50 protein-coding genes and 3 pseudogenes are annotated in these 56488 nt (G+C 70.9%); 16 read left to right on the top strand and 37 right to left on the bottom strand.

Going from position 1 to position 56488, the window contains the following annotated elements; all coding sequences use genetic code 11:
- The 3 genes from L2I40_RS00965 to L2I40_RS00955 form a co-directional block, all read left to right on the top strand.
- Window positions 1–1988 (top strand): xanthine dehydrogenase family protein molybdopterin-binding subunit (locus L2I40_RS00965; protein WP_237212977.1); only part of this gene is annotated, 1988 nt, incomplete at its 5' end.
- Window positions 1985–2725 carry an FAD binding domain-containing protein gene (locus L2I40_RS00960; protein ID WP_237212976.1) on the top strand — a complete coding sequence of 247 codons (741 nt, stop codon included), beginning with the start codon at window positions 1985–1987 and terminating at the stop codon, window positions 2723–2725. The genes L2I40_RS00965 and L2I40_RS00960, both read left to right, overlap by 4 nt.
- On the top strand, window positions 2722–3183 hold the full coding sequence (locus L2I40_RS00955) for a (2Fe-2S)-binding protein (protein ID WP_237212975.1): 462 nt from the start codon (window positions 2722–2724) through the stop codon (window positions 3181–3183). Before L2I40_RS00960 ends, L2I40_RS00955 begins: the two co-directional genes overlap by 4 nt.
- An 81-nt stretch (window positions 3184–3264) precedes the next feature.
- On the opposite strand, the gene L2I40_RS00950 is transcribed toward L2I40_RS00955, so the two are convergent.
- The 5 genes and pseudogenes from L2I40_RS00950 to L2I40_RS24530 form a co-directional block, all read right to left on the bottom strand.
- Window positions 3265–3837, bottom strand: a complete 573-nt coding sequence (locus tag L2I40_RS00950) for a HupE/UreJ family protein (protein ID WP_237212974.1) — start codon at window positions 3835–3837, stop codon at window positions 3265–3267.
- Window positions 3837–4450, bottom strand: a pseudogene (ureG, locus tag L2I40_RS00945) (urease accessory protein UreG). The gene L2I40_RS00950 and the pseudogene ureG overlap by 1 nt, the downstream one beginning before the upstream one ends.
- The gene (locus tag L2I40_RS00940; RefSeq protein ID WP_237212980.1) at window positions 4447–4938 is read right to left on the bottom strand and encodes an urease accessory protein UreF; all 492 of its coding nucleotides are present in this window, start codon (window positions 4936–4938) and stop codon (window positions 4447–4449) included. The pseudogene ureG and the gene L2I40_RS00940 overlap by 4 nt, the downstream one beginning before the upstream one ends.
- A complete protein-coding gene (locus tag L2I40_RS00935; RefSeq protein WP_237212981.1) occupies window positions 4887–5117 on the bottom strand; it encodes a hypothetical protein in 231 nt (76 codons plus the stop codon). The genes L2I40_RS00940 and L2I40_RS00935 overlap by 52 nt, the downstream gene beginning before the upstream one ends.
- A pseudogene (locus L2I40_RS24530) lies at window positions 5092–5607 on the bottom strand (urease accessory protein UreE); the annotation flags it as partial. The gene L2I40_RS00935 and the pseudogene L2I40_RS24530, both read right to left, overlap by 26 nt.
- 176 nt (window positions 5608–5783) lie before the next feature.
- Between L2I40_RS24530 and ureC the strand changes: the two are divergent.
- Window positions 5784–5960: pseudogene (gene ureC / locus L2I40_RS00925) on the top strand (urease subunit alpha); the annotation flags it as partial.
- A gap of 87 nt (window positions 5961–6047) precedes the next feature.
- Here ureC and L2I40_RS00920 read toward each other — a convergent pair.
- The 4 genes from L2I40_RS00920 to L2I40_RS00905 form a co-directional block, all read right to left on the bottom strand.
- The gene (locus L2I40_RS00920) at window positions 6048–7862 is read right to left on the bottom strand and encodes an SLC13 family permease (RefSeq protein ID WP_237212973.1); all 1815 of its coding nucleotides are present in this window, start codon (window positions 7860–7862) and stop codon (window positions 6048–6050) included.
- 2 nt (window positions 7863–7864) lie between these two features.
- Window positions 7865–9367, bottom strand: coding sequence for an AbgT family transporter (locus tag L2I40_RS00915; RefSeq protein WP_237212979.1), 1503 nt, complete (start codon window positions 9365–9367; stop codon window positions 7865–7867).
- 44 nt (window positions 9368–9411) lie between these two features.
- Window positions 9412–10794: a M20/M25/M40 family metallo-hydrolase gene (locus L2I40_RS00910; RefSeq protein WP_237212972.1), complete on the bottom strand. Its 1383-nt coding sequence runs from the start codon at window positions 10792–10794 to the stop codon at window positions 9412–9414.
- Between the two features lie 171 nt (window positions 10795–10965).
- Window positions 10966–12165: a patatin-like phospholipase family protein gene (locus L2I40_RS00905; protein ID WP_237212971.1), complete on the bottom strand. Its 1200-nt coding sequence runs from the start codon at window positions 12163–12165 to the stop codon at window positions 10966–10968.
- A gap of 238 nt (window positions 12166–12403) precedes the next feature.
- On the opposite strand from L2I40_RS00905, the gene L2I40_RS00900 reads away from it, so the two are divergent.
- Complete coding sequence (locus tag L2I40_RS00900; protein WP_237212970.1) at window positions 12404–13420, top strand: helix-turn-helix transcriptional regulator; 1017 nt, start codon at window positions 12404–12406, stop codon at window positions 13418–13420.
- On the opposite strand, the gene L2I40_RS00895 is transcribed toward L2I40_RS00900, so the two are convergent.
- Together L2I40_RS00895 and L2I40_RS00890 are read right to left on the bottom strand one after the other, a co-directional pair.
- Window positions 13407–16469 carry an efflux RND transporter permease subunit gene (locus L2I40_RS00895; RefSeq protein ID WP_272910916.1) on the bottom strand — a complete coding sequence of 1021 codons (3063 nt, stop codon included), beginning with the start codon at window positions 16467–16469 and terminating at the stop codon, window positions 13407–13409. The two genes, L2I40_RS00900 and L2I40_RS00895, sit on opposite strands and share 14 nt — an antisense overlap.
- Window positions 16466–17545 carry an efflux RND transporter periplasmic adaptor subunit gene (locus L2I40_RS00890; RefSeq protein ID WP_237212969.1) on the bottom strand — a complete coding sequence of 360 codons (1080 nt, stop codon included), beginning with the start codon at window positions 17543–17545 and terminating at the stop codon, window positions 16466–16468. Before L2I40_RS00890 ends, L2I40_RS00895 begins: the two co-directional genes overlap by 4 nt.
- A 196-nt stretch (window positions 17546–17741) precedes the next feature.
- On the opposite strand from L2I40_RS00890, the gene L2I40_RS00885 reads away from it, so the two are divergent.
- On the top strand, window positions 17742–18785 hold the full coding sequence (locus tag L2I40_RS00885; RefSeq protein ID WP_237212968.1) for an AI-2E family transporter: 1044 nt from the start codon (window positions 17742–17744) through the stop codon (window positions 18783–18785).
- Window positions 18786–18796: 11 nt separating this feature from the next.
- Here L2I40_RS00885 and L2I40_RS00880 read toward each other — a convergent pair whose 3' ends face one another.
- Window positions 18797–19822: a patatin-like phospholipase family protein gene (locus tag L2I40_RS00880; protein ID WP_237212967.1), complete on the bottom strand. Its 1026-nt coding sequence runs from the start codon at window positions 19820–19822 to the stop codon at window positions 18797–18799.
- A gap of 547 nt (window positions 19823–20369) precedes the next feature.
- Here L2I40_RS00880 and L2I40_RS00875 point away from each other — a divergent pair.
- Together L2I40_RS00875 and L2I40_RS00870 are read left to right on the top strand one after the other, a co-directional pair.
- Entirely contained in the window at window positions 20370–21356 is a 987-nt protein-coding gene (locus L2I40_RS00875; RefSeq protein WP_237212966.1) for a helix-turn-helix domain-containing protein, read from the top strand.
- Window positions 21357–21371: 15 nt separating this feature from the next.
- Entirely contained in the window at window positions 21372–22385 is a 1014-nt protein-coding gene (locus L2I40_RS00870) for a Bug family tripartite tricarboxylate transporter substrate binding protein (protein WP_237212965.1), read from the top strand.
- A gap of 8 nt (window positions 22386–22393) precedes the next feature.
- On the opposite strand, the gene L2I40_RS00865 is transcribed toward L2I40_RS00870, so the two are convergent.
- On the bottom strand, window positions 22394–23014 hold the full coding sequence (locus L2I40_RS00865; protein WP_237212964.1) for a MarC family protein: 621 nt from the start codon (window positions 23012–23014) through the stop codon (window positions 22394–22396).
- A gap of 229 nt (window positions 23015–23243) precedes the next feature.
- Between L2I40_RS00865 and L2I40_RS00860 the strand changes: the two genes are divergently transcribed.
- Both L2I40_RS00860 and L2I40_RS00855 read left to right on the top strand, forming a co-directional pair.
- The gene (locus L2I40_RS00860) at window positions 23244–24314 is read left to right on the top strand and encodes a Kelch repeat-containing protein (protein ID WP_237212963.1); all 1071 of its coding nucleotides are present in this window, start codon (window positions 23244–23246) and stop codon (window positions 24312–24314) included.
- Between the two features lie 157 nt (window positions 24315–24471).
- Window positions 24472–25455 (top strand): Bug family tripartite tricarboxylate transporter substrate binding protein, encoded by a 984-nt coding sequence (locus L2I40_RS00855; protein ID WP_237212962.1) that lies wholly within the window; start codon window positions 24472–24474, stop codon window positions 25453–25455.
- 26 nt (window positions 25456–25481) lie between these two features.
- Here L2I40_RS00855 and L2I40_RS00850 read toward each other — a convergent pair whose 3' ends face one another.
- Genes L2I40_RS00850 through L2I40_RS00840 form a run of 3 tightly spaced genes read right to left on the bottom strand, consistent with a single transcriptional unit; the run spans window position 25482 to window position 28991 of the window.
- On the bottom strand, window positions 25482–25877 hold the full coding sequence (locus tag L2I40_RS00850) for an acyl-CoA thioesterase (RefSeq protein WP_237212961.1): 396 nt from the start codon (window positions 25875–25877) through the stop codon (window positions 25482–25484).
- A 25-nt stretch (window positions 25878–25902) separates the two neighbouring features.
- Entirely contained in the window at window positions 25903–27141 is a 1239-nt protein-coding gene (locus tag L2I40_RS00845; RefSeq protein ID WP_237212960.1) for a thiolase family protein, read from the bottom strand.
- The gene (locus L2I40_RS00840) at window positions 27138–28991 is read right to left on the bottom strand and encodes a feruloyl-CoA synthase (RefSeq protein WP_237212959.1); all 1854 of its coding nucleotides are present in this window, start codon (window positions 28989–28991) and stop codon (window positions 27138–27140) included. Before L2I40_RS00840 ends, L2I40_RS00845 begins: the two co-directional genes overlap by 4 nt.
- 95 nt (window positions 28992–29086) lie before the next feature.
- Between L2I40_RS00840 and L2I40_RS00835 the strand changes: the two genes are divergently transcribed.
- From L2I40_RS00835 to L2I40_RS00825, 3 genes are read left to right on the top strand one after another with little or no spacing between them, the layout of a single operon-like run.
- On the top strand, window positions 29087–29608 hold the full coding sequence (locus L2I40_RS00835) for a MarR family winged helix-turn-helix transcriptional regulator (protein ID WP_237212958.1): 522 nt from the start codon (window positions 29087–29089) through the stop codon (window positions 29606–29608).
- Window positions 29605–30393 carry a crotonase/enoyl-CoA hydratase family protein gene (locus L2I40_RS00830; protein WP_237212957.1) on the top strand — a complete coding sequence of 263 codons (789 nt, stop codon included), beginning with the start codon at window positions 29605–29607 and terminating at the stop codon, window positions 30391–30393. The genes L2I40_RS00835 and L2I40_RS00830 overlap by 4 nt, the downstream gene beginning before the upstream one ends.
- A 2-nt stretch (window positions 30394–30395) precedes the next feature.
- Window positions 30396–31154, top strand: a complete 759-nt coding sequence (locus L2I40_RS00825; RefSeq protein WP_237212956.1) for an SDR family NAD(P)-dependent oxidoreductase — start codon at window positions 30396–30398, stop codon at window positions 31152–31154.
- A 111-nt stretch (window positions 31155–31265) separates the two neighbouring features.
- On the opposite strand, the gene L2I40_RS00820 is transcribed toward L2I40_RS00825, so the two are convergent.
- From L2I40_RS00820 to L2I40_RS00800, 5 genes are read right to left on the bottom strand one after another with little or no spacing between them, the layout of a single operon-like run.
- A complete protein-coding gene (locus L2I40_RS00820; protein WP_237212955.1) occupies window positions 31266–32339 on the bottom strand; it encodes an ABC transporter ATP-binding protein in 1074 nt (357 codons plus the stop codon).
- On the bottom strand, window positions 32336–34552 hold the full coding sequence (locus tag L2I40_RS00815; RefSeq protein ID WP_237212954.1) for an ABC transporter permease: 2217 nt from the start codon (window positions 34550–34552) through the stop codon (window positions 32336–32338). Before L2I40_RS00815 ends, L2I40_RS00820 begins: the two co-directional genes overlap by 4 nt.
- An 11-nt stretch (window positions 34553–34563) precedes the next feature.
- Complete coding sequence (locus tag L2I40_RS00810; RefSeq protein ID WP_237212953.1) at window positions 34564–35577, bottom strand: ABC transporter substrate-binding protein; 1014 nt, start codon at window positions 35575–35577, stop codon at window positions 34564–34566.
- Entirely contained in the window at window positions 35574–36605 is a 1032-nt protein-coding gene (locus tag L2I40_RS00805) for an ABC transporter substrate-binding protein (protein ID WP_237212952.1), read from the bottom strand. Before L2I40_RS00805 ends, L2I40_RS00810 begins: the two co-directional genes overlap by 4 nt.
- Before the next feature lie 60 nt (window positions 36606–36665).
- Window positions 36666–37694 (bottom strand): ABC transporter substrate-binding protein, encoded by a 1029-nt coding sequence (locus L2I40_RS00800; RefSeq protein WP_237212951.1) that lies wholly within the window; start codon window positions 37692–37694, stop codon window positions 36666–36668.
- A gap of 201 nt (window positions 37695–37895) precedes the next feature.
- Between L2I40_RS00800 and L2I40_RS00795 the strand changes: the two genes are divergently transcribed.
- Entirely contained in the window at window positions 37896–38603 is a 708-nt protein-coding gene (locus L2I40_RS00795) for an HAD family hydrolase (RefSeq protein WP_237212950.1), read from the top strand.
- A gap of 102 nt (window positions 38604–38705) precedes the next feature.
- Here the strand turns inward: L2I40_RS00795 and L2I40_RS00790 are convergent, their stop codons facing one another.
- The 11 genes from L2I40_RS00790 to L2I40_RS00740 form a co-directional block, all read right to left on the bottom strand.
- A complete protein-coding gene (locus L2I40_RS00790; RefSeq protein WP_237212949.1) occupies window positions 38706–40049 on the bottom strand; it encodes a sigma-54-dependent transcriptional regulator in 1344 nt (447 codons plus the stop codon).
- Entirely contained in the window at window positions 40046–41491 is a 1446-nt protein-coding gene (locus tag L2I40_RS00785; protein ID WP_237212948.1) for a sensor histidine kinase, read from the bottom strand. Before L2I40_RS00785 ends, L2I40_RS00790 begins: the two co-directional genes overlap by 4 nt.
- 27 nt (window positions 41492–41518) lie before the next feature.
- The gene (locus tag L2I40_RS00780; protein ID WP_237212947.1) at window positions 41519–42832 is read right to left on the bottom strand and encodes a cation:proton antiporter; all 1314 of its coding nucleotides are present in this window, start codon (window positions 42830–42832) and stop codon (window positions 41519–41521) included.
- Window positions 42829–43128: a monovalent cation/H+ antiporter complex subunit F gene (locus L2I40_RS00775; protein ID WP_237212946.1), complete on the bottom strand. Its 300-nt coding sequence runs from the start codon at window positions 43126–43128 to the stop codon at window positions 42829–42831. The genes L2I40_RS00780 and L2I40_RS00775 overlap by 4 nt, the downstream gene beginning before the upstream one ends.
- Window positions 43125–43451, bottom strand: coding sequence for a Na+/H+ antiporter subunit E (locus L2I40_RS00770; protein ID WP_237212945.1), 327 nt, complete (start codon window positions 43449–43451; stop codon window positions 43125–43127). Before L2I40_RS00770 ends, L2I40_RS00775 begins: the two co-directional genes overlap by 4 nt.
- On the bottom strand, window positions 43448–44971 hold the full coding sequence (locus tag L2I40_RS00765) for a Na+/H+ antiporter subunit D (protein ID WP_237212944.1): 1524 nt from the start codon (window positions 44969–44971) through the stop codon (window positions 43448–43450). The genes L2I40_RS00770 and L2I40_RS00765 overlap by 4 nt, the downstream gene beginning before the upstream one ends.
- Window positions 44971–45384 carry an NADH-quinone oxidoreductase subunit K gene (locus tag L2I40_RS00760; RefSeq protein ID WP_237212943.1) on the bottom strand — a complete coding sequence of 138 codons (414 nt, stop codon included), beginning with the start codon at window positions 45382–45384 and terminating at the stop codon, window positions 44971–44973. Before L2I40_RS00760 ends, L2I40_RS00765 begins: the two co-directional genes overlap by 1 nt.
- Entirely contained in the window at window positions 45384–45806 is a 423-nt protein-coding gene (locus L2I40_RS00755; protein ID WP_237212942.1) for an MnhB domain-containing protein, read from the bottom strand. Before L2I40_RS00755 ends, L2I40_RS00760 begins: the two co-directional genes overlap by 1 nt.
- 4 nt (window positions 45807–45810) lie before the next feature.
- Window positions 45811–48126, bottom strand: a complete 2316-nt coding sequence (gene mbhE, locus L2I40_RS00750; RefSeq protein ID WP_237212941.1) for a hydrogen gas-evolving membrane-bound hydrogenase subunit E — start codon at window positions 48124–48126, stop codon at window positions 45811–45813.
- A gap of 69 nt (window positions 48127–48195) precedes the next feature.
- Window positions 48196–49212, bottom strand: a complete 1017-nt coding sequence (locus L2I40_RS00745) for an EamA family transporter (RefSeq protein WP_372490973.1) — start codon at window positions 49210–49212, stop codon at window positions 48196–48198.
- Between the two features lie 108 nt (window positions 49213–49320).
- Window positions 49321–49494, bottom strand: coding sequence for a DUF1127 domain-containing protein (locus tag L2I40_RS00740; RefSeq protein ID WP_237212939.1), 174 nt, complete (start codon window positions 49492–49494; stop codon window positions 49321–49323).
- Window positions 49495–49893: 399 nt separating this feature from the next.
- On the opposite strand from L2I40_RS00740, the gene L2I40_RS00735 reads away from it, so the two are divergent.
- On the top strand, window positions 49894–51537 hold the full coding sequence (locus tag L2I40_RS00735) for a winged helix-turn-helix domain-containing tetratricopeptide repeat protein (RefSeq protein ID WP_237212938.1): 1644 nt from the start codon (window positions 49894–49896) through the stop codon (window positions 51535–51537).
- Here L2I40_RS00735 and L2I40_RS00730 read toward each other — a convergent pair.
- The 5 genes from L2I40_RS00730 to L2I40_RS00710 all read right to left on the bottom strand — a co-directional run bounded on the left by L2I40_RS00730 (window position 51512) and on the right by L2I40_RS00710 (window position 55318).
- The gene (locus L2I40_RS00730; RefSeq protein WP_237212937.1) at window positions 51512–51667 is read right to left on the bottom strand and encodes a hypothetical protein; all 156 of its coding nucleotides are present in this window, start codon (window positions 51665–51667) and stop codon (window positions 51512–51514) included. The genes L2I40_RS00735 and L2I40_RS00730 overlap by 26 nt on opposite strands.
- Window positions 51668–51714: 47 nt before the next feature.
- Window positions 51715–52224 (bottom strand): MaoC family dehydratase, encoded by a 510-nt coding sequence (locus L2I40_RS00725; protein WP_237212936.1) that lies wholly within the window; start codon window positions 52222–52224, stop codon window positions 51715–51717.
- Window positions 52224–53387 carry an NAD(P)/FAD-dependent oxidoreductase gene (locus L2I40_RS00720; RefSeq protein WP_237212935.1) on the bottom strand — a complete coding sequence of 388 codons (1164 nt, stop codon included), beginning with the start codon at window positions 53385–53387 and terminating at the stop codon, window positions 52224–52226. Before L2I40_RS00720 ends, L2I40_RS00725 begins: the two co-directional genes overlap by 1 nt.
- A 17-nt stretch (window positions 53388–53404) precedes the next feature.
- On the bottom strand, window positions 53405–54655 hold the full coding sequence (locus L2I40_RS00715; RefSeq protein WP_237212934.1) for an NAD(P)-binding domain-containing protein: 1251 nt from the start codon (window positions 54653–54655) through the stop codon (window positions 53405–53407).
- A gap of 63 nt (window positions 54656–54718) precedes the next feature.
- Window positions 54719–55318: an OsmC family protein gene (locus L2I40_RS00710; RefSeq protein WP_237212933.1), complete on the bottom strand. Its 600-nt coding sequence runs from the start codon at window positions 55316–55318 to the stop codon at window positions 54719–54721.
- A gap of 300 nt (window positions 55319–55618) precedes the next feature.
- Here L2I40_RS00710 and L2I40_RS00705 point away from each other — a divergent pair, with 300 nt between their 5' ends.
- Entirely contained in the window at window positions 55619–56074 is a 456-nt protein-coding gene (locus tag L2I40_RS00705; protein ID WP_237212932.1) for a hypothetical protein, read from the top strand.
- The last annotated feature ends 414 nt before the right edge of the window (window positions 56075–56488 follow it).

Raw genomic sequence — 56488 nt, 5'->3', positions numbered from 1 at the left:
ACCTCGCCGCCACGCGCGCCGAGGCGAAGGACCTCGTCGCCGGCTGCGAGGCGGAGATCGAGGCGCTTCCCGCGCTGCGCGACGTCGCGGCCGCGCTGGCGCCCGATGCCGCGCCGCTCCATCCCGGCTGGACGGACAACCGCTACGCCAGCGCCCGCATCGCAGCGGGCGACGTCGCGGCGCTCGATGCGGCGCTGCGCATCCGCCGCCGAGTGTCGCTCGGCCGGCAATCCGCCGCACCGATCGAGCCGCGCGCGCTGCTCGCCGCGCCGGACCGGCGCACCGGCGAGCTCGTGCTGCATGTGTCGAGCCAGGGTCCGCATGTGCTGCGCCACGCACTGGCCGCCATGCTTGGCCTGCCGGAGGCGCGGCTGCGCGTCGTGGCGCCCGATGTCGGCGGCGGCTTCGGATTCAAGAACCGGCTGATGCCGGAAGAGGTGATCGCCTGCGCCCTCGCGCTGCGCCTCGACCGCCCGGTGCGATGGGTGGAGGACCGGCGCGAGAGCCTGATGGCCGGTGCGCAGGCGCGAGAGCATCTCTACGACCTCACATTGCACGCGACGCGGGACGGCATCGCGCTCGGCCTGTCCGGCGAGCTCTGGGTGGATGCCGGCGCCTACGCGCTTTGGCCGACGGGCGCCTTCGCCGAGGCCGGCATGGCGGCGCGCAACCTGTGCGGCCCCTATCGCATCGCACATCTGGACGTGACGCACCACACCGTCGCGACGACCAAGCCACCGATGGGGCCCTACCGCGGCGTGGGGCGCACGGGCGCCTGCTTCGCGATCGAGCGGCTGCTCGATGCGCTGGCGGACGAGACCGGCCTGTCGCGCGTCGAGATTCGCCGCCGCAACCTAATCGCGTCGCACGACCTGCCGCATCGCACCGCCGCCGGCCTCGCGCTCGACACCGGCGACTACCGGGCCGCACTCGACGCGGTGGAGGCCATGCTGGACCGCGACGACATCGCGGCGCGACGCGCGCGTGGCGAGCGGATCGGAGTCGGGCTCGCGATGTACACCGAGCAATCGGGCCACGGCACGGCCGAATGGGCGGCGCGGCGCAACCGCGTGGTGCCTGGCCACGAAGCCGCGACGCTGCGCATGCATCCAGACGGCTCGCTGACGCTGCTCACCGCCATCCAGAGCCACGGCCAGGGCCTCGAGACGAGCCTCGCGCAGATCGTCGCGGAGGAACTCGGCCTCCATCCCGATGCGGTCGAGGTGCGGCATGGGGACACCGCGCTGTCGCCCTTCGGCTTCGGCACCTTCGCCTCGCGCTCGCTGGTCTTTGCCGGCGGCGCCGCGCAGGCGGCGGCGCGCGAGTTGGCCGCGAAGCTGCGCCGGCTGGCGGCCCATCTCCTGCAGGCCGACGCCGCGACGGTGGAACTCCGCGCCGGCGCAGCCTGGGCCGGCCCGGCCTCGGTCCCGCTCGCCGACATCGCGCACATCGCGCTGCTGAGGCAGGAACGCCTTCCGGCCGGCGAGCCGCCGGGTCTCGAAGCGCATGTCGCCTATTCCCCACCCGAGGAAGGCGGCGTCTTCTCCTACGCCGCGCATGCCGCCGTGGTGCGCGTGGACGCGGAGACCGGGCATGTCGCGCTGCTCGACTACTGCGTCGCGGAGGATTGCGGGACGATGATCAACCCGCTGATCGTCGACGGCCAGGTGAAGGGCGGCGTCGTGCAGGGCATCGGCACCGCGCTGACGGAAGAGCTGCGCTTCGACGAGGCCGCGCAGCCGCTCTGCACCACCTTAGCCGACTACCACCTGCCTGCCGCGCCCTCGCTGCCGGAGATCCGGGTGCACCACCTCGTCACGCCGGCACGCTCCACCGTACATGGCGCCAAGGGCGTGGGCGAAGGCGGGGCGATCGCGCCGCCGGCGGCGATCGCCGCGGCGGTCGAGGATGCGCTGCGCGACCTCGGCGCACGCATCGATGCGGTGCCGGTCACGCCGCGCCGCGTGCTGGCGGCAATCCCGCGATGACGCCGGCACGCTTCGCATTGCGGCGCGCGACCGACTGGGAGGAGTTGCCGGCCCTGCTCGCGCAGCCCGGTGCCATGCCGGTCGCCGGCGCGCAGTCGCTCATGCCGATGCTCGCGCTGCGCATGACGGAGCCAGCGCTGCTCGTGGCACTGGGAGACCTGCCCGGCTTGCAGCGCGTCGAGCAGACGGCGGCCGCCCTCGTCATCGGCGCCGGCGTGACGCATGCCGCGACCGAGGACGGCATCGGCCCGGAACCGCTGCGCGGCTGGCTCGCACACGTCGCATCCGGCATCGCCTATCGCCCCGTGCGCAATCGCGGGACGGTCGGCGGCAGCCTTGCCCTGCACGACCCCGCGGCGGATTGGCCGGTCGCGCTGCTCGCGCTGGATGCCGTGGCGGTGCTCCGCCGGGGCGCGATCAAGCGCCGCATGGCGCTGGCGCAATTCCTGACGGGCGCCTTCGCGACGGCGCTCGGGTCCGGCGAGGTTCTGGAGGCGATCGAGATACCGACTCCGCCGCCCGGCGCCCGCTTCGGCTGGTGCAAGATCGCGCCCGCGCCGGGCGCCTTCGCCGAGGCCGCGACAGCGGTCCTGCTTCGGCCGGGTGCCGCACCGCGGATCGCCGTGACGACCCACGATGGCGCACGCCTGCTGACCGCCGCGCCCAGACCGGACGACCCCTACCTTGCCCGGCTGCGCGAGGTCGCCATCAGGCGCGCGGAAGCGGCCGCCGCATGATCCGGCTCCAGGTCAACGGCGCGATGCAGGAGGTCGTCGCAGAGCCGCGCGACAGCCTCGCCGCGGTGCTGCGCGACCGGCTCGGCCTGCATGCGACCCGCATCGGCTGCGCGCATGGCAGCTGCGGCGCCTGCAACGTCCTGCTCGACGGCGCGCCGGCGCGCGCCTGCCTCGTGCCGGCGGTCCTGGCCGTGGGACAGGAGGTGGTGACGTTGGAGGGCTTGCGCGACGATCACATCATGCTGTCGCTGCGCGCAGCGTTCCAGGCCCAGCACGCGCTGCAATGCGGCTATTGCACGGCAGGGATGCTGATCGCGGCGCGTGACATGATCCAACGTGGCTGCGCCCGGAATCCCGACGAGATCCGGGCCGGCCTGGCGGGTCAGCTGTGCCGGTGCACGGGCTACGACGGGATCGTTGCCGCGATCCTTGGCGCAGCGCACGACGCTCGCCGCTAGCAGGCATCACGCCGAACCGATCGTCCCCTGCTACGGCGGTCATCGCCCCGTCTGGTGGTTCGAGAGCGAGTGGAACGCGCTCTACAGGGGCATCAGCGCCAGAACGGCCATCACGCTTGCGAGCATCGCACCGCCGTCGCCCGCAAGCCGCACGGCCCTGCACCGGTGCGGCGTCGCCGCGAGCAGAAGGCCGGTCGCATGCAGCCGAAGCGTGGAGAACACGAAGCCGACGACGAAGCTGAGCCCGCCAGTCGAAGCTTCCATCCCATGCGCATGCCCATGCACGAGCCCGAAGCCCGTGACGAGCGGCACGGCGAGACCGAGCGCCATCGGCACGGCGCTTGCGACGAGCGAGCCCAGCACGATGATCGATGCGAGGATCGCCGCCTCGATGGCCGGGAACGGTACCTGCCCAACGCCGAGCAGTCCGCCCAGGGCTATTCCTGCAAGAAAGCCCGCCGGTAGAAGCCACCGTGCTCGGCCACCCGAAAGACCTGCGAACAGCCCCACCGCCAGCAAGGCGGCAGTGTGGTCCCAGCCGCCGAGCGGGTGGAGGCAGCCGGCCGCGACGCCATGCGCGTCAAGCCCGCCGGGATGCGCGAGAGCCGGGAGCGGTGCGAAGATCTCGATGAGAGCAGGACGGATTCGCTTCATCACGCTGCCCTGCCACGCGCGACAACCCCGCCCGATTGCAGGATGAAGGCTGCGATTTCCGCCGCGCCCCGGTTCTCCTTCAGGTTGGTGAACATGAATGGTCGCGTGCCGCGCATCCGCCGCGCGTGCCGGTCCATCACGGCGAGATCCGCCCCGACGAGCGGCGCGAGGTCGGTCTTGTTGATCACGAGCAGATCGCTGCGCGTCATGCCCGCCCCGCCCTTGCGCGGGATCTTGTCGCCGGCGCTGACGTCGATGACGTAGATCGTGAGGTCCGCGAGCTCCGGGCTGAAGGTCGCGGCCAGATTGTCGCCGCCGGAATCGATGAAGAGGATCTCAAGTTGCGGATGGCGTGCCGTCATCTCAGCCACCGCAGCGAGATTGATCGAGGCGTCCTCGCGGATCGCAGTATGCGGACAGCCCCCGGTCTCCACGCCCATGATTCGGTCGGGATCCAGGACACCGGAGCGCGTCAGGAACTCCGCGTCTTCCTTGGTCTGATCGCTGCGACCTCGTTGCCGTCGCGCAGGAACTTGCAGAGGCGATCGACCAGCGCGGTCTTGCTGCTGCCGACGGGGCCGCCGACGCCCACCCGGAAGGGTCCGTTGCTCATGATCGGAACAGCCTTGTGTATTGCGTCTCGTGACGCATGGAGGAGAGGTCGATGGCGATCGCGCTCGCGCCGATGCTGTCGGCGTCCGTGACGGCGAGCGCGGCATCGGTCGCGGCCTCAATCGCCGGCAGCAGCGCCGCGGTCGCGATCTGCCCGTCGGTCTGCCCAAGCGGCACCAGCCGCACGCCGGCCGAGACGATGTTGGCGGCGAAGGCGGTCAGCCAAGCCAGGCACGATGCGCGGAGCGGCAGCCCGTGGAAGGCGGCTGCGGCGCCGACCGCGACGGCATGCGTCAGCCGGCCAGAATGGCGCGCGGCATAGGCGGCAAAGCGCGGCTCCGGCCAGGCGGCGTTGGTGACCTGCGCAAAGGCGGTCCCGGGCTGCGTCGCCTCGAGCGACAACTCCGCCTTGCCGCGCCACACCGCGGCAAGATCGGTCACCTCGTCCAGTGCCACATCGTCGCCGGCATCCGCCGCGCGCCACGCCAGCGCCAGCAGCGATGCATCGACCGCGCCTGCGCCGCGCAGCGCTGCGTCACCGCGCCTTCCTCCACCGCCGCTTCCAGCGCGTGGCTGTAGCTGAAGGCGCCGACGGGGTAGACCAGCGACAGCCACGCCAGCAGTCGCGCCATCGCCGCGCCGTCAGTGATGGTGGTGGTCGTGGTCACAATGCGCGTGGCCGTGATCGTGGTCGTGGTCGTGGTGATGATCGTGGTCGTGTCGGTCGTGATGGTGCCCGTGCGGGTGGCCCGGCACGCGATCGTGCTCTCCGTAGGCGCCGCCTTCCGGATTGAAGGGCGCTTCTATGTCCCGCAGGGCCGCCCCGAGGCCCTGTAGCATCTGCATGATGACGTGGTCGTGCCGGATCAGGATGCGGCCCGCCCCGATCTCGGCAGGCAAGTGCCGGTTGCCGAGATGCCAGGCGAGACGGAGCAAGTGCTGCGGGTTGGCCGCCGTGAGCTCCAGGAGCTGCTCGTGTGCAGCGCGGACGCGCACGAAGCCGCCGCTGGCGAGCTGCAGCCCGTCGCCATCCCTCAGCAGCTGCGCCTCGGGCAGGTCGAGCAGGAAGGCAAGACCCGCTTCACCGGTGTAGAACCGCCGCCGACGGAAGCGCTCGTCGAAGTCGAGCGTGACGCTGTCGCGGGCCTCTGCCTCCGGCCAGGACCCGGCGGCTTGGACGACGGTCGCGCGCGGGACGTCTCTTCCATCGCCAGCCTCAGAACAGGAAGTAGCGTTGTGCCGGCGGCAGGACCTCGGCCGGCTCGCAGATCAGCAACTCGCCGTCATCCCGCGATCCCGTGCGAGATGCCGGACCACGCCGGCGATGTCCTAGCGCCGGTGGCGGCGATGCGCCCGACATCCTGCGCATGGTGGGCGAGCCGAAGTTCCTGCCCTCCTCCACCAACCCGACTATGCCCTACACGCGGAACACGGTGGACGAGCATCTCGACATGCTGATGGTCTGCCATCACCTCGACCCGCGCATCCCCGAGGACGTGGCCTTGGCCGAGCCACTCGCTGTACGAGGCGGCAGTCCGGCGCCTTCTCACCGTCTGAGACCGGGTGCCCGCGATCGAGCCCGGCAGGTCGCCGGGCGGTCAGAAGCGCCAGACGAGCGGCACGATGAAGACCGCAACCAGGAGGAACCACAGCATCATCGGCAGGCCGAACTTCCAGTAGTCGCCGAATTCGTAGCCGCCGGGGCGCATGACCATCAGGTTGGTCGGCGTCGCGATCGGCGTGAGGAAGGATGCCGCAGCTGCGACCGCGATGGTCATCAGCACCGGCAGCGGCGAGACGCCCATGGTGGTCGCCGCGGCGACACCGACCGGGATGATGATGAGTGCCGTGGCCGTGTTGCTGATCAGCTGGCCGAGGACGGCCGTGAGAAGGAAGACACCCGCGAGCAGGATATAGGGGCTGCCGCCCGCGGCCATGGCGACGAGGCCGTCTGCCATCATGTCGGCCGCGCCAGTCTGCACCATCGCGGTCGAGAGCGGCATCATCGCCGCGACCAGGATGACCGTGGTCCAGTCCACTGCGCGGTAGGCCTGGTCGATCGTCACCACGCGCAACAGCACCAGGGCGAAGCAGCTGAGCATGCCGGCGACCGCGGCCGGGACCAGGCCGGTCGCCAGGAAGAACACCATGGCGGCGAGCACGCCGATGGCGGTCCAGGCGCCGGCGCCCAGCGGCACGGCTTGGCGGCGCACCAGGTCGGGCGAGTTCACCACCAGCACTTGCGGATCGGCGAGCCGGACGTCGAGCGCCTTCCAGCTGCCCTGCAGCAGCATCGTGTCGCCCGCCTGCAACTGGACCGGCTCGACGCCGACATCGCTGCCGCCGCGCTGGATCGCGATGACGACGAGGTCGCCACTGTCCGTGACCATCCCCTGGTAGGCCGTCTGGCCGATCATCGCCGAGCGCGGCGGGATCATCACCTCGGCCAGGCCGGAGCTGCGATTGAACAGGCTGTCGCGCAGGTCCTCGTCGCTGTTCTCGAGCCGGAAAGCCAGATGCTGCGCCGACGCAAGCCGCGCGGCTTCCTCGCCCTGGCCGGAGACCAGCAGGAAGTCGCCTTCCTGCATCGCATCCCGCTTCAGCCGCTCGCCGGTCTCGCCGTCATGGATCGCGACAAGGCGAAGGCCCTCCCAGTCATGGACCTCGAGCGCGGAGGGCGGCTGGCCCACCAGGGGCGAGCTGGCGCGGAGACGGAGGCGGAAAAGTCCTTGCTTGAGCCCGTACTGCTCGACCAGCGTCGTGGCGTGGCGACTGAAATCCGCGCTCATCGTCTCGCCCGCGCGGTGGGGCAGCAGCCTCTCGCCAAGCAGGATGCTGATGGCGATCACGCCAAGCACCAGCGGCACGCCTACGATGGTGAACTCGAAGAAGCCGATGGCGCGGAAGCCGGCATCGGCCGCAGCCTCGCTCACCAGCACGTTCACCGGCGTCCCCGTCAGCGCGAGCAGCGAGCCGGCATGGGCCGCGAAGACCATCGGCATCAGGAGCTGCGATGGCTGGCGGCGCAGCCGCAACGCCATGACCACCACGACCGGCAACAACGCGGCGATGGCGCCGTTCAGGCTGATCAGCGCCGTCAGAACCGCCGCCAGCAGCGCGATGAGTCCCATCAGGCGCGCGCGGCTGTCTTCCCCGGCGCCGCGGATCAGCATCTGCCCTGCCCAGGCCGTCACGCCGGTGCGGTCGAGCGCCGCGCTGACCACGAACAGCGTGGCGATGAACATCACCGCCGGGTCCCCGAAGCCGGAGAGCGCCTGGTTCAGCGTGAGGAGACCGGTGACGTAGAGCGACAGGCCGACCCCCATCGCCACGACGATCACCGGGATCCGGTTCCAGACGAAGAGGACGATGGCGGCCAGGATGATGGCCGCCATCACGGCGATGTCGCCCATTGCTAGAGACCCCAGGGCAGACCGAGAAGGAACCAGCCGGCGAAGAACACCATCCAGACCAGGGAGATCAGCGCGACATACGGCAGCATCAGCGCGATGACCGTGCCGACGCCGGCATCCTTCTGGTACTTGATGGCGAAGGTGACGATCATCGCAAAATAGGCGTTCAGCGGCGTGATGGCGTTCATCGGGCTGTCGCCGACGCGATAGGCAGCCAGCACCACTTCCGGCTCCACGCCGAGCTGCATCAGCAGCGGCACGAAGACCGGCGCGAAGATGGCCCACTTCGCGATCGCCGCCGTGATCACGAGGTCGAGTATGAAGACCACCACGATGAAGCCCATCAGCAGGACCAGCGGAGGCAGGCTCATCTTCGTCAGTACGTCAGCCATGCCGACCGCGGCCAGCGTCGCCATGTTCGTGTAGTTGAAGAAGGCGATGAACTGGCTGATGACCAGCAGCAGCAGGATCAGACCGGCGAGGCCGCCGATAGACTTCTGGATGGCGCCCATCACCTCGTTGGTCGTCTTCAAGGTGCCCGCGCCGCGTCCGTAGCAGATGCCGCAGACTAGAAAGATCAGCGCGATCGACACGATCAGGCTTGTCATGAAGGGCGAATTGCCGATGATCGCGCCCGTCTCGGCGTTGCGCAGCGGCGCGCCGGGCGGCAGCGTCAGCAGGCACAGGAAGGCGATCACGCCGAGAAGGCCGTAGCCCGCGAGGCGCAGGCCGCGGTACTCGTCCTCGGACAGCACGTTTTCGCCCGCCACCTTGTAGTCGCCGGTGTAGGGGCCCAGGCGCGGCTCGATGATCCGTTCGGTGACCAGCGCGATCAGCACGGTGAGCATCACCACGGATCCCATCGAGAACCAGACGTTCGATGCGAGATCGATGGTGAGCGACGGGTTGATGAGCCGGATGGCGTCGTTGGTGATCTCGGTGAGGATCCCGTCGACCGGCGTGATCATGACGTTGACGAGGAAGGCGGCCGCGACGGAGGCGAAGCCGACGCCAAGCCCCGCCAACGGATGCCGCCCGACCGAGATGAAGGCCGCGGCGGCGAGCGGAATCAGCACGAGGTACCCGGCGTCGGCCGCGATGGAGGATACGATGCCGACGAAGGTGAGGATGTAGGTCAGCGCCCGGGCAGGCGCCACGATGACGAGCTTGCGGATCAGCACCTTCACGAGGCCCGCTTCCTCGGCGACGCCGACGCCGACCATCGCGACGATGATCACGCCCACCGCGTTGAAGCCCATGAAGTTGGGAACGACGCCGGTGAACATGAAGCGGATGCCGTCGATGGTCAGCAGGCTTCGTGCCGCGACCGTGGTCGGCTCGATCTCGCCGGTGGCGACGTTGTAGGCCTGGAACGTGACCTGCGCACCGAAGGCGGCGAAGACAGCAGAGAGCACGACGATAAGGCCGATCAGGTAGACGAAGATCATCACCGGATGCGGCACCCGGTTGCCGATCCGCTCGACGGTGTCGAGGATCCTCTGCATCACGGTCGGCTCCGCAGGGCGGGCCGGCGGGGGGCTCATCGCGGTCACTTGGAAAGCGCCTCCAGGATGCGGACCCAGGAGCGGATGCCCTTGTGGAAGCTCTGCAGGTTGTACTTCTCGTTCGGGCTGTGGATGCGGTCATCCTCCAGCCCGAAGCCGGCCAGCACCACGTCCATGCCGAGTGTTGTCTTCAGCAGATGCGTCACCGGGATGGAACCGCCGGAGCCGATGAACACGGCCGGCTTGCCCCATTCGTCCGAAAGCGCCCGGCGCGCCTTTGCGAAGGCCGGGTCAGCGTCGGGGAAGCGGATGGCGCGACCGGCGCCGTGCTCGATGAACTCGACGCGGCAATCGGCTGGCACACGCGCGCGGACATGCGCGCGGAACGCTTCGCGGACCTTGTGCGGGTCCTGGTCGAAGACCAGCCGGAAGGACACCTTCGCCGAAGCCTTGGCTGGAATGACGGTCTTGAAACCGTCGCCCTGGTAGCCGCCGCCCATGCCGTTGATCTCGCAGCTCGGGCGCGACCAGACCATCTCGAGCGCGTCGCGTCCCTGCTCGCCTGCCGGCAGCGAGAGGCCGACGACGCCGAGGAATTTCTCGGCGGTGAAGCCGAGTGTCTTCCACTGCTCGCGCAGGGTCTCCGGCAGGTCCGGCACCCCGTCGTAGAAGCCGGCCAGCGTGATGCGCCCCCGGTCGTCGTAGAGGTCGGCAAGGATCTTCGCCAGGATGCGGTTCGGGTTGGCCGCGGCCATGCCGTAGAAGCCGGAATGCAGGTCGCGGTCGGCGGCATGGATGATCACCTCCTCGCCGCACAGGCCGCGCAGCATGGTGACGATCGCCGGTGTCCGCGGATCCCACATGTTGGTGTCGCAGATCAGCCCGATTTCCGCCTTCAGCTCCTTGCTGTTCGCCTCGAGGAAGCCAGGCAGGCTCGGGCCGCCACTCTCCTCCTCGCCTTCCAGCAGGATGCTGACCGGGATGGGCAGCCTGCCTGTGACCGCCTTCCAGGCCCGGCAGGCCTCCACGAAGGCCATCAGCTGCCCCTTGTCGTCGGCGCTGCCGCGGCCTCGGATCACCTTGGTGCCGTCCGGCATCGCCTCGATGACGGGGTCGAAGGGATCGCGATCCCAGAGCTCGAGCGGATCGACAGGCTGGACGTCGTAATGGCCATAGAACAGCGCCGAGGGCCCCGCCGCGCTGCGGTCATGCGCGACGACGATCGGATGCCCCGGCGTAGGTCTCGCGGCGGCCTCGAACCCGATCGAGCGCAGGTCGGCCGCATGCCATTCCGCATTCGCGGCACAGTCCTTCGCGAAGGCAGGGTCGGTCGAGATGGACTTGATGCGGAGGACATCGAACAGGCGCTGGATGGCCGCGTCGAGGTCCCTGTCGACGCGTTCGAGCACCCGATCAAGATCGCTCATGGGATCCCGCCTCAATGTTCCGGCCGCCAGGGCGCCGTGTGCTCGGCCTCGCCCTCTGCTCCGGCCGTAGAGTAGCCCCGGCCGCGCTCTGGTGATCCGCGACGCGTCCCAGCCTTGTGCAATCTGTCCGTCCCGCCGGCGATCGGGCAGCGGCCGGCGCCGGTCGCCCCGTCATGGCGGGGCCGGCGCAAGCAGCGTGACCGGCGGCGGCGCATTCCGCCAGCTGCCGGGGTCGCGGCCGCGCGCCCGGCCGTGTTCGAAGAGCGCCTGCATGTAGCTCGTATCGAAGGGTTCAGGGCGGGGGGCCTGGAAGTCGCCGCCGATCGCCTGCAGGCGGAACGCCACCCCGTCGCGCAGCGCGGTGAGATAGATGGCGTTGACGTCGTTGACGCCGGAGAAATGCAGCAATGTCCGCGCAGAGCGTGTGGCGATGCTGAAGATGCCTCGCGGTCCGTCCGCCGCAACGACGTCGATCCGTCCGTTGCGGATCACCCAAGCCGTCCGCTCCCGCACCAGGCCCGCCCGCGCCCATGCCTCGCGCGGCACCAGACCCTGCGGATACAGGAAGACCTGCATGGCGGCTCCGCCATCCACATGCATCTCCTCGAAGCGCCGGCCGCCATGCTCGACCTCGATGAGCACGGGCGGGAAGGCGCCAGGGATGGAGGCTGAGGCCAGCAGGATACTGCGGAACAGCTCCAGTGCACGCGGGTGCCCGCTCGAGGCGATAGCGCCGATATTCCAGATGACCGGGCGGCCGACGTCGAGGTTCACCGTCCCGATCAGCAGCAGGCGCCCGCGGGCGTGCTCGGCGGCGATGGCGGCCAGCATCGCCTCATCCGCATGGCGGCCGATCAGCTGGGCCAGGGGGCTCGTATCCGCGATCGCCTCGCGGAACAGCAGGGCGACTGCGATCCTTCCGAGGCGCAGCACGTCCGCGGGCGCAATCTCGGTGAACAACTCGCGCAGGCGGTCGTCATAGGCGGGACCGAGGAAGGCAAAGGGCGCGATCAGCGCGCCGGCCGAGATGCCGGTCACCAGGCTGAAGCTCGGCCGCGTCCCGGATTCGGTCCAACCTGCCAGAATGCCCGCGCCGAACGCACCGTCGTCGGCGCCGCCCGAGAGTGCGAGGAAATGGGTGGGGGGCAGGCGGGCCCCGCCAGGCCGGGGAGCGTCCTCCTCCCGTCGTTCCAGCACCTGCGCCAGGTAGCGCCTGAGCGGCGCCGGATCGCCATCCCCCCAGAAGCGCGCGTCAGGCACGTCGAGAATGCGGAGGCCCTCCACCTCCATGGGCGGCGGCGGCGGCAAGCGGACGATGCTGGCGCAGCCCGCCAGGACCAGCGCCAGGACGAGGAGACCAAGGCGCAGCACGGTCAGATCCGACGCGGCCCGAAACCCCGGCCGCACCATGCCGCTCGCCCGCATGTCGCCCCCCGATTGACGCTGCAGTTTGGCCATGCCGCCGGCCCGGAGCTAGAGGTCATGTGGGGGCTTCGGATGCGCAACGCGTCCCCGCCTTGCGCCAAGCATTCCAGGCCGCTGGCCCGCCATGGCATGCCATCCGGAAGGTGCGGTATTTCTCCGGAGTATTCTGGGGAGAGACCCGCGCTTGCCAGAACCAGGCGCCGACATGGCCCGAGAGGCGCCAACGGGCACCGGACGACACGGCCGGGAAGAGCGCTTCGGCCTCGACACCGACGACCTGCCCGCGCCCATACGCTTCGATGCCTGGCGGGCCTTCTGGCACCCCGCGGTGCTCGCGGCCTTGCCGTGCGGACACGCCGGCGACTTCCACGCCCGGGCGACGCTTCGCCGTCTCGGCCGCCACGTGCTGGTCGAGGTCGAGTCCGACCCGGTCGACTATCGCCGCGCGCGAACCCAGGGACTCCGCGACGGGTTCGATCACTGGTTCGTCGGGCTTGGCGTCGACGCCAACCGACAGCCTCGCACGCTGTGGCTCGGTTCGCTCGGCAGCGGCTTCGGGCTGCGCCATGTCGGCGGAGGCTGGCTCGGCGTGTTCGTCGCGCCGGAGCGCCTTCCGCAACTGGCCGCCGTCTTCGCCGCGCAGCGCGCCGTGCCGCTGACCAGCGCTCCGGCGCGCATGCTCGCGGGGATGCTCCCACGCATGATCGCGTCGCTCGACGAGATCACGCCCGAGGAAGCGCCGCGGCTCGAGGCCGCCCTCTCCTCGATGCTGTCGGCGTGCCTGCTCGGCTGGGATCTCCGCCCCGCTTCCACCCGCGCGCAGCTTGAAGCCGCGCGGCGCGCCCGCGTGATCGGGCTCGTGGACAAGTCGCTCGGCGACCCCGATCTCACTCCCGCCGAGCTGGTGCGGCTGGCAGGCATTTCCCGCTCCGAGCTGTACCGTTGCTTCGCGCCGGCGGGCGGCCTGGCGCGGGTCATCCAGCTCCGGCGCCTGCGGCGTGCCTATGCCGAACTGGCACGTCCCGACGGGCCCGCTTCAGTCAGCCGGATCGCCGAATCCGTCGGCTTCTTCGATCCGTCGAACTTCACCCGCGCCTTTCGCCGCGAATTCGGCTGCACGCCGAGCGAGGTCGTCGCACGGCGTGCGCCGGTGGCGATGCAGCCCGCACCCGGCCTCGTCGCGGCGCTCAGCCCCGGCTGACGTGCGCCTCGCCGCGCTCGAGGGCAATGACGTAAAGGGCGGGCAGCACGATCAGCGTCAGCAGCGTGGCCACGAGCAGCCCGCCCATGATGGCGAAGGCCATCGGCCCCCAGAAGACGGTCGGCGCGATCGGGATCAGCCCCAGCACGGTGGAGAGCGCCGTGAGCAGCATGGGCCGGAGCCGCGACGTCGCGGCCGCCACCACCGCCTCGCGCAGCGGTAGCCCGTCGGCGCGATCCTGATCGATCTGCACGATCAGGATCACCGCGTTCTTCGCGATCATGCCCAGCAGCGCGAGGATGCCGAGGATGGCGACGAAGCCGAGGGGCCGATCGAAGGCAAGCAGCGCCATCACCACGCCGATCAGCCCGAGCGGCAGGATGGCCACGACGAGCGCCAGCCGCGCGAAGCTCTGCAGCTGGAACATCAGGGCCGTCAGCATCACGACGATCATCATCGGCACCACGGCGATGACCGAGGCGCGGCTGTCCGCGCTCTCCTCCGCGATGCCGCCGAGCTCGATCGCGTAGCCCGCCGGCAGGCGCGCGCGCAGCTCCGCCAGACGCGGCTCGACCTCGGCCACCACCGTGTCGGGCAGCACGCCAGGGCGCACATCGGCCTGCACGGTCAGGGACGGCACGCGGTCGCGGCGCCAGACGAGCGGATACTCCTGGCCGTACTCGAAGGTGGCGAACTGGCCGAGCGCGACCGTCCGTCCGCCCGGGATCGGTACCTGCATCGTCAACAGCGTGTCGAGCGAGAGCCGCTCCGCCGCCGTGGCGCGGGCAAGGACGTTGACCAGGTAGATGTCGTCGCGGATCTGCGTGACGACGCTGCCGGTGATCACCGCGTTCAGCGTGGAGGCGACGGCGGCGGAGGAGAGGCCGAGCTGCCGGGCCTGCTCCTGGTCCACCATCACGCGGAGCTGCCGCGCCGGCTCCATCCAGTCGAAGTTCAGGTTCCGCGCACCGGAGCTGGCGGCGAGCACCTGTGCCACGTCGAACGCGATGGCGCGGATCGTCTCGGTATCGGGGCCGACCACGCGCCATTGCAGCGGCCAGCCGACCGGGGGACCAAGCTCCAGGGGAGAGACGCGTGCGGTAGCGGCGGGGAACTGCTCCGCCAGCAGCGCCTCGAGCCGCGGCTGGAGGCGCAGCCGGGCGTCGAGGTCCTTCGCCACCACCACGGCCTGGGCGAAGAAGGGATTCGCGAGCTGGGCGTTCAGCGGCAGGTAGAAGCGGATCGCGCCGCGGCCGACATAGGTGCTCCAATGCGCGACGTCGGGATCGGCAGCGAGCGCGGCGTCCAGCCGCTCAGCCGCTTCCTGGCTCGCGAAGATCGAGGCGTTCTGGGGCAGCGCGATGTCCACCAGAAGCTCCGGCCGGTCGGAGGAGGGGAAGAACTGCTGCGGCACGAAGCGCACGGCATAGAGCGAGATGGCGAAGGCCGCGACCGCGACCGCGACGGTCACCCAGCGCAGCCGAATCGCGAGTTGCAGGAAGCCGGCATAGAAGCGCAGCACGGCCCCGGGTGGCGGCGCGGCAGTACCCTCGGCCGCGGCCTTCGGTGCCTTCAGGATCGCCATGCCCATCAGCGGCGCGAAGAGCACGGCGACAAACCAGGACACCACCAGCGCGATGCCGACCACGGCGAAGATCGAGAAGGTGTACTCACCGGCCGAACTCGCCGCGAAGCCGATCGGGATGAAGCCCGCAATGGTCACCAGCGTGCCGGTCAGCATCGGCGCGGCCAGCGTGCGGTAGGCGAAGGTCGCCGCCTGGTCCTTGCTGTCGCCGGCCTGGAGCCGGCGGATCATCGCGTCGATCGTCGTCATCGCGTCGTCCACCAGCAGCGTCAGCGCGATGATCAGCGCGCCGAGCGAGATGCGCTGCAGGTCGAGCCCAGCCAGCATCATCAGCGGGAAGACGATGGCGAGCGTGAGCGGGATGGAGAGCGCAACCACCGCCCCGGCGCGCATGCCGAGTGCGATGAAGCTGACGATCATGATGATGACGATCGCCTGCCACAGACTCTCGGTGAAGTCGCCGATCGCGGTGTCAACCGTCTCGGCCTGGTCGGCGACGAGGAAGGGCTCGATGCCGATCGGCAGGTCGCGCTCGATCAGCCGCATTTCGCGCCGCAGGTTCTTGCCGAGGGCCAGGATGTCGCCGCCCTGGCGCATCGCGACCGCCAGCCCGATCGCGGGCTGGCCGTTGACGCGGAACATCGGCTGCGGCGGGTCGGCGAATCCGCGGCGGATCTCAGCGATGTCGGTCAGCCGGACCAGCCGGTCGCCGGCCACGAAGGAGACGGCGGCAAGGTCGGCCTCGTTCTGGAAGGCGCCCGAGACGCGCAGCGCCAGCCGCTCCTCCCCGGTCTGCACCAAACCGGCGGGGCTGACCGCGTTCTGCGCCTGCAGCGCGGCGATCAGCGATGGGTAGTTCAGCCCGAGCCCGGCCAGGCGTTCGAGCGAGAACTCGACGAAGATAACCTCGTCCTGCGCGCCGAGTATCTCGACCTTGGTCACGTCCGGCACGCGCAGCAGACGGGACCGCGCGGCCTCCACCTGGTCGCGCAGTTCGCGCCGGCTGAAGCCGTCGGCGGTGAAGCCGAAGATGATGCCGAAGGTGTCGCCGAAATCGTCGTTGAAGCCGGGGCCGATCACGCCCTGCGGCAGGGTGTGGCGCATGTCGCCGACGCGCTTGCGCACTTCGTACCACATGTCGGACACCACGTTGGGCGGCGTCGAGCCCTTCAGATCCACGAAGATCGTCGTCTGGCCGGCGATGGTGTAGCTGCGAAGCCGCTCGAGGTTCGGCGTTTCCTGCAGGGTGCGCTCGATGCGCTCGGTCACCTGCAGCAGCGTCTCCTCGATCGTGGCACCCGGCCAGGCGGCGGAGACGACCATGGTACGGAAGGTGAAGGCCGGGTCCTCGTTGCGGCCGAGGCGCATGAAGACCAGCGCGCCGGCGATGACCGCCACCAGCATGAAATAGAGGACGAGCTGCGGCCGCCGGATCGACCACTCGGAGAGGTTCGGTCCGATCACGGGGCGCGGTCCAGCAGCCGCACCTGCTGCCCGGGCCGGAGCGCCTGGACGCCCGCGGTCACCACAACCTCCCCGCCGGTGAGACCGGAGGAGACGATGGCGCGCGCCGGGTCATGGCGCAGCACCTCGACCGGGCGGAGCGCCACGGTGCGGCTCGTCGTGTCCACCACCCAGACGGCCGGCAACGCGCCCTGGCGCGTCAGCGCGCTGGCCGGGATGGCGTAGCCGGCGCCGCCCGCGACCTCCATCCGCCCGGTCACGGTCGAGCCGAGGCGCAGGCCGGGCGGCGGGTCGATGAGGCCGATGCGCACCCGGAAGGTGCCGGTCACCGGATCGGCGCTCGGCGAGACCTCCCGTACGCGGCCCGTGGTGCGCACCGAAGGGTCGAGGGTCAGCGCGACGCTCACGACGACGTCGGGCGGCGCGATGTCCTTGACCAGGGGCGGCACGTCGAAGACCGCATCGAGGCCTTCCTGGCGCGCGAGGCGCACGATCATCCGCCCCGGCGCCACGACCTCACCGGGCTCGGCGCCGCGAGCCGTGACGGTGCCGGGGGCATCGGCGAGGAGCTCGGTGTAGCCCAGGCGGTTCTCGGCGATGTTGACCTGGGCCTGGGCGGAATCCACCGCGCTCGTTGCGGTCTGCAATTGCTGCGCAGCCTGGTCGTAGCGCTGGCGCGTGCCGAAGCCGGTGCGCAGCAACTCCGCCGCGCGGACGTAGTTCGCCCGTGCCTCCCGCATCTGCGCCTGGGCCGCCGTCAGCGAGGCGCGTGCCGCGCGCAGCGAGTTCTCCTCGTTGGTGCGGTCGAGACGCGCGACCACCTGGCCGGCCGTGACGCGGTCGCCGACATTGACCAGGCGCTCCACCATGCGCCCGTCGATGCGGAAGCCGAGATTGACCTCGGTCTCGGCCTGGATGGTGCCGGTCAGGCTGACAACGGTGGGCTCGCCGCGACCTTCGACCGTCGTGACGCGCACCGGGCGCGGTTCGGGCGGAGGCGGTGCGGGCGGCTCGCTGCAGGCGGCGAGCACCAGCAGAAGGCATGGCAGGGCTGCAGCGCCCGTGATCCGGTCCATGGCCCCTTCCCCGCACCGTAGGTGCCCGAAGGTAGCGCCGCGCCCGCTGCGGTTCACCTGCGCTTTGTCCCGCCCCTGGGCCCGGCGTCCCGACCCCGCCCGCGGGCCGGGCAGCACGGCAGCCTGGACAGTAGACAGGAGCGGAACGACCCTCGGCCACCAAGCGGCCGGATGTCAGGCTGCGCCAGGGACCACCATGCCGCTGACCCGCCTTCCAAGCCTTCTGCTGACGCTCACCTGCTTGGCCATCCTCGCCGCGGCGCTCTCGGTGGCGCAGTCGGTGGTGGCGCCCGTTGTCTTCGCGGTTTTCGTGATCGCCCTTGTCTGGCCGCTGCAGGGACGGTTGCAGCGCAGCATGCCAGCCGCCGCCGCCACGGTGCTGACCCTGCTGGTCGCGCTCGTCACGCTGATCGGCCTGGCGCTGATGGTGGCCTGGGCCTTCGGCCGCGTCGGCGCCTCGGTGGTGGCGAACGCGGCGCAACTGCAGGCCTTCTACGCCGCGCAGGTCGCCTGGGCCGAGTCGCGGGGGATCGAGGTGGCCGGCGTGCTCGCCGCGCAGTTCGATGCGCGCTGGCTGGTGCGCGTGGCGCAGACGGTGCTGTCGCAGCTTCAGGGCATGCTGAGCTTCATCCTGCTCACCCTCGTCTTCGTGCTGCTCGGGCTTCTCGAGGTCGACGCAGCGCGCGCGCAGATGCTGCGGCTCGGCCCCGGTACGGCGGCGGCCCTGTTGCGCGCGGCCGAGCGCACGGCGGCGAAGCTGCGCGCCTACATGATGGTGCGGACGCTGATGAGCGTGCTCACCGGTCTCGTCGTGTGGGCCTTCGCCGCGGCGATCGGGCTGGAGCTCGCCGCGGAGTGGGGCGCCATCGCCCTCGTGCTCAACTACATCCCCTTCCTCGGCCCGCTGATCGCGACGCTCTTCCCCACCCTGTTCGCCGCGCTGCAGTTCGGCTCCTGGGGGACGGCTCTCTTGGTCTTCGCGGGGCTGCAGGTCGTGCAGTTCCTGGGCGGCAGCTACATCGAGCCGCGGCTGACGGGAAAGAGCCTCGCCGTCTCCCCCTTCCTTGTCCTCGTCTCGGTGTTCGCCGGCGGCTTCATCTGGGGCATCCCCGGCGCGCTGATCGGCACGCCGGTGCTGATCGCCGCGCTGACGCTCTGCGAGGAGTTCCCAACCAGCCGCCCGTACGCCGAGCTGCTGTCCGGCCAGGAGCCTCGGACGGAGGGCGAGCGGGAGGGCTGAACGGGTCCGCGCTACAGCCCCTCGATCAGGGCGTCGAGGTCGAGGGAGGACCGCACGCCGATCGCCGCCGCATGCTCTGCCAGGAAGCGCTCGGCCGCGGCCCGGCCGGCGTCGCGCAGCCAGTCCAGGAACGCCCATTCGGCGTTGAGCTTGGAGGAGTAGCCGAGGCCCACCACCACGTCGTTGCGCACGACGTGAAGACGCATCCGCGCCCAGGCGGCACCCTCGGTCGCGCCGGGATCGGCCACCTTGCGGAGCAGCGCCATCATCTTCAGCTCCTTCAGCGCCACCGCGTTGAAGGAGATTTCGTTGACACGGTCGAGGATGTCGCGTGCGCTGCGCGGCGTTCCAGGCCGCTCGATCGGGTTGATCGGCACCAGGATCGTGTCGTCGGACTGCAGTTCCGTCACTAGCGGCACGAGCGTCGGGTTGCCGGCGAAGCCGCCGTCCCAATAGGGCTCGCCGTCGATCTCCACGGCCTGGAAGAGTTGCGGCAGGCAGGCGGAGGCGAGCAGCGCCTCGGTCCGCAGATCGGCGTTGCGGAAGATACGCGGCCGTCCGGTCCGCACATTGGTGGCGGTCACGAAGATCCGTATCGGCCCGTCGCGCAGCGCGGCGAAATCGACGCTTTCCTCCAGCACCCCGGCCAGCGGGTTGCCGCCGATCGAGGGCAGGTCATAGGGGGAGACGACGCGGGCCAGCAGATCCATCGCGAGGAAGGCGGGCGAATTGTCGAGCGTCCAGCGGCCCAGCATGCGGTCGACCGGCCCGCGCTGGAAGGGGCTGAAGGTGGCGGCGCGCGAGACCCGGCGCCAGAAGGCCTCGAGCGCCTGCCGCGCGCCGGGTCGCCCGCCTTGCGCATATCCGCTGGCCAGCACGGCCGCGTTCATGGCCCCGGCCGAGGTGCCGGAGACGCCTTCGATGTCGAGCCACTCCTCCTCGAGAAGGCGATCCAGCACGCCCCAGGTGAAGGCGCCGTGGGCGCCTCCGCCCTGCAGTGCGAGGTCCACGCGCACCGCGTCGCGCTGCGCCATCATCCCTGCCTCGCCGTGTCTGCGCTGGCCATCCGCGCCTCGGCCGCCAAGTGCACGACGATCGCGAGCGGCGTCCCGCCGGGTTGGTGCCGTGGCCAGTCCATCATCGCCGCCTCCGCGAAAGGGTTGGGGCAGCCCGGCCCATCCCGCCACCGACCATCCGGAAAGACCACCTGGCCGGCCGGGGGGACATGCAGGTCGAGCAGGCAGCCCGAAGCTATCCCGCGCGGGCGGCCCAGGCGTCGGCGTCACGTCCCGGCCCTGGACGCCCCATCCCGGCCGCCATGCGCGGCGGGCGGCAGGTGCTCAACATATCGTCCCGGACAGGGGTAGGCCAGGCGTGCCGATCTTCGGCGCCGCGTCCCTGTGGGGGGAGGCAACGGGCACGGGCCGGATTTCCGTTCACTTGCAGGCCCCTGACCGGCTAGGGGAGGCCATGCTCGATTCAATCGTGCCAGGGGTCGTCATGGACGGCGCGGGCGGTGCGGCTCTGCCGGCACCGCCCTTGGGCCAACTCATGCTGCAGCCTCTCCATCAGACGACGCGGGGCGTGGCGCCGCAACGCCAGTTCGATTTCTGGCGGGAGGTGAACTCCGGCCTGGTGGATTACGCGGCCCCGGCGGACAGGCCGCCCGCCTACGACGTGCACGCGGCAACCTGGAAGTTCGGCGGCCTGGCGATGCTGGTCGCCAAGACGCCGGCCGGGATCTACAGCCGCTCCCTGGCGCAGGTGCGGCGCGACGGCATCGACCACTGGTCCTTCACCATGGCGCGCAGCGGCCGAAGGACCTACCGCACCGGCGACCAAGTGACGGCGATGCGCCAGGGCGAGCTTTATCTCCACACGCTCGGGCAGCCCTTCGACGCGGCACGCACGGCGTCGAGCTGGCTGCATCTGTACGTGCCGCGGAGCGACCTCGGCCGAGCTGCCGCGACGCCCCGTCCGGGCGAGGTGCTGGCGCTCGACACGGCCGGCGGACGACTGCTGCGCGACCATCTGGTGCTCCTCGCCGAGGAACTCCCCCGGATGACACGCGCCGACGCCGAGCGGATGGCGGAGGCGACCCGCGCCCTGGTCGCCCTCGCGCTCGCCGGCGGTCCCGAGCGACCCGAGGCCGCCACGCCCGCCCTGATGGCGGCGCAGGCGATGCAGGTGCGTGCGATCGTGCGCGCGCAGCTCGGCTCGGCCACGCTCGGGCCGACGCGGCTCTGTCGCATGACCGGGATCTCGCGCTCGCAGCTCTATCGGCTGTTCGCGCCACACGGCGGCGTGGCGCTCTTCATCCAGCGCGAGCGCCTGGCCGCGGCTTTCCGCGCGCTGTCCGACCCGGCCGATAGTCGTGGGGTCTCCGAGATCGGCGCAGCGGTCGGCCTCTTCGACGCATCGAGCTTCAGCCGCATGTTCAGGCGCAGTTTCGGCCTCTCCCCGCGCGAGGTGCGTGACGCCGCGCGTACGGGGGCCGCTCCCCGGCCCGCGGCGACGCTCCTCGGCGCGGGCGCGCCCACGAGCTTGCGCCAGCTGTTGCTGGCGATCTAGCGCCGGGCGGACGCCGTGCCAGACGCCATCGGACAGGAGCGGCGTGACGAGACGGTCGGCGGACGCACCGCCATCCGGCGGCGTGCTCTTGGCGCAGCCGCCGTCGCGCTGGCGGCCCGGCCCAGCCAGGCGCAGCCTGCCGCGCGGGGCATCCGGCTTGTCGTGCCCTCGGTGGCCGGCAGCACGCCCGACCTCGTCTGCCGGCTGCTGGTGGAAGGGATGCGCCGTATCCTTGGCCCCATCGCGATCGAGAACCGTCCGGGCGGCTTCGGCACGGTCGGGCTGGCGGAGGTGGCGCGGGCGCGACCGGACGGCATCACGCTCGGCTACGTGAATGTCGTGACCATGGCGATCAACCAGACGGCCCTTCGACGCCAGCCCTTCGTCGTGGACGAGGTCTTCGCGCCGGTTGGCCTGCTCGGATTCGTCCAGAACGTCATCGCCGTGCGCCGCGAGATGCCGGTGTCCACGCTGCCGGAACTGCTCGACTTCGCGCGACGCGCACCGGCGCCGCCCGGCTACGGGTCACCGGGCCTCGCGACCACCGGCCATCTGGCAATCGAACTGCTCACCGCGATGAGCGGGGCACCAATGCTCCACATTCCCTATCGCGGCAGCCCACAGATGCTGGAAGCTCTGCTGCGCGGCGAAGTCGCCATGGCGTGCGACAACATCTCGTCCTTCGCTGCGGCGCTGCGCACCGGAGACGCCCGGGGGCTCGCCGTCACCGGGGCACTCCGGTCCGTGCATTTGCCGGAGGTGCCGACGGTCCAGGAGACCGGCTGGCCCGGCTTCCGCATCACCTCCTGGGGAGGGCTGGTCGTGCCCGCCGCCACGCCGGCTGCAGCGGTCGCCGACCTGAATGCCGCCGCGAACGCCGCCCTGGCCATGCCTGACGTTGCCGCACGCCTCGCAGCGCTCGCCTTCGAGGTCACGCCGGGCACGCCGCAGGCCGTGTTCGACCTCGCGCAGCAGGAGCGCCCGATGTGGGCCGACCTGATCCGGCGCACCGGCGTGACGTTCGACTGACCATCGCGTCATCCGACCAGGCTTTGCCTGACACCTTCGAGCGCGATCTGGGCTGCGAGGCCGGCCAGGAGCACACCGAGCACACGTCCGATGACGTGCCCGCCAGTCTTGCCGAGCAACCGCGCGACCCGGCCCGCGGCAAGCAGGCAGACCAGCGTCAGGATCAGCACCAGCACGAGCGCGGCGAAGACGCCCACGAGCCGGGCGGTATCGCCCTGCGCCTCCTGCGTCATCAGCACCATGCTCGTCATGCCGCCCGGTCCGGCCAATAGCGGGATCGCCAAGGGAAAGACCGAGACGTCGTGCTCCTCGGCGCCGGCGCGCTGTTCCTCAGGCGTTGCGCGGAGGAAGGTCTGCCCCATCACCATGTCGGCGGCGAGCAGGAACAGCAGGAGGCCGCCCGCGACCTTCATCGCCGGCAGGCCGATGCCAAGCGCGCGCAGCAGCCAGCCGCCGAGCACCGCGAAGACCAGCAGGACGAGCGCCGCGATGACCGTCGCCCGGATCGCCTGGCGTCGCTTCTCGGCCTCGGTGTTGGTCGTGGTCATCGCCGCGAAGATCACGGCCGTTCCCACGGGGTCGACGATGACCAGCAGCGCGACGAGGGCGAAGCCGAAGCTCTCGATCATGGTCCCCCGACTGCAGCCGCGCGATGCCGGAACGGCAAGCGGTGATCGGTGTCCTGGAACGCCCCGCACAGCGGGCGAAGCCACGGCAGGACTGTGCCGGCCCTGCCGCGGAGGCAGCGCCAAGGCCGGGGGCGGGTCCGGCCGGCGACACCGATCCGCCCGCCGGTAGCCGACATGCTCCCGGTCATGGTAGCGATCCGTATCGTTCGCAAGTTCCGGAGACGACCTCATGGCGATGCATCGACGCGGCCTGCTCGCTGGCGGCTTCGCGCTTGCCGCTGGCCCCGCCTTGGCGCAGGGCAACACGCATGCGCACCAGGCGGGCCAGTTCGAGCGTCTGAACCAGCCCGGCCGCATGGACCTGCCGGATCTGCACCACGCCCACGCCGTCACCGACAGCCCTGCTCCGCGCGCCGCGCGGCAAGGCGCCTGGCGCGCGCTTGCCCCGCTTCCGGTCCCGCGGACCGAGATGGCGTGGGCGGTCGAGTATCGTGGCCGCATGCACCTCGTCGGCGGTTATGCCGAGCAGCGCGTGGACCGTCCCTACCACCACGCCTACGACCCGAGGACGAACAGCTGGGCGGAGCTGCCGCAGGTGCCGCGCGGCGCCAACCATGTCGGCGTCGTGACCCATGGCGAGCGGCTTTACGCCTTCGGCGGCTTCCTGGAACAGAACCGCACCCCGCATGACGGCGCCTATGCCTTCGACGGGGAGCGCTGGCATACGCTGCGTCGCCTGCCCGAGGCATGCGGCGCGATGGCCTGCATCGCGCTGGGCGACCTGATCCACATCATCGGCGGCGCCATCGGCTCCGACAACCGTCGGTCGATCGACTGGCACCTGGTCTACGACCCGCGCAGCGATCGCTACGCCCGCCGCCAGCCCATGCCGCTCGGACGCGACCATGCCGGGATCGTCGCCGTGAATGGCGTGATCCATCTGATCGCGGGACGCGTGGACACCTTCCACACCAACTCGAACCTGCATCACACCTACGACCCGCGCACGGACCAGTGGACCTTCCGCGCGCCGATCCCCACCGCGCGCTCGGGCCATGGCTGCGTATGGTACCGCGACCGGATCTTCTGCATGGGTGGCGAGGGGACGAACCGCGTCTTCGGCCAGAACGAGGCCTACAACCCTGCGACTGACAGCTGGGAGGCCTATGCGCCGATGCTCACGCCACGGCACGGCATGGGCGCTGTGGTGATCGGCGATGCGGTTTACGTGGCCGGCGGCGGCCCGCAGATGGGCGGAGGCGTGAAAAGCGCGATCAACGAGGCGTTCACCCTGGCGTGATGACCGGCGCGGCGGACACCGTGGTCGCAGCAGTCCATCGAAGGCCCCGTCGGCGCTGTTGCAGTTCGGCGTTCGCCGGAGCCGCGCCCAGAGACTGAGTCGGGACCGCCCGGCCTTCACGTGTCGCCAGACTGCCCAGACGCGAGGAGCGACGAACATGAGCACGATGACGCGGCGCGCCGCACTCGCGTTCGGGGCAGGCGCCTTGGCCGGGGTGCCGACCCGCCTCCATGCACAGGCAGTGCCTCGGAACGTGCGGATGCTGGTCGGCTTCGCCGCGGGCGGGCCCACCGACCTCGTGGCGCGGCTCTACGCGGAGCGTCTACGCCCGACCTATGCGCCCGGCGCGATCGTCGAGAACCGCGCGGGTGCGTCCGGCCGGTTGGCTTTGGACGCGGTCCGCACATCGGAGCCCGACGGCACGACGCTTCTGATGTCGCCCGCCAGCGTGATGACGCTGCAGCCCCACATCTTCCCGCGCGAGGCACGGCATGATGCGCTGACGGACTTCGTGCCTGTCTGCACGCTATGCGACTTCGCCTATGGCATCGCCGTGCCGACAAGCCACCCGGCACGCAGCTTTGCCGAGTTGATCGCATGGATGCGGACCCAGAGAGGGCAGGAGGTGACCTTCGGCTCTCCGGGCGCTGGTTCCGGGCCGCATTTCGTCGGCGACATGGTCGGTCGCGCGGTCGGCGTGCGCATGAACCACGTGCCGTATCGGGGCGCCGCTCCCGCGGTGCAGGACGCCATCGCAGGAAACATCCCGTTGGTTGCCACCGTGCTCTCCGACATCGTGCCGCATCACGGCCAGGGACTGCGCGTGCTCGCCGTCTCCAGCCCGGATCGCCTGCAGCGCCTGCCCGACGTGCCGACCTTTGCCGAGAGCGGCTATCCGCACTTGACGATCAGTGAGTGGATGGGCCTGTTCCTGCCCGCCCGCACGCCGGCAGCCCTGGCTGCCGCGCTCTATGCCACCGTCGCGACGGCCGCCTCCACGCCGGAAGTCCGCCAGGCGCTCGATCGCCTCGAGTTCCAGCCAACCGTCAACGGTCCGGCGGAATTTGCCGCGCGCATCCGGCGCGAGCGCGACGGCTGGGCACGGGCCGTGCAGGAGAGCGGCTTCAGGCCGGAGACCTGAAGCCCGCCTTCGTTCGCCGGGCTGGGTCACGCGAAGGCGGCGATGACCTCGGCAGGAATGGGCGCGGAACGGATCCGCCCGGTTTCCGCGTCGCGCGCCGTCCAGACACGCGTCTCGAAGCCTTCGACGCCCAGCGTGCCGTCCTGCTTCAGGAGTCGGTGCACGACATCGAAGGAGGAGCGGCGAAAGGCTGTGACGCGGCTCTCGATGGTGACCTCGTCACCATAGGCGGACGGGACATGGAACCTGGCGCGCGTGTCGACCATCGGAATCCCCAGCACACCGAAATGCTTCGCCCAGGCGATCTTCGGCATACCGAGCGCCGCCTGGAACAGCGCCGCCGTCGATGCATCGAACATCGCGAAGAAGCGCGGGTAGAACACGATCCCCGCGGGGTCGCAGTCGCCCCATTCGATGGTCACCGCGCGGGTGTGGACAAGGCGCGGCTCAGGCGTGTCCATCGGGATTCTCCAGCAGGATGGCGATGCCCTGGCCGCCGCCGATGCAGGCGGACGCGATGCCGTAGCGCGCGCCACGACGCAGCAGTTCGCGCGCGACGGTGAGCGAAAGGCGCACGCCGGTGGCCGCCAGAGGATGGCCGATAGCGATCGCCCCGCCATTCACGTTGAGCCGCGCCTCATCGAGCCCGAGCAGCCTTGCACAGGCCATGACCTGTGCGCCGAAGGCCTCGTTGATCTCGATCAGCGCGATGTCACCCAGGGCGAGCCCCGTTCGCTCCAGCAAGGCGCGGATGGCGGGCACGGGCCCGATGCCCATCACCTCGGGCGGGCAGCCGACCGCCGTGGCTGCGACCAGTCGCGCCAGCCTGGCGCGGCCCTTGGCCTGCGCAGCGGACGCGATCACGACGGCCGCCGCGCCGTCGACGACGGCGGAGGAATTGCCGCCGGTCTGCACGCCGCCGAAGGCGGGCCTGATCTTCGCCAGCTGCTCCACCGGCGACGGGCGCGGATGCGTGTCGGCGCCCACGCTTTCCACCTTGCGCGGCAGCACGATGCCGCGGTCCCGCATGCCTTCGCGGGCGAAGATCTCGTTGACGACCGGCACGACTTCCTCGTCGAAGAAACCGGCGGCGCGTGCCGCAAGGGCGCGCTCGAAGCTGCGCGACGCGAAGGCATCCACCTCCGCGCGGGAGATGCCATGCCGCCTGGCCAGCTCCTCTGCCGTGCCGCCCATGGTCAGCCCGCAGCCCGGGTCGAGCAGCGCCTCCCACAGGAAATCCTTGAATTCGACGGGAGCGCCAAGGCCGAAGCCGCCACGATGCGTGTAGGCGGCGATCGGGTTGCGGCTCATGCTCTCGGCGCCCACGGCCAGCGCGAAGCCGGCACCCTGTCGGTCCACGGCGGTCGCCGCCTGGGCGATCGCCTCGATGCCGGTGCCGCAGACCCGCTGCACCAGCAGCGCGGGGACAGCGACCGGGACACCGGCGTAAAGGCCTATATGGCGCGGCAGCATATAGGCGTCGAAGCTGGCCTGGGCGACCGACCCTGCGACGACGTATCCGATCTCCACTCCGTCAATGCCGGCCCGGCCAAGCGCGGCGCGCGCCGCCTTGATCCCCAGGTCTATGGGCGAGACGAGGCTGAGCGGACCGCCAAGATCTGTGAAGGGCGTGCGCGCGCCAGCGAGAAGCCAGGCATCGTCCCAGCTGGTGTGCAAGGCCGTCATGCGGGCTCTCCGACGAGGATGACGTGCGGCGGCGGCGCCTCCGCGTAGAGCTCATCCACCAGGCTTGCACGCCGCGTGAGCACGGCACGCTGGTTGATCGACGCCTTATCGGTCAACTCGCCCGCCTCCATGGAGAGAGGGTCGGTCAGCAGCGTCGCGCGTGCGATCCGCTGGCTGCTGGCGGCAGCCCCGGCTCCGAACTCCGCCAGCTTCGCGGCCAGCAGGGCGCGCAGGCCAGCATGGGTGGCGGCGTCCTCGCCCCTCGGAACGACGGCGGCCACAGCGTCGGCCTCGGGGATCAGGATGGCCGTCAGCATGTCGCGATCCGGTGCGGCGATCACCGCATCCTTCACGAAGGGTGCGAGCGCGGCGACGAGACGGGAGCGCAGCGGGCCGACGCTGACCCAGGTGCCGCTCGAGAGCTTGAAATCCTCCGTGATGCGACCGTCGAAGCGGAAGCCCTTGTGCAGATCGGATGGGTCAAGCGGCACGAGCGCGTCGCCGAAGCGATACCAGCCCTCCTCGTCGAAGGCGGCTTCGGTGGCAGCGGGGTTCCGCCAATAGCCCGGCGTGATCGAAGGACCCCGGACGCGCGCCTCGAGCTTCTCGCCGACCGGTGCGAGCTTGAGTTCCACGCCTGCGACAGGCAGCCCGACCGCGCCGGATTCGGAGTAGTCCTCCCGTACGCAGATGGCGAAGGGCGCTGTTTCCGTCGCGCCGAGGCCGGTGATCATCGGGATCCTCTCGCCGCGCTCCGCCAGCGCGAGCGCATCGAGTTCGTCCCAGATATGCTGCGGCAGGCCGGCGGAGGAATAGAACATCATGCGCAGGCGCGAGAAGAAGGTGGCGCGGAGGGTCGCATCGGCCCTCAGCGCCTGGGCAAGCTCCGCGAAGCCGAGCGGGACGTTGAAATGGATATGTGTTGCGATCTCGCGCAGGTTGCGCAGGGACTCGGCGTAGCGGCCTGCCACCGGACGCCCATCATCCATGTAGAGCGTGCCGCCGTTGTAGAGCACGAGGCCGAAATTGTGATTGCCGCCGAAGGTGTGGTGCCAGGGAAGCCAGTCGAGCAGGACCGGCGGTTCCTCGGCGAGGAACGGGAAGGCCTCTCGCAGCATCTGCTGGTTCGAGCAGATCATGCGCTGCGTGTTCACGACGCCCTTGGGAACCCCGGTCGAACCCGAGGTGAACAGGATCTTTGCGGGCGCATCCGGATCGATCGCCGCAGCCGCACGTTCCACCGCGGCGGTCGGCACGGTCGAAAGCAGGTCGCCGAACAGTGTCGCGGGGCGCCCCTGCGGCGGGTCGTGCGAGACGACAAGTTCGGCGCCCGGCGGGCAGGTCGCCGCGATCGCTTCGGCAAAGCGGCTGCCGTCATCGGCGAAGACGAGCCCAGGCGCCACGAGCGACATGCAATGGCGCAGCTTCGTGAAGTCGCGCGCGACCAGCGAGTACGAGGGCGAAATGGGCGCCACCGGCACGCCCACATGCAGCGCGGCAAGCTTGAGCACCGCCTGATCGAGACAGTTGGCCGACAGGATGGCGACCGGCCGCTCCGCGGACGCGCCGCGGTCCAACAGCGCCTGGCCGACTGCGCGAACGGCGTTGAGCGTCTCCGCGTAGCTGATCCGCCGCCACGCCCCTCCCTGCGTCGGATCGCGGCGGGCTATCAGGGTGCGATCGGGCGCCTCCGCGGCCCAGTACTCAAGCCGTTCGGTCAGGCGCCGCGGATACGGCCCCAGCACACCGAGCGGCGTGACCAGCATGCAACCATCGTCGCGCATGCTGATCGAGACCGGCCCTGGCCCAAGCGGCGCCCGCAACGCCTGCGGCTCGTTGACGCTGGACATCGACTCCCTCCGGCGCTCCGTGGCGCAGTTGGACGAAATAGTTATACCGTATAAGTACGTTGCCAAGATCCGCCCTGACCAGCATATCCTTCGCCATGCCGTTCGATGCCCGCCAAGTCCCGGCCTGCCGCCGCCCTAGGTCGCCCGGACCTGCGCCACGGGTCAGGGAGCCTGCCGAAGCCTCGGTCGCCACCCCGCGCGACGCGCTCGACGACCGGCTCGGCTTCTGGCTCCGGCTCGCCCAGATGGCGGCCTTCGAGTCGTTCAGCCAGGCCATGGCGCCGCTCGGCCTGACGCCGGGCCGCCTGGGCGCATTGCTGCTGATCGAGGCGGACCCGACGATGCGCCAGGGCACGCTGGCGGAGGCGCTGCGCGTCAAGCCGCCCAACATGGCGGTCCTGCTCGCCGGGCTCGAAGCGGACGGCCTGATCCGTCGCGTCGAGGATCGCAGCAACCGCCGCGCCAACCTGCTGCGCCTGACGCCGGCCGGGCGCGCGCTGCTGCGCCGGGCGCGCCCGCGGGAAGCGGCATTGGAGGCCGACCTCTCAGCCGGCCTGGATGCCGGGGAGCGAGCCCGGCTGCTCGCGGCGCTGCGCAGAATCGCGGAGGGACGATGACACAGGATCCCGTCAGCCTCGACTATGCCGGCCCGGTGGCGCTGATCGGACTGGACCGCCCCGACAAGCGCAACGCGATCAGCGACACGCTGCTCGCCGCGCTCGAGGCCCGGCTGGTCGAGGCACAGCAGCGTGCACGCGCGATCGTGGTCTTCGGCCATGGGCCGTGCTTCTGCGCCGGGCTCGACCTCTCCGAGCATCGCTCGCGCACCGCGGAGGAGGTCTTCCATCACTCCCGTGGCTGGCATCGCGTATTCCGCACGCTGCGCGAGGGGCCCGTGCCGGCCATCGCGGCGGTGCACGGCGCCTGCGTGGGCGGCGGCCTTGAACTTGCCGCGGCCTGCCACATCCGGGTTGCCGACACGACAGCCGTCTTCGCCTTGCCTGAGGGAACCCGCGGCATCTTCGTCGGCGGCGGCGCAACCGTGCATGTCGCGCGGCTTCTCGGAGCCGCGCGCATGACCGACATGATGTTGACCGGCCGGACACTGGATGCCGTGGCTGCGGAGCGGGTCGGCCTCGTCACCTATGTCGAGCCGGCCGGCGAGGCGCTTGTCCGCGCCAGGGAGGTCGCCGCACGCGTCGCCGAGGCCGCCCCGCTCACCGTCATGGGTGTGCTGCAGGCGCTGCCGCGGATCCAGGACATGGCCGAGTCCGACGGACTGTTCGTCGAGAGCCTGGTGGCCGCGCTGGCGCAAACCGCGCCGGAGGCCGAGCGGCGGCTCGCGGCATTCCTCGAGAAGCGGGCACCCAAGGCGATCCGACCGCAAGAACCAGGAGAATGACCATGGATCTCTCGGGGTCATCCGCCGTCGTCACGGGTGGCGGCTCAGGACTCGGCGCTGCGACGGCAGAGGCGCTGGCGCAGGCCGGCGCCAAGGTCGTCGTCCTTGACCTCGACGGGGCCAAGGCAACTGCCGTTGCCAATCGCATCGGCGGTGTCGCGGTCGCCGGCGACGTGGCGGAGGAGGCTCCGGTCATCGCCGCAGTCGAAGCCGCGGAAGCGCTTGGCCCGCTTCGCGTCGCAGTCGCCTGCGCCGGCATCGCGCCCGCCGCGCGCGTCGCGGGCCGCTCGGGTCCGCACGACCTTGCATTGTTCGAGCGCGTGGTGCGGGTGAACCTGGTCGGCACCTTCAACCTGCTGCGTGTCGCGGCCGCCCGCATGACGACCAACGGCCCCTTGGCAGACGGCGAGCGTGGCCTGGTGGTGTGCACGGCCTCGATCGCTGCATTCGAGGGACAGATCGGGCAGGCTGCCTATGCAGCTTCGAAGGGCGGTGTCGTTGGCCTGACGCTTCCAGCGGCGCGCGAGCTCGCACGCTTCGGTGTCCGCGTGGTCACCATCGCGCCCGGCCTGATCCACACGCCGCTCATGGATACGCTGACGCCGGAGGCACGCGAGGCCCTCTCGCGCCAACCACTCTTCCCGCAGCGGCTCGGACGTCCGACAGAGTTCGGGGCGCTCGTGCTGGCGATCGCGGCCAACCCGCTCCTGAACGGCGAGACGATCCGCCTCGACGGGGCCCTTCGCCTGCCACCAGCGTAAGGAAGGCGAGCCCCCACGAGCCGGGCCGCGGCAGGGTCCTGGGGCGCCGGCTCCTCGAACCTCGGATCGGCTGCCTTGCCGGGCTGCCCCCGACGATCGACGGCTCCCGCCTCAGGGGCGGACGAGCACGACGCCTTCCGGATCGAAGTGGAGCCCGATGGCGTCGCCGACCATGCGTCGCGCCAGCCGGTCGGCCCCGAGGGAGAAGAGATCGCCGACCGGCGTCGCGAAGTAGTACTCGGTGTGCGATCCCATGTAGGTGGCACGCGAGACGGTCGCCGGAAGCATGCCGCCCTGTCCGTCAGGGCCGATCCGCACCGCTTCGGGGCGCACGACGATGTCCACCTCGCCCGGCGCCATGCCGCGGGCGGGCAGGTCGATGCGAAGAGCATCGAGAGCCACCCGCGCCACGCCGTCCTCGACGGCCTCGATCCGGCCGCGAATGTGGTTCGCCTCGCCCATGAAGGTGGCGACGAAGACCGAGTTCGGCTGGGTGTAGAGCTCCTCCGGCGTGCCGACCTGCGCGATCTCGGCGTTGCGCATGACGACGATCTTGTCCGAGACCGCCAGCGCCTCCGCCTGGTCGTGCGTGACATAGACGACCGTCAGGCCGAGGCGCTGCTGGAGCGCGCGGATCTCCTCCCGCATCGAGCGGCGAAGGCGGGCGTCGAGGTTCGACAACGGCTCGTCGAACAGCAGCACCTCGGGCTCCAGCACCAGCGCACGCGCCACCGCCACGCGCTGCTGCTGGCCGCCCGACATCTCCGACGGCAAGCGCGTGCCAAAGCCCTTCAGGCCGACCACCTCGAGCGTGGCCTCTGCCCGAACATGCGCCTCGCGCTTGCGGAGACCCGACGAGACGAGGCCATACGCGACGTTGTCCAGCACCGACATGTGCGGGAAGAGCGCGTAGGACTGGAACACCATCGACACATTGCGCTCGCCGGCGGGCAGCAGCGTGACGTCGCGACCGCCGATGAAGAGTTGCCCCTCGGTCGCCTGCTCGAGCCCCGCGATCAGGCGCAGCAGCGTCGTCTTGCCGCAGCCGGAGGGGCCAAGCAGCGTCACCAGCGTGCCGCCCTCGATGACAAGGTCGAGCGGCTTCACCGCCTGTATCTGGCCGTAGCGCTTGCCGACACCTTGGAGGCGGACCTCTGCGCTACGGGTCTGAAGAGGAAGCGTCACGCACGACCTCCGACAGGAAGGGCAGCGGGTGCGGCGGCGACGCGGCGCCCGAGCTTGCGACGGCCGACGAGCAGGTTGATCAGCCCGATCGCCGTCATCATGAGCACGATCAGCACCGCGCAGTAGGCGATCGCCAGGCCGTAATCGCCGTTGATCACGCGGTTGATGATGAAGACCGTCGCCATCTCGTACTCGGCCGAAACCAGGAAGATCACGGCCGAGACGGTCGTCATCGCGCGCACGAAGGAATAGACGAGCGCGGTGACGATGGCGGGTTTGAGCAGCGGAAGCACGATGGTGGTCAGTGCACGGAAGGTCGAAGCGCGCAGCGTGATCGCTGCCTCGTCCAGGCTCTTGTCCAGCTGGCTCATCGCCGCGACGCCGGACCGCACGCCGACCGGCAGGTTCCGGAACACGAAGCAGGCGATCAGGATCATCGCCGTGCCGGTGATCTCGAGCGGCGGTATGTTGTAGGTCAGGATGTAGGCCACGCCGATCACCGTGCCCGGCACGGCGAAGGTCAGCATCAGGCTGAACTCCAGCGCGGTGCGGCCAACGAAGCGTTGCCGGGTCAGCACCCAGGCGGCGAGCAGGCCGATGCTGGCGGTGATGGGCGCCGCGGTCGCGGCCAGCTCGATCGTCGTGAACAGCGAATGCCAGGCGCCGCCGGAGAAGAGCATCCGGCCGTCCGGCGCCCACTCGATGGCGAAGGCGCGCCTGAAGTGCGACAGCGTCGGCGTCCAGTCGCGGCCCCAGACGCGGACGAAGGCGCCGGCCAGCGCCATGCAGTAGACGGTAACAGTCAGGATCGCCCAGGGGATCGCCACCGCGAAGGCGACGATCTTCACCGGGCGCGGCAGCGTCTGCTGCAGCCCGGCATCGCCCTTGCCGGTGACCGAGACGTAGCTGCGCCGCCCGACCACGGCCCGCTGGAGCAGGAAGGCGCAGAGCCCGACCACGAGCATGATCCCCGCCAGCACCGCGGCGCGCCCGAAATCCTGCTGCGCGCCGACGACGGCGAAGAAGATCTCGGTGGACAACACGCCGTAGGAGCCGCCGAGCACGATCGGGTTGCCGAAATCGGCGAGGCTCTCGACGAAGACCACGAGCCACGCATTCGCGAGGCCCGGGATCATCAGCGGCAGCGTGACCGAGCGGAAGGTCCGCATCTTCGACGCGCGGAGCGTCTGCGACGCCTCCTCCATCGTCGGCGAGATGCCCTCCACCACCCCGATCAGCACCAGGAAGGCGGTCGGGGTGAAGGAGAAGACCTGGGCGAGGAACACGCCGTCGAAGCCGTAGATCCAGCGGCCGAGCTGCACGCCGAAGGTCGCCTCGACGAGCTGGTTCACCACGCCGGAGCGGCCGAAGATGAGGATCAGCCCGAGGCCGATGACGAAGGGCGGCGTGATGATCGGCAGAACGGTCAGCAGCCGCATCGCCCGCTTCGCCGGGAAGGCGGTGCGCGTGACGATCAGCGCGAAGCAAAGGCCGAGGATCGTGGCCGCCGTCGCGGTGGACGTCGCGAGCGCCAGCGTGTTCCAGAAGACGCCGCAATTCACCGAGCTGCCGAGGCAGGCGAGGCCCCAGATCTTGCGGTCGAACAGGCGGTCCGCGAGCGCCGCGCCCACGCCGAGATCGCCGCGCGGCGTGAACATCTGCGACAGCATCGTCAGCACCGGCCAGGCAGTGAAGATGACGATGGAGGCGACCAGAAGGCCGACGGCGCCAGAGACGAAGCGGTCGCCGCGGAACAGGCCGCGCAGCGCGAGGCCGTCGGTCAGCATCACCAGGCAGCCGATGAAGGCCATGCAGGCGCCGAGGCCGATCCCGAACTGGCGGTCGCCGAGTTCCCCGAAGGTGGTCTCGAGCCACGGGAAGGACCACCCCATCACGCCGATGGCGAGCCCCTGCGCGACGATGGCCGCGAGGCCGAGTCCGCCTCCCGCCAGCAGGAAGCCGGCGCGGCGGGACGCCGTGGCGGCAGGCAGCGCGCCGGGCAGCGCCAGGACGAGGCAGGCGACCACCGGCCAGAACCAGAAGCGCCCATGGGCCATCGCCTGCCACAGGGCGCTCGCGGCTTCGGGGTCCTGCTGCCCGAGGGCCATCAGCCCGCCGGCCGAGAGCCCGTCCTGCTGCATGTGCCAGGGCACCAGGGCGGTGCCGATCGCGGCGAGGGTCCAGAAGAAGAGGGTGGAGCCCGCGAACCTCATCGGGCGCGCCTTCATCGGGGCAGCGCGCCCACCTCGCGGTCCCAGCGCGCCAGCAGGCGGCGCCGCTCTGCGCTCGCGCCGAAGCGGGCATTGTCATAGTCGATGATACGGGCGGTCGCCATGTTCGGCGCGCCGTCGGTCAGCGGCACGTTGCGGTTCGCCATGGTCTGCAGCTTGCGCGCTTCCTGGCTGGCCGCGAGCTGCGCCTCCGCGCTCAGCGCCCAGTGATAGAAGCGCTGGGCGTTGGCGAGATTCCTGGCGCCGCGGATGATGGACATGGAGCCGATCTCGTAGCCCGTGCCCTCGCATGGGACCGCATGGCCGACGGGGAAGCCCGCCGCGCGCTCCTCGGCCGCGTTGTGGACGAAGGAGATCGACAGCGCCGTCTCGCCGCGCGCGACCGCCGTGATCGGCGCGGTGCCGCTGCGCGGATAGGCGTTGATGCTGCCGTGCAGGCGCTGGAGATAGGCGAAGGCCGGGTCCTCGCCCATCATCTGCACCAGCGTCGCGATGACGATGTAGGCGGTGCCCGAGCTGTTCGGGTTCGCCATCTGGATCTCGCCGCGATAGACCGGGTTCAGCAGGTCGGCCCAGCAGCGCGGCTCCGGCAGGTTGCGCCGGGCCAGAAGCTCCGTGTTGAAGCCGAAGCCGAGAACCGAGGCATAGACGCCGACCGTATGGCCACGTGTCTGGCGCCACTGCGCCTGCGCCCAGTCGTGCAGCTCCGCGATGCGCGGGCTTTCGTAGGGCTGCGTCAGGCCTTCCTCGCCGGCGGCGACATGCGGGTCGCCGGTGCCGCCCCACCAGACGTCGCCACGCGGATTGCGCGCCTCCGCCCGGATGGCCGCCAGCATCTCCCCGGTCGAGCGCTGGGTGAGGTTCACGCGGATGCCCGTCTCCCGTTCGAAGCCGCGGGCGATGGGCTGGCACCATTCGATGGTGGCTGAGCAGAGCAGGTTCAGCTGTCCTTGTGCCGCGGCAGGCAGGGGCGCAAGGAGTGCGCTAAGGACAAGAAGGCGTCTCATCGCGGCAGCGACCCGATCTCGCGGTCCCAGCGCGCCAGGATGCGACGGCGTGTCTCGCTCTCTCCGAACTTCGCGAAGTCGTACTCGATCAGGTTGATGCGGCTAAGGTCGGGGATGCGCGGATCGGGGGTTGCCTGCCGATGCGCCGGAACGTGCCACTGGTTCACCCGCGGGCCGATGTCCATCGCCGCCGGCGTCAGGTACCAATCGTAGAAGCGCCGCGCCTGCGGCAGGTTGCGCGCGCCGCGCACGATGGACATGCAAGCCACCTCGTAGCTGGTGCCCTCGGCCGGGTAGTGGATCTCGATCGGGAAGCCGGCCTGCTGCATGGTCGCGACTTCCATGTTGAAGCTGACGGCGAGCGCCGTCTCCCCGCGCGCCACCGCCTGCATCGGCGCCGCGCCGGAGCGCGTATAGGCGTTCACGTTGGCATGCAGCCGCCGGAGATAGGCGAAGGCGCGGTCCTCGTCCCACAGCTGGATCAGCCCAGCGATGATCGTGTAGGCCGTGCCGGAGCTGTTCGGGTTCGGCAGCTGCACCTCGTTGCGGTAGTCCGGGTTCAGCAGGTCGTCCCAGCTGCGCGGCAGCGGCAGGTTGCGCCGCTGCATCAGCTCGCGGTTCCAGGTGATGCCGATCGCGCCGGAGGAGACGCCGACGCAGCGCTCGCCCGAAAGCCGGTGCGCGCGGATCGCCCAGTCGTGCAGTCCGGCCATGTTGGGGGAGGTGTAGGGCTGCAGCAGATTGCGCTCGGCCGCCGTGATATGCGTCTCGGCGCTGCCGCCGAACCAGATGTCGGTGCGCGGATTCTGCGCCTCCGCGGTCAGCTGGGCCAGGATCTCGCCGGACGATTTGCGTGTCATGGCGACGCGGATGCCGGTGTCGCGCTGGAAGGCGGCGGCGATGGCCTCGCACCAGTCGGCGCCCGGCGCGCAGAGCATGTTGAGGCTGCCCTGCGCAGCGGCTGGTGCTGGCAGGGTGGCGGCGACACCCAGCGCAAGGCCGGCGGCGACGAGCGTGCGGCGGAACATGGCATTGGTCCCTGGCATAGGAGGGGGAGGCCGGCGCAGCGCGCCGGCCCGGGCATCACGTCAGCGCGGCAGGGCGCCGACCTCGCGGTCCCAGCGCTCGATCAGGCGGCGCCGCTCTGCGGCGCGGCCGTATTTCGCGAAGTCGTACTCGATCAGGCGGATCTGCGAGAGGTCCGGCGCGCCCTGCGGCAGCGGCGCGTTGCGGTTGGACGGCGTCTGCAGCTGCCCGCCCGCCTCGAAGCCCAGCCGCTGCGCCGGCTCGGTCAGCGCCCAGTCGTAGAAGCGCCGCGCCTGCGTCAGGTTCCGTGCGCCGCGCAGGATGGACATGGAGCCGATCTCGTAGCCCGTGCCCTCGCAGGGCGTGTTGTACGCCACCGGGAAGCCGGCGTTCCGCTCCGTCACCGCGTCATGCACGAAGGAGAGGCTGACGCCGGTCTCGCCGCGCGCCACGGCCTTGATCGGCCCGGTGCCGGAGCGTGCATAGCTGTTCACGTTCGGATGCAGCCGCCGCATGTAGGCGAAGGCCTGGTCCTCGCCCATCAACTGCACCAGCGTCGCGATGATGACGTAGGCGGTGCCGGAGGAATTCGGGTTCGCCACCTGGATCTCGCCGCGGAAGCGCGGATCGAGCAGGTCGGCCCAGCAGGTGGGCGGCGCGATGTTCTTGCGCGCGAGAAGCTCGGTGTTGAAGCCAAAGCCGACCGCGCCAGCATAGACGCCGATCGCGCGCTGGTTCGACTGCCGCCACTGCGTCAGCGCCCAGGTCTGGAGCTGGCCGTTGTTCGGGCTCTCATAGGCCTGGGTGAGGTTCTCCTCCGCCGCGGCCAGGTGCGGGTCACCGGTGCCGCCGAACCAAACGTCGCCACGCGGGTTCTGCGCCTCGGCGCGGATCGCCGCCAGCGTCTCGCCCGAGCCGCGCTGTGTCATGTTGACCCGGATGCCGGTGTCGCGCTGGAAGTTCGTCGCAATCGCCTGGCACCATTCGATCTGCACGGAGCAGTAGAGGTTGAGCTGGCCCTGCGCCGCGGACGGGGCCGACCAGGCCAGCGTCGCGCCGAGCGCAGCAAGAGTAAGCAGGCGGCGGTCCACGGCGTTTCTCCCTTCCTCGTTGATCCGTCGGGCGCGGATGGCGGCCTGCGCCGCTCAGCACCTCAAGCATGACCGGATCGTCCCGACTCATTGCAACAAAAATGTCACAATCGCAAGCTGCTCGGCCAGCCGTGCAGCCTTTCGCACGCCGCGCTGCCGCACAGGCTCCCGCCTCCGGCACCGGCGTGGCAGGGGAGCAGCATGACAGCCCCCGCCGCCGGACGTGCCTGCCTGCTGTTCGACCTTGACGGCACGATGCTCGACACCGACCACCTGCATCTGCGCGCCTGGAACGAGGTTCTGCACGGCCCGGCACTGGATGAGGCGTTCTACCGGACGCGCATCATGGGGCTGCCGAATGCGCAGATCACGCGGCTGCTGCTGCCGGACGGCGGAGAGGCGGACCGGCAGGCGCTCGCCGATGCGAAGGAAACGCGCTTCCGTTCGCTGCTCGGCGGCAGTGCGACGCCGCTCCCTGGGCTCGCGCTTCTGCTCGACGCGGCGGAGGCCGCCGGCATCGGTCTTGCCGTCGTGACCAATGCGCCGCGCGCGAATGCCGAGGCGATGCTGCGGGGCCTCGGCTGGGCCTCGCGATTCCCCGTGCTGGTGATCGGCGAGGAACTGCCGCGCCCGAAGCCCGATCCCCTGCCCTACATCGTGGCTTTGGAGCAGCTCGGCGGGAGCGCGGCCGCCGCGATCGCCTTCGAGGATTCCCGCTCCGGGATGCGCGCCGCGGCGGGCTGCGGTGCCTTCACCGTCGGGATCGCGACCACGCTGGGCGCGGACGAGCTTCGTGCAGCGGGGGCGGCGTTGGTGGTGCGCGACTACACGGACCCGCTGCTAGGCAACGAGTTGCGGGCGCGCGCAGGCATCGACCCGGGGGCAACGGGACGCGTCGTCCACGCCTGAAAAGAGTGCCCCGCTCGTTGCGTCAGGCGCCATCCATCCTGGCCGGCACAGAAGCCGGGGTCAGCTTCAGGCGCGTCAGATGCCGCTTGGCGGACCACCCCGTCAGCCGGCCAGGCCCAGGTCGCGCATCCGCTTCCAGAGTGTCGTTCGCGAGACGCCGAGCAGTCTCGCCGCTTCCCCACGGTTGCCGCCCGCTCGGCGCAGCGCGTCCTGGATGGCGCCCCGCATCGCCTCGTCGACCACGCTGCCCAGCGACGCTTCGAGCCTCGCCTGGTCATCGCGGCTCTCGAGGTCGAGCTCCGGAAACAACTCGTGCGCGCCGATCTCTTCCCCATCGGCCAGCGCGACGGCCCGCTCGATGCGGTTCCGCAGTTCCCGCACGTTCCCGGGCCAGTCATGCTCGGACAGCGCCGCAAGCGCCGGGCCGGCAAGCCGGCGCGGGCCCAGCGCGAAGCGCGACACCGCCTCCGTGAGCAATCGCTCCGCGAGCCACGGCAGGTCCTCCGGCCGACGACGCAGCGGCGGCACCTCCACCGCCACGACGTGGAGGCGATAGTAGAGGTCCTCGCGGAACCGTCCCTCCTGTACGCGCGCCATCAGATCGGCATGCGTGGCGCAGACCAGGCGGGCGGCGAAGGGCCGCTCGGCTGCGGCACCGAGTGGCAGGAAGCTCCGCTCCTGCACGAGGCGCAGAAGCTTCGTCTGCAGTTCGGGCGGCAACTCCGCCACCTCGTCCAGCAGCAGTGTGCCCCCCGCGGCGCGTTCGGCGAGCCCCGCATGGCGGGCGGCGGCACCGGTGAACGCACCGCGCTCATGCCCGAAAAGCGTGCTGTCGGCGAGATCGCGCGGTATGGCCGCGCAGTTGACCGCGACGAAAGGCTGCTCGGCGCGCGGGGAGACGGCGTGGAGGAAGCGGGCCGCCACCTCCTTCCCGGCTCCGGTCTCACCGGTCAGCACGACCGGCACATCGACCCGCGCCGCCTTCCTCAGCACTGCCTCGACCCCGCGCATGGCCGGCGAGACGCCGAGGGAGGGCACCGCGTCCCCGATGTCGGGCGAAGCCGCCCCGGCCGCCATGTCGGAAGCCAGCGCCTGGCCGAGCGCCTCCACCAGCTGGTCGACGTCGACCGGCTTGGTGAGGTAGTCGCGTGCGCCTGCGCGGACGAGGCGCACGGCCTGCGCAACATCCCCGAAGGCCGTCATGAAGAAGGCCGGCAGCGCCCCAAGGTCGCCGACCAGGCGCCGATAGACCTCCTCGCCCGATATGTCGGGCAGCCTGATGTCGCTGACCACGGCGTCGGGACGAAGCGAGCGCGCTTCGCGCAACGCCGCTTCCCCGGTGGCCGCGAGGCGCGGGCGGTAGCCCTCCAGACGCAGGCGCTGCATCAATGCAGGGCCGAGAACCGGGTCATCCTCCACCACCAGCACGACCGGTTGCCCGCTCATTCCGGCGCACCCGTGCGCATAGGGATCGCGAGGCGGATCAGCGTCCCCCCGCCCGGACGCGCCGCGACTGAGGCGCGGGCATCGAGACTGCCCAGCAACCCGACCACGACGTCGAGCCCCAGCCTGCGCGACGGTGTGCCCGCGCCTTGCGGGCCAAGGCGAGCAGGGTCCAGGCCAGGCCCCTCGTCGGCCACCTCGCAGATCATCTCCTCGCCCTCGACGCGCACGCGGACGCCGACGCGGCCACCCGGCGGCGTCGCGGCGCAGGCATTCAACAATAGGTTCAGCAACACCTGCCGGATGCCGCCGGAGCCCAGCGCCAAGTCCCCGTCGGGCAGGTCGAGCTCGAAGTCCAGCGCCACGCCACTGCGCTCGGCGGCGGGACGGATCAGGTGTCGCAGATCCTCGAGGTCGGATCGGGTCAGCCGCCGGTCATCCTCGGGGCGGTAGACGTTCAGCGTACTGCTCACGATGCGGTCCAGCGCACCGATTCCGCGCTCCAGGAACGCAAGCGACTCGTCGCGGACGTCGGGCCGGTCGCCGAAGCGGCGCAGGGTGGAGACCGCCGTGGCAAGGCCGCCGAGCGGGTTGCGGACCTCATGCGCGATGGTCGCCGCGAGCCTGCCCAATGCCGCGGCCTGGTCGCGCTCCGCCAGTTCCGTGGCAAGCCGCTCGCGCTCACGCACGCCGTCCACCATGCGGTTGTACGCGGCCAGCACTTGCGCGGTCCGCGGATCGGCGCCGGCCAGCATCGCGTCGGGCAGCTTGGCGGGCGGACGATGCGCGCCATCCGACAGCCGCTCGACCAGCGCGCGCAGCGGCCGACCGAGGCGGCCCAGCAACAGCCACGTCACCAGCGCGAAAAGCGCCGCCAGCACGAGATCGACGAGGACGATGGTCCAGGATAGGCGCGCGCGGGCTGCCAGCATGGGCGCGATGTCGAGCGCGGCGATCAGTCGCCCGACGACCCTTCCCTCGCCCGTCACGCTACGCGCCAGCCAGGCGATGCCAGCCGCCTCGTCCAACCGCATGCCGTGATCGGGTGCGGCGCGCGCCGCCGCGTCCGGCAGCGCGGCATCGCCGTACCGGGCAAGGAGTTCGCCATCGGTGGCAAAGGCGAAAAGCGCACGCTCAGCGACACCGCGCTGCTCGCTGAAGGCGCGCTGGAAACGGCCCTCGATGTAGTCGGGATCCCGGGCTTCCATCCCAAGCCGGACGCTGGCCGCCAGCCCGTCGAGATAGACCTGCCCCAGACGTTCGAGCTGCCGGTCGGCCTCCCGGTTGGCCACCTGCATCGCGACCTGGGTGGTGCCCACCGCCACTGCGAACACCACTGCCCCCGCCGCGGCCGGCAGACGAAGGGCGGGCGGCAGGCGAAGAGCCCGAGGCCCTTCGGGCGCAACGCCCTGCCGGGGTGCCTCGGGCGGCGGGACGGCGGTCATGGGCCGACCCTGCCTGCCCGCTCCGCGTCAGGGCAAGAGGGTCAGCGGCACCGTGTCGGCGGTGACCTCGTGCACGCAGATGCGGATGCTGTCCAGGAAGCCGTCATGCCGTGTCGAAAGGCAGGACATCACCGCCGCATCGTAGCGGACGAGGCGGGCCCGGAGGTCCGGCGCCTCGAAGTCGAGGTCCAGGGAGGGGAGAACCGCGACGCGCCGGCCATGGGCGCGCAACAGTTCGGCCTGCGAATCGACCATTGCCCGCACGCCGCGGCGGTCATCGGCGAAAGGCTGAATGGAGATGGCCGCCTGCGCCCAGAGGCCCGATCGCAGAAGGCCGGTCGCCAGGGCGCCGCAGGCCTCGGAGGAACCAACGAGCAGGATCACGTCCCGCACCGGACGCACCGACCGGCGCGCAACCCGCAGCACCGGCGCCACGCGTGCGCGCGCAAGGCCCGACGCAATCTCGTCGCGCAGATCGCAGGGTAGGCCGTGCGGCCCGGCGCCGGCCGGCAGCACCACGAGGTCGTGTCCTGCGAGCAGACGAGCGAGCAGGTGGGGCTCCGCTTCCTCGTGCCGCGCCTGCGCATCGAGGCCCGGCTGCGCGGAGATCGCTTCCTGGAACTCCTGCAGCGCAGCCGCGGCGTTCTCGCGCATCTTCGCGCGGCTGCGGCTGGCCAGCCACTCCGACCAGAAGGCACCGCCGACGCCGAGCGGCCCACGCCACTCCCGCGCGGATTGGCCTGCGCCCGAAAGGCCGACGAGTTGCGCGCCCGCGCCGCGCGCGAGCGTGATGGCCTCGGCGGTGGCTTCCGTCTGCGCCGGGCCGCCGACCAGGCAGCACAGGATACGGCGGAGCGCCACGGGCTCGGCCGCTGGCTGCGCGCTCGCGGCCGGACCAGCCGGCCGCCGGAACTCCGGGATGGCGCTCATAGCGGTGTCCTTCGGGAATGGCTCGCGGGCAGTCCAGGATCGCGCGGTGCGAGCCGGGTCGATGTCGAAGACGTTGCGCTGGAGTACGCCCGACAACGCGTCGGTCAGCGACGCGGCACCCAGCGGAGCGCCGGCGACATAGGCGGCGCGGCCCAGGGCGTGCGAGGCGAGCGGGGCCGTCAACACCAGGAAGGTGACAGCCGCCAGCGACGTCGCCAGCGCCCCCGGCGTGCCGAAGGCGAGCCCGGTGCCGAGCAGCAACAGCCCCGCCCCGGCGACGCCGGCCTTGGCTGCCGCATGCATGCGCATGAACGGATCCGTCAGCCGCGCGACGCCGAGCGCGGCCAGCGCCACCACGCTGGCGCCGCCGACGAGCAGCAGCGCCGCCAGGACTTCGACCGCCGCCCTCATTCAGCCGGCTCCTGCGCCGGCGCGACGCTTGCGCGTTCCAGCAGTCGCGCGAACGCGACCGCGCCGAGGAAGCCGACGAGAGCGATGCCGAGGGCAATGTCGAGGAAGGCGGGATGCCAGGCGATCAGCGCGACCAGTGCGGCGATGCAGACGCCGAGCAGCCCGAGCATGTCGGTCGCGATCACGCGGTCTGCCGAGGACGGGCCGGATAGAAGGCGCGCCGCGACGGGGATGCAGCCGAGCGCCACGATAATCGCGGCAATGGCAGCCGCCCAGGGGATCAGGCCGGTGGTCATGGCAACACCTCGCGTGCGCGGGCCTCGAGCGTGGACTTCATCCCGGCGATTGCCGCCTGCCGATCCGGCGCATCGAGCGCGTGGACGTAGAGCGTCCGACCGTCGGCCGAGACTTCGAGGCTGGTGGTGCCGGGCGTCAGGGTGACCATGTCGGCGAAGAGCACGGTCCCGCCCGGCGAGCGGACATCGAGCGGAACGGTCAGGATGGCAGGCCGCAACCGCCCGGGATCGCCGAGAACGGCACGGATCGTCGCCCAGGTGGATTTCGAAAGCTCCGCGACGAAGGTCACGCCGACGCGGATCCAGGCGAGCGCGCGCCTCATGGCAGCACCTCCGCGAGCTGCGTGGGATGCGGGCGCAGGACCGCGGCGATATAGGCCTCGCGGTCGAGCAGCGCCTCCGCGGCGGCGAGCGAGAAGGCGGCAAACGGCTCGGTCCAGAGGCCGATGGTCAGCGTGACGCCGCACAGCAGCACGATCGGCGCGAAGGTCGCGATGCGCTGGCCACGGGTCCACTCGGGGGCCGGCGCGGTGTCCGGCGCAGCCTTCCAGAAGGCCTCGTTCCAGATCTTGATCATGGAATAGAGGGTCAACAGGCCGACGGCGAGCGCCACGCCCGCCAGCACGAACGCCTCCGCCTCCAGCCCCGCACGGATCACGACGAGCTTGCCCCAGAAGCCCGAGAGCGGCGGGATGCCCGCGAGCGACAAGGCGGGAACGAGGAACATCAGCCCGAGCAGCGGCGCCGTCACCCAGAGGCCGCCAAGCCGGGCCAGCGCGAAGGATCCGCCCACCTGCCGCACGGCGCCGGCGACCAGGAAGAGGTTCGCCTTCACCACGATGTGGTGGATCACGTAGAGCACGCTCCCCGCGATCGCGAGCGGGGTCATCAGCGCGACGCCGACGAGCATGTAGCCGATCTGGCTGATGATGTGGAAGCTCAGGATCCGGCGGATGTCGTAGTGCGCCGCTGCACCCAGCACGCCCACCACCATCGTCGCCATGGCGATCACGCCGACCAGCGGCCCGAACAGCGCGTGGTCATGCGCGAAGACCAGCGTGAAGACCCGGATGATCGCGTAGACGCCGACCTTGGTCAGCAGCGCGGCGAAGATCGCCGCAACCGGCATGGAGGCGGTGTGGTAGGAGGCGGGAAGCCAGTTGAACAGCGGGAAGACCGCGGCCTTGGCGCCGAAGGAGATCAGCAGCAGCACCGCCGCCGCCGCCAGAGCGCCCTGGTTCTCCACCTCCGGCGCAACCCGCGCCATGTCGGCGAGGTTCAGCGTGCCCGTCAGGCCGTAGAGCAGGCCGATCGCGAGCAGGAAGAGCGTGGTGCCCACCAGGTTCAGCATCACGTAGCGGATCCCGCCATCCAGCTGCTCCCGCGTGCGATCGAGCACGAGCAGGCCGAAGGAGGCGATCAGCATCACCTCGAACCAGACATAGAGGTTGAACAGGTCGCCGGTGGAGAAGGCGCCGGCCACGCCCAGCAGAAGGGCGTGGAACAGCGGCTGGAACCCGGCCCGGTCGCGCTCCTGCGCGCCGGGGCCCATCGCATAGACCGCCACCGCCAGGCCCATCAGCCCGGTGATGACGAGCATCGCTGCCGACAGGTGATCCACCACGAGCGTGATGCCGAACGGCGCGGGCCAGTTGCCCATCTGCCCCACGACCATGCCGCCGGACAGCACCTCGGCCATCAGGCCGAGCGTCGCGACGAACAGCAGGATGGCGGCGCCGAGGCCGACGCGACGCTGGGCCTCGGGGCGCGACCACAGCATCGCGGTCACCGCACAGGCGACGAGGGGGATCAGGATGGGCGCGGCGAGCAGGAGCTGACGCATCACGCGGCCTCCTTCCGCTCGGCCGCCGGGTTCAGGGCCGGCGCGGCGGGCGCTGCCACGTCGTCGGGCCGCTCCGCCTCGTCCATGTCCTCGGCACTGGCGCTGCCGAACTCGGCATGCGCGCGCATCACCAGTACCAGCGCGAAGGCGGCCAGGCCGAACCCGATCACGATCGCGGTCAGCACCAGCGCCTGCGGCAGCGGGTTTGCCGCATCCGTCGCCAGCGCCTCGGCGCCCGGGGCGACGAGGGGCGGCACCATCGTGCCGGTGCGCCCGGCAGCAAAGATTGAGAGGTTCGCCGCGGTGCCGAGCAGCACGAACCCGAGCAGCGCGCGCGGCAGGTCGCGCGCCAGCAACAGGTAGGCCGCCGCGCCGACGAGGACGCCGATGGTCAGGGCGAATGCCGTCTCCATCAGCGCGCCTCCTCGCCCACCAGGGCGAAGACCATCGCCGTGACCGTGCCGACGACCGTCAGGTAGACGCCGATGTCGAAGACGAGCGCCGTGCCGAGCGGCAGCTTGAAGCCGATATCGGGGAACCACCACCGATGGGTCAGGAAGCCCGCCGCAGGGTCCAGCCAGGCGAGCAGCCCGCTGCCGAGTGCGGCGAGCAGTCCGATCCCGCACCAGGTCGCGGGCGGCAGCCGCATGGCACGCAGCGCCGCCTCCTGCCCGCGGGAGATCGCGTAGAAGACCAGCCCGGCAGAGGCGACCAGCCCGCCCACGAAACCGCCACCTGGGTCGTTGTGGCCGCGGATCAGCAGGTACAGCGAGACCACCATCGGCACCCAGAGCAACAGCGGGGCAGAGACTCGCAGGATGAGGGAGGGGTCCAAGGTCTCAGCTCCCGGGCCGGAGGGGCCGCGCAGCCCCGCGCAAAAGCGCGATGACCGCGAAGGCGGCGATGGCGAGCACCGCGATCTCGCCCAGCGTGTCGAGCGCGCGGAAGTCCACGAGAATGACGTTCACCACGTTGCGGCCGTATCCACCCGGCACGCTGTTCTCCCCGAACCAGACGCCAAGGCGCGGATCGAATGGCGCCGCCAGTACGGCCAGCAGCAGCGCTGCGACGGAGCCGCCAAGGACGAGCGCCACCGCTGCGTCGCCCACTCGCTGCCGCGGCACGCGGACATCGCGCCGCTGGACCGGCAGGCGGATCAGCACGGTCGCCAGGATGACGACCAGCAGCACCTCCACCGTGAACTGCGTCAGCGCGACGTCGGGTGCGCCGTGCATCAGGAACACCAGCGCCGTACCGAAGCCGACCAAACCTACCGCCATCACCGCCGCGAAGGTGCTGCGCGCCATCGCGGTGGCGACGGCGCCAAGCGCGATCAGTCCGAAGGCGAAAGCGCGCGCGTCCAGTCCGACGCCGGCAGGCAAATCCAGCCCGCCACGCGCCACCAGCACCGCCAGCGGCGCAACCGCCGCCACCAGCAGGAGGGTCCGCATGTAGCCTCGCAGGCTGCCATGCTGCACCGTGCGCGTGGTGCCGTCCGCCCATGCCACCAACCCGGCAAGCGCATGCTCGTAGCCGCGCGACGGACCGAGACGGTCCACCGCCGAGACGCCGCGCAAGCGCGGCATCAGCCTCCCCCAGCCCAGCAGGATCAGCAGGCCGAGGCCGATGGTGGCAGCGCTCAGCGCGAGCACCGGCGTGAAGCCGTGCCAGAGCTTCAGCGGAACGTCGACCGGACGGCCGAGGATCGCCGCGGCCGCGCCGTCCAGCAGCAAGGCGCCAACCAGCCCCGGCGCGGCGCCGGCAAGCAGTCCGAGGCCGGCCAGCAGCACTGGGCCGGCCAGCATGGACTTCGGCGGATCGTGGGGGACCCGCGGCGTCGGGCGTTGCGGCCCGAAGAAGATGCGCCAGGAGAGAAGCCCGGCCACCGCCACCATTGCGGCGTTGACCAGGAATCCGATGCCCGCGACCACGGCAGCGGCCCCGCCCGCCGCCAGCTTCGCCTCGTAGACGATCTCCTTCGCGACGAAGCCGACGAAGGGTGGCAGCCCGGCCATCGAGAACGCCGCGAGCACCGCCGCCGCGGCGGTCCAGGGCATCGCGCCGCGCAGGCCGCCAAGGGCGGATGCGTCGCGCGTGCCAGTCTCGTGGTCCAGGATGCCGGCGACGAGGAACAGCGCGGCCTTGTAGAGCGCATGGACCAGCAGGAAGGTCACCGCCGCGGTCGCCGCCAGGTCGGGCGCTATGCCGATCAGCAGCACGAGCGTGCCGAGCGCGGTGACGGTCGTGTGGGCCAGGACGCGCTTGAGGTCCGTCTCGCGCAGCGCGAGCAAGGCGCCCGTCGCGGCGGTCAGCAGCCCCGCTCCGGTCAGCAGGTCCTGCCACAGCGCTTCGGTCTGGTAGACGGGATTGAGCCTCGCGAGCAGGTAGACGCCGAGCTTCACCATCGTGGCGGAGTGCAGGTAGGCCGAGACCGGCGTCGGGGCCGCCATCGCGTTCGGCAGCCAGAAGTGGAACGGGAACTGCGCCGACTTCGTGAAGCAGCCGAGCAGCACGAGCAGCATCGCCGGCACCGCTGCCGGGTGCGCCAGCACGGCTTCCCGTGCGGCGATGATGCCGGACAGGCTGGTCGTGCCCGCCGCCACCGCGACAAGGATAAGCCCCGCCAGCAGTGCCAGCCCACCGCCACCCGTGATCAGCAGCGCCTGCAGCGCCGCCTTGCGCGCGGCCGGCTTCTCGTGGTCGTAGCCGACGAGGAAGAACGAGGCGATGCTCGTCAGTTCCCAGAAGACGAAGAGCGTGATGACGTCGTCGGCCGTCACCGCGCCAAGCATGGACACCATGAACACAAGCAGCAGGACGACGAGGCGCGTCAGCCGCGGATCGCCTTGCAGATAGCGCCCGGCGTAAAGCAGCACCAGCGCGCCGATGCCCGTGATGAGCAGCACGAAGAGCAGCGACAAGCCGTCGAGGCGCAAGCCGCCATCGATGCCAAGGGACGGCACCGCCCAGAACGGTGTCGCCGGCACGCTGCCCCCGGCTCCGATGGACACCAGGAGATAGACCAGCAAACCGAGCGCGGCAGCGACAGATCCGGCCACAGCGGCGCGATGGCCACGGAGGCGCGCGGCCAAGCCGGCCGCCAGGAGACCGACGCCAAGCGGGAGGATCAGGGCGATGTCGAGAACGGCCATCATCGGCCAGGCCGTTCCAACTACCATGCCAAGGCTACAGCCGCCGCGAAAAGGCCGGCTTCTCTCGAGATATCAAGAAGTTGCAGTCGTCTTTCGTCGCGCGCCCGCCAATCCGCCGTTCACGCGGCGAAACGCGAGGCGCGCCGGATGTTCGCGAACGTGAACGCTCCGCGTGCCCAGGACTCCTGCATCTTGATGGCACGGCGCCGTCGTCCAGGCCCGCGACGGCGCACTGGCCGCGAGCAGGACGCCGAGCGTGGCCATCGCCAGGCCGAGTGCAACATCCGTCTCCGGCACCTCGCCGAGCAGCAGCAGGCCGAACAGGGCCGCCGCGACAGGACTGAGCGCGCCGAAGGCCGAAGCCCGGGCCGCACCCAGCCTTGCGACGGCAGCCGCAAAGGCCACGGGCGCCAAGGTACCCGACAGCCCGCCCTGCCACATCGCCTGCAGGCCGATCTCCTGCCAGCCGACCAGATGGAGGCCAGGCTCCAGCACCAACAGATAGGCCGGCGCGAAGCACAGCACGGAGCCGAGGCTCACCAGCGCGGCAGCCTCCAGCGGCATCAACCCTGCCCCGCGCAGAGCCAGAGTGTAGAGCGCCGAGAGCCAGGAGGCTGCAATCAGCAGCGCCGGCGCGCGCCAGCTCATGCCGCCCACGAAGGCGGGCCCGGCCACCAGCGCGACCGCAAGCGCGATCAACGCAAGTCCACCCATCTGCGCCAGGGAAAGGCGGGCCGCGCCTCGACGACCCGGCAAAGCGGACGCCGCAGCCACCCACAGCGGCACGGTGCCCGGCAGCAGTACTCCGGCATCCGCCACGGAGGCTTCCCGAAGACCGGCGCCCGCCAGCAGCACGAATGGCGCGCCGCCACCTGCGATCAATGCCAGCAGCCCCAGCCACTGCCCTTGCGAGAGCCGGCGGGCAGCGCGCCAACCGAGCGGCAGCAGCAGCGCCGCCGGCCCGATGAAGCGCAGCAGCGCGATGTCGTGTGGACCGAGCCCGGATTCGGTCTCGGCCACGCCGAGGCGTGTCACGGCAAGGGCGCCACCCCAGATCGAGGCAGCCATCAGCCCCGCGGCAACGCCCATGGCGGCACGTGGCGCACATGGGACGGACGGCGCTGCCAGGAGTGAACGCGCAGAACTCTGGCTCATGGGAACTGTCTCCGTTCGCCGGGGCGCGCCCCGGCCAGCGTGTCAGGCGATCCAGAAGGGTTTCCTGGCTTCCGCGACCGCCTCGCCGTGGCTGATCCCGATGTCGCGCAACTCGCGATCGGTCAGGGCAAGCAGCGTGCAGCGCTCCTCGGCGCGAGCGCGCCAGGCGGCGATGGTCCGGATGAAGGGCAAGCGATGGGTTCTGTGGCGGGTCATGGCATGTTCTCCTCTCCCTGCCGGGTCAGGCCGTGTCGTCGCGGCCAGCGCCCTTGTGGGCCGCCCGCGCCGGATCCGCTTGGCGGCAGGCTTGGCGGGACCTTGAGATCTCCTGGATTTCCGAGGGGGGCACGCAGCGCTGCGCGTGGGCTCCGTGGCGCTCATGTCGCTGCGCGTTTCGCAGGACCGGACGAGTCACGTTCCGGCCTGCCCGGCCGCAATGCCGCCTCGCCGCAGCGTGATGGCGCCGGGCGGACCTGCCTGCGCTAGAGCGGACCGATGGGCGGGCTGAGCCGTCCGGCACCGAACCGCCACAGGCGGTCCGGGCGCCGGCAAGCCCGGCCCGCAAGGCTCCGTGTTCCGATGGCGGAGAACGCGACCAGGACTGGCAGGGCAGCCATGAGGCTCGGTTTCGGCGCGCACGAGGTGGATCTGCGGCGGCAGGAGTTGCGGCGCGGGACCGAGGTCGTGCACGTCGAGCCGCAGGTCTTCGCCCTGCTCGTCCACCTGCTCCGCCATCGCGACCGCGTCGTCAGCAAGGACGAGTTGTTCGACACCATCTGGGAGGGTCGCATCGTCTCTGAGGCGGCGCTCAGCAGCCGCATCAACGCCGCTCGCAAGGCGGTGGGCGACGACGGCGATCGGCAGGACGTCATCCGCACCATCCACAAGCGCGGCTTCCGCTTCGTCGCGGAGGTGCAGGAGATACCCGACGGCGCAGACGCGCGCGGACCGCGCGATGCATCCGCGCCAGGAGCAGGCGAGGCCGTTCGGCCACCTGCACCGGAAGCCACGTGCTCGCCCCGGCCCTCCATCGTCGTGCTGCCCTTCTCCAATCTCACCCCGGAACCCGACACCGAGTATTTCGCCTATGGCTTGACCGAGGACATCGTCCGGCTGCTGGCCCGGCATCGCTGGCTCGACGTGCTCAGCCGGCACTCCGGCGCGCCCTACAAGGGCCGCGAGGTGGATGCGCGCGAGATCGGCACGGCGCTCGGGGTGCGCTACATCGTCGAGGGCAGCGTCTGGCGCCGCGCCGGTCGGGTGCGCATCACCGCGGACCTGATCTGCGCCGAAACCGGCCGGCAGCTCTGGTCGGACACGCATGAGTTCGCGCTTGACGACCTGCTCGAGATACAGCGCAGCATGGCGGAGCAGATCGCGGCCACGATCGAGCCGGAACTCGGCCGGCTGGAGCGCGAGGCTGCCGTGCGACGACCGCCGCGCAACTTCGACGCCTGGGACTGCTATCAGCGCGGGCTATGGCACCTGTGGGGGTTCACCGTCCCCGGCATGGAGGAGGCGCAGGCGATGTTTCGCCGCGCGCTGGAGATCGACCCGGGCTTCGCGCGGGCACATGGCGCCCTGGCCTATGTGCATCTGCAGAGCGCGGTGATGCGGCCACCGCAAGACCGAGCCGCCCTGATCGAAGCCGCGATGCGGGAGGCACGGACGGCCGTCGCACTGGACGCCCAGGACTGCATGAACCTCTGCGTGCTGGGTCGCGCCCATGCCTTCCTGCAGGACTATGAAGAGGCGGTCGCACTGCTCGAGCAATCGGTCGAGCTGAATCCGAGCTTCGCCCAGGCCTGGTACGCGCTGGGCTTCACGCTGATCTTCTGCGGCCGCGAGGAGGAGGCGATCGCCTGCATCGAGCGAGCGACCGATCTCAGCCCACGCGACCCACACATCTCGAGCTTCCACGCATTCCGCGCCATGGCGCATCTGTTCCTGGGCGATCTCGACGCTGCCGCGGCCTTCGCCCGACAGGGAACCCGCGTGCCGAACGCGAAGCATTGGCCCTTTGCGGTGCATGTCGCCGCGCTCGGGCTGCTGGGGCGGTCGGCAGAAGCGCGGCGAGCGGTGAACGAGCTGCGCGAGCGGTATCCGCAATATACGGCTGCGACGGCGCGCGGCGACTTCTTCTTCTGCCGCGACGCCGCGCTCATCGAGCGCTTCGTCGAGGGGCTGAAGCAGGCGGGCCTGGAGGATGGCCCGCCCGATGCGGGCCAGGGCGTCAGCCGCAGGGGAGGAACTCCCTGACCTCACGCCAGATCGCTTCGCGCTCAGCGCGGGCCTGTGCCAAGGCGCGATCCGTCAGGGCGCGGCCGGCGATATGTTTCATCCACTCCGCCCCGGTGCGATGGCGAATGGCGACGGGTGTATCGATCATCACTCTCTCTCCTTCACGTCACCCGGCCCGACGGCCGGTTCCAGACCCTAGGGGCTGCGCGGCGGCTCCGCTTGGAGACCGGCGTCGGACTGCATGGATTTCGCGTGGAGATTTGCCGCGCGGCGCAGCGGCGCCGTCCAGGTCACGGCGCTGCCAGCCAGGCACGTCTCTCCGGCGCCGTTCCGCACCGTGGTCCGCAGCGTGCAGATCGGCTTGTCGTCGCGCACCGACGTCACTTCGACGACCGCCTCGATCTCGTCGCCGACGCGCACTGCCTTGATGAAGCGCCACTCGACGCCGAGGAAGACGCTGCCTGGTCCAGGCAGGTCCTCCGCCACAACGGCGTTGAGCAGGCCCGAGGTGACGCCGCCCTGAACAATCAAGCCGCCGAATGGCGTGCATCCGGCAAGCACGGGGTCGAAATGCAGCGGGTTCCGATCGCCCGTCATCTCGGCGAAGAGCTCGACATCCCGCATGCTGGTGGTGCGCCGGCGGGTTGCGCGCTGCCCGACGGCAGGCCGGCCGAAGAGCGTCAAGGCCCAGGGGTGCCCATCCATCAGGCGGCCTCCTGAACCGGCGCCCCGCCTCCGGCGAGCATATGCGCGACCTCCTGCTTCATGGCCTGGTTCAGGGCCTTGTGCAGATCCTGCAGCGTCGCAAGGTCCCATTCGAAGCTCGCAATCGCGTCGGTCGCCTCGAACAGGGGCATGGAGAGCGCATCGCGCGCCGCGCCGTAAGCCGCGAATGCTGCCTCGGTGCCCGCCGTCACGGCGTCGGCAAGCAGTTCGGCATCGCGCAACGCATCGGTGATTCCGTGCGCCGTCAGCGGATCCTTGAAGTAGCCGGCGTCGCCGACCAACGCCCAGCCCGGCCCCGCGGGCCGGCGGAAGAAGCCACGGCGGCCGGCGAACACCGAGATGGCTCCAGCCCGGCTGCCATGCCCGACGCGCTCCGCCAATGCGGGCGATACGGCGCGCAGCAGCGCCTCGAAACCGGCCATCGGCGCCCCGCGCAGCGTCGTGCGGTATGTCTCGGGCGGAACGGAGACGAAGACGCAATGCAGCCCGGCATTGGTCGGGATCGCCCCGACGCCCGCGCCCGGCACGTAATGCCAGTGGTAGCCTTCCGTGCCGACTCCCGACCAATAGCCGAAGGCCGTCGCGGTGGCGTGGCGCGCCTCGCGCAGCATGGGCGCGCCGGCCAGACGCGCCACCGTGGAGCCCACGCCGTCCGCGCCGATCACGAGATCGGCGGAACTCTCCCGTCGCCGCCCTTGGGCATCCAGGGAGATGGCGCCTGTCACCCGCGCGCCTTCTTGCACCAGGCCCAGGACGGTCTCGCCATGGCGCAGCTCGGCTCCAGCCTCGACGGCGGCATCCACGAGGATCGCGTCGAGCACCGACCGGCGCGGCGCGAACAGCGCGTCCACGCCGTCGCCGGGCTTCACGGCGATTCTCAGCTCGTCGGCGCCATAGTGGAAGCTGGTGCTGCGGATCGGTGGCGTGCCCGCCGCCAGAAGCCGCGGCACCAACCCCCAGCGTGCGAGCTGGAGGACCGCGCCACGCATCAGCGCGTGAGTGGAGAGCGTCTCGCTGCCGTAGGTGCCGCGGTCGAGCAACAGAACGCGCAGTCCCTTCCGCGCGAGCAGCATCGCAGTGGCAGCTCCGGCGCAGCGCGCGCCCACGATCACGGCGTCGTAATGGCGACCGGAACTCGGCATGGCGGTCTCTCCCTGTGTCATGCAGCGTTGCGCGGCAGGGGGCGCCGGGCGGCGAGGTAGCCGGCTGCGTCCGCTGCGAGTGCGGTGGCATCGGCGCCCACGCCGCCGATGAAGTTGGACGAGCGCCGGCGCAGGAAGCGCAGCCCGATGACATAGAGACCAGGCGAGGGCGTGACGCCGCCGCGATGGCGCAGCTCCCCTGTCTCGTCGACAAGACCGGGGACGTGCAGCCAGACCGTGTCGCGCCGATACCCGGTGGCCCAGACGATGCTGCGGATGCGCTCCGCGCCGAGGTCGAGGACCGCCGCGCCAGCGCCGAAGCCCCGCGGCATCGACGGCCAGCGCTCGCGAGGTGCGCCGATGGCGTCGGCCAACGGGTCGATCCGCGCCAGCATGCTCTCGAGCGGCCGCTGCGCGCCGGCCACGTTCTCGGCGAGGTCGCCGGCGAACTGCACAACCCGCCCGGCGGCGCCGCGCATCCGTCCGACCACGCGCACCCCCAAGGCGCGCAGTGTGGGCAGATCGAGGTCGCGAGGCGGCGGCCCGCCGACCAGTTGCAGCGAGGGTTGGGCACGCGCCCTTGCCAGGTCCGGCTGATCCTCGGCACGGTCTTCCAGCATCCCGGCGCGGTCCATCCACCACCAGATGTCTCGCCCGCGATAGCTGCGCGGTGCGCGGGTGTGGCGGCCTGCGGCGAGCACCACAGGGCGGCCCGAGAGGCGCAGCTCTTCCGCGATCTGGAGCGCCGAGGCCGCCGCGCCGACGACCAGCACGCCCCCATCGGGCAGCGCGCCCGGGTTTCGGTAGGCGGACGGCGTCAGCTGGACCACGGATGGGCAAAGCGCTGCGGCGAAGCGCGGCACCGCAGGCAGCCCGCAATGGCCCGTGGCGATGATCACCGCGCGGGCGCGCCAGGTGCCCCGGCTTGTCTCCAGCAGGTAGCCGCCCACGAAGGGACGCAGCGCGCGCACGGCGGTCGCCTCCTCGACGGGCGCGGCGAAACTCCGGGCGTAGGAGTCGAGGAAGCCGACCACCTCCGGCATGGTCATGAATCCGTCGGGATCGGGGCCGCGATAGGCGTGCCCGGGCAGCCGGTTCATCCAGTTGGGGGTCAGCAGCCTGAGGCTGTCCCAGCGCTCGCTCCGCCAGCGCTCCGCGAGGCGGCCACGCTCCAGAACCACGTGCGCCACGCCGAAGCGGGCAAGCTCATGGCTCGCGGCTAGGCCGGCCTGACCGCCGCCGACCACGATGGCGTCGATGCTGCGCATGGCGCTGGTCCCGATGATTAAGAGGGGAGCGTCCGGCCGCCTGCGGCGGGCCGGACGCAGAGGTCAGGCCTTCGCGCCGACGATCACCGGAAGGCCGGCGGTCAGCATGTCGAACACGGCAGACCGTGCGACCGACTGCTGCACGATCTCCTGGAGCTTCGCGGGCGGGGCATTCCCGGCCAGTTCGAAGGTCACGCGGATGGCCTCGAAGCCGTTCCGCACCGTCCCGGAGAGGCCGAGGATGCCCTGGAGGTCCATCTCGCCCTCGAGATGCGCCTCGCACTTGGTGAGCGTCACCCCGCGCGCGGCAGCGATGTTGGCGATGCCCGCGGTCAGGCAGCCGGCCAAGGCGTGCAGGAGCCACTCGACCGGTGTCGGCCCCTCGTCCTCGCCGCAAAGCACGGCGGGATGGTCGCTGTGCGCGATGGTCGGCATCTTGTGCAGGTGCTCACCGCCGGCGCCGGAGAAGCCGGAGAGGGTGCCCTCCATATGCGTGCCGGAGACCCAGCGCGTGTCCGCACGGAAACAGAACCGCGCGAGCTCGGGCTGGCCCTTCACGACGTTGATCGTCGCGAAGAGCGCAGGGGTGTTCACGCCGTGGCTGGGCGCGGGCGGAGCCTTGCCGGCGGGCGGGGCGGTCATCATCGCGGCGGTGGCGGACATGGATCGTCTCCTGATGGCCGGCGGGGAATCCCAGCCGGGGGTGGCCTTGCCGATGCGCCGCGCCGCGCCGGCGGGCTTCGCCGGCCCCGCGGCGGGGCGTGGCGGGATGATGGCCGCCTCCAGCGGCGGTGGCTTGGAGACCGGCTTGAGAAGCCCTGGAGATCGCCTGGATTCCGCGCCGCAGGTGGCGGATGGGGAGGCGGCGGCACGCGCTTCGGAGCGCCGAGGCGATCTCCGGACCGCGCGGAACCCTCTGCCGGGCAACGGGTTTTGCGGGGTGCGCCAGCAGGACGCCCTGCCATGCCCTCTCTTCCCGATACTTCCGACCGGATCCGGCGCAACACCGCCGAGGCGGTGAATCGCCGCATCGCCGAGGGCACCGCCCATCGCGTTGCCTTTCTCGCGCAGCATCCCGACTTCATCGACCGGCGGCTGCGGGAACTCGACGCGGAGTGGGACACCGAGCGGGTGCTGGAGGCCAACGCCGCGACGATCGCTCTGGCGGGGACGCTGCTCGGCTTGATGGGCGACCGGCGGTTCCTCGCCGTTCCCGTCGTGGTGACGGGGTTTCTCCTTCAGCACGCCCTGCAGGGCTGGTGCCCGCCCTTGCCTGTGATCCGTCGCATGGGGGTCCGCACCGCCCGGGAGATCGAGACGGAGCGGGCGGCGCTGAAGGCAATCCGAGGCGACTTCGCGCAACTGACGGGACTGCGCGGCGCGCCGATCCACGCCGAGGGCGGTCTGACAACCGCCTGACGCTGAGTCGGGGCACAGGCGCGCACCGTGCCCCGATCGGCGCGACAACCACGCCGCTCGTCACGTTCACGAGATCGGCGCGGCCGGCCGGCGCGGCCCTTCGATCGAGCGCTGCATTCGGCATCTCCGCCCGCACTGTCGGCGGCGGGTCGCGTCAGCACGCGGCGGCGACGCGCGAGCAGTCCCGGAACCGACAGGGCCCGGGCCCTGCGCCATGCGCGAATCGGACAAACGCTGCGCGAAGCGGCACGCGCGGCGGGCGGAGAGCTGCCAAGCTCGGGTGGCACCGACACGGTGAAGGACACACGTGATGCCGAAGCGCCACCTCATGGTCATGCCGGCCGCCGCGCTGGCCCTGTCGCTCGCCGCCTGCGGCCAGCCCCGGCTGCCCCCGCCCTGCACCCCGGCTTGATC

It is taken from the genome of Falsiroseomonas oryziterrae (assembly GCF_021864505.1).
In the GTDB taxonomy this organism is placed as follows: domain Bacteria; phylum Pseudomonadota; class Alphaproteobacteria; order Acetobacterales; family Acetobacteraceae; genus Falsiroseomonas; species Falsiroseomonas oryziterrae.
The sequence above is the reverse complement of the archived record's forward strand: the minus strand, read 5'-3'. Positions and strand labels throughout refer to the sequence as shown.

Bases quoted from the DNA above. Each gene is read 5' to 3' on its own strand.
- L2I40_RS00915 (WP_237212979.1), bottom strand. From the start codon at position 9,367: ATGCAGAGGATCCTCGACACCGTCGAGCGGATCGGCAACCGGGTGCCG.
- L2I40_RS00765 (WP_237212944.1), bottom strand. From the start codon at position 44,971: ATGCGTCAGCTCCTGCTCGCCGCGCCCATCCTGATCCCCCTCGTCGCC.
- L2I40_RS00740 (WP_237212939.1), bottom strand. From the start codon at position 49,494: ATGACCCGCCACAGAACCCATCGCTTGCCCTTCATCCGGACCATCGCC.
- L2I40_RS00845 (WP_237212960.1), bottom strand. From the start codon at position 27,141: ATGACGGCCTTGCACACCAGCTGGGACGATGCCTGGCTTCTCGCTGGC.
- L2I40_RS00760 (WP_237212943.1), bottom strand. From the start codon at position 45,384: ATGGAGACGGCATTCGCCCTGACCATCGGCGTCCTCGTCGGCGCGGCG.
- L2I40_RS00720 (WP_237212935.1), bottom strand. From the start codon at position 53,387: ATGCCGAGTTCCGGTCGCCATTACGACGCCGTGATCGTGGGCGCGCGC.
- L2I40_RS00735 (WP_237212938.1), top strand. From the start codon at position 49,894: ATGAGGCTCGGTTTCGGCGCGCACGAGGTGGATCTGCGGCGGCAGGAG.
- L2I40_RS00885 (WP_237212968.1), top strand. From the start codon at position 17,742: ATGCCGCTGACCCGCCTTCCAAGCCTTCTGCTGACGCTCACCTGCTTG.
- L2I40_RS00880 (WP_237212967.1), bottom strand. From the start codon at position 19,822: ATGATGGCGCAGCGCGACGCGGTGCGCGTGGACCTCGCACTGCAGGGC.
- L2I40_RS00860 (WP_237212963.1), top strand. From the start codon at position 23,244: ATGGCGATGCATCGACGCGGCCTGCTCGCTGGCGGCTTCGCGCTTGCC.
- L2I40_RS00830 (WP_237212957.1), top strand. From the start codon at position 29,605: ATGACACAGGATCCCGTCAGCCTCGACTATGCCGGCCCGGTGGCGCTG.
- mbhE (WP_237212941.1), bottom strand. From the start codon at position 48,126: ATGATGGCCGTTCTCGACATCGCCCTGATCCTCCCGCTTGGCGTCGGT.
- L2I40_RS00890 (WP_237212969.1), bottom strand. From the start codon at position 17,545: ATGGACCGGATCACGGGCGCTGCAGCCCTGCCATGCCTTCTGCTGGTG.
- L2I40_RS00815 (WP_237212954.1), bottom strand. From the start codon at position 34,552: ATGAGGTTCGCGGGCTCCACCCTCTTCTTCTGGACCCTCGCCGCGATC.
- L2I40_RS00920 (WP_237212973.1), bottom strand. From the start codon at position 7,862: ATGGGCGACATCGCCGTGATGGCGGCCATCATCCTGGCCGCCATCGTC.
- L2I40_RS00790 (WP_237212949.1), bottom strand. From the start codon at position 40,049: ATGAGCGGGCAACCGGTCGTGCTGGTGGTGGAGGATGACCCGGTTCTC.
- L2I40_RS00795 (WP_237212950.1), top strand. From the start codon at position 37,896: ATGACAGCCCCCGCCGCCGGACGTGCCTGCCTGCTGTTCGACCTTGAC.
- L2I40_RS00775 (WP_237212946.1), bottom strand. From the start codon at position 43,128: ATGACCACCGGCCTGATCCCCTGGGCGGCTGCCATTGCCGCGATTATC.
- L2I40_RS00855 (WP_237212962.1), top strand. From the start codon at position 24,472: ATGAGCACGATGACGCGGCGCGCCGCACTCGCGTTCGGGGCAGGCGCC.
- L2I40_RS00825 (WP_237212956.1), top strand. From the start codon at position 30,396: ATGGATCTCTCGGGGTCATCCGCCGTCGTCACGGGTGGCGGCTCAGGA.
- L2I40_RS00865 (WP_237212964.1), bottom strand. From the start codon at position 23,014: ATGATCGAGAGCTTCGGCTTCGCCCTCGTCGCGCTGCTGGTCATCGTC.
- L2I40_RS00705 (WP_237212932.1), top strand. From the start codon at position 55,619: ATGCCCTCTCTTCCCGATACTTCCGACCGGATCCGGCGCAACACCGCC.
- L2I40_RS00950 (WP_237212974.1), bottom strand. From the start codon at position 3,837: ATGAAGCGAATCCGTCCTGCTCTCATCGAGATCTTCGCACCGCTCCCG.
- L2I40_RS00780 (WP_237212947.1), bottom strand. From the start codon at position 42,832: ATGAGGGCGGCGGTCGAAGTCCTGGCGGCGCTGCTGCTCGTCGGCGGC.
- L2I40_RS00840 (WP_237212959.1), bottom strand. From the start codon at position 28,991: ATGTCCAGCGTCAACGAGCCGCAGGCGTTGCGGGCGCCGCTTGGGCCA.
- L2I40_RS00910 (WP_237212972.1), bottom strand. From the start codon at position 10,794: ATGAGCGATCTTGATCGGGTGCTCGAACGCGTCGACAGGGACCTCGAC.
- L2I40_RS00770 (WP_237212945.1), bottom strand. From the start codon at position 43,451: ATGAGGCGCGCGCTCGCCTGGATCCGCGTCGGCGTGACCTTCGTCGCG.
- L2I40_RS00715 (WP_237212934.1), bottom strand. From the start codon at position 54,655: ATGCGCAGCATCGACGCCATCGTGGTCGGCGGCGGTCAGGCCGGCCTA.
- L2I40_RS00710 (WP_237212933.1), bottom strand. From the start codon at position 55,318: ATGTCCGCCACCGCCGCGATGATGACCGCCCCGCCCGCCGGCAAGGCT.
- L2I40_RS00960 (WP_237212976.1), top strand. From the start codon at position 1,985: ATGACGCCGGCACGCTTCGCATTGCGGCGCGCGACCGACTGGGAGGAG.
- L2I40_RS00805 (WP_237212952.1), bottom strand. From the start codon at position 36,605: ATGTTCCGCCGCACGCTCGTCGCCGCCGGCCTTGCGCTGGGTGTCGCC.
- L2I40_RS00810 (WP_237212953.1), bottom strand. From the start codon at position 35,577: ATGAGACGCCTTCTTGTCCTTAGCGCACTCCTTGCGCCCCTGCCTGCC.
- L2I40_RS00725 (WP_237212936.1), bottom strand. From the start codon at position 52,224: ATGGATGGGCACCCCTGGGCCTTGACGCTCTTCGGCCGGCCTGCCGTC.
- L2I40_RS00745 (WP_372490973.1), bottom strand. From the start codon at position 49,212: ATGGGCGTTGCCGCGGGGCTGATGGCTGCCTCGATCTGGGGTGGCGCC.
- L2I40_RS00955 (WP_237212975.1), top strand. From the start codon at position 2,722: ATGATCCGGCTCCAGGTCAACGGCGCGATGCAGGAGGTCGTCGCAGAG.
- L2I40_RS00730 (WP_237212937.1), bottom strand. From the start codon at position 51,667: ATGATCGATACACCCGTCGCCATTCGCCATCGCACCGGGGCGGAGTGG.
- L2I40_RS00835 (WP_237212958.1), top strand. From the start codon at position 29,087: ATGCCGTTCGATGCCCGCCAAGTCCCGGCCTGCCGCCGCCCTAGGTCG.
- L2I40_RS00785 (WP_237212948.1), bottom strand. From the start codon at position 41,491: ATGACCGCCGTCCCGCCGCCCGAGGCACCCCGGCAGGGCGTTGCGCCC.